This is a genomic window from Bradyrhizobium sp. (assembly GCF_004799445.1).
In the GTDB taxonomy this organism is placed as follows: Bacteria; Pseudomonadota; Alphaproteobacteria; order Rhizobiales; family Xanthobacteraceae; genus Bradyrhizobium.
In genome coordinates, this window is sequence record NZ_SSNA01000073.1 from 1 (window position 1) to 44,961 (window position 44,961).

The window sequence follows — 44,961 nt, forward strand, 5'->3', positions numbered from 1 at the left end:
GTCGTGCAGATCCGTCAGGACTTCAACAAGAACCTGATCAACGTGCTGCAGACCGGTTCGTCCAACCTGACCCTGGCCGACACCAACCAGGAAGCGGCCAACAGCCAGGCGCTGTCGACCCGCCAGTCGATCGCGGTCTCCGCGCTCGCGCTCGCCAACCAGTCGCAGCAGAGCGTGCTTCAGCTCCTGCGCTGATTTTTCGAAAGACTATCAAGCAAGGCGGCGGGGGAAACCCCGCCGCTTTTTCGTTTGGGGAACCGCGATCAAGCGTGGCCCCGTGCCGACCTTGCAGGCGAGCCTCGAGTAACGAAGCGTTAACCAAACAACTTAAACCGGCGTTAACCATAATTTAAAGGAAGCTCGGTAGAACCTCCGGAGGTAAAAACCACGGAAGGCTTGTCACATGTCCGGTATTGTTCTTTCGGCAGCGGTTCGCCAGAACCTGCTCTCGCTGCAAAATACGGCGGAGCTTCTCTCCAGCACCCAGAATCGTCTGGCCAGCGGCAAAAAGGTCAACACCGCGCTCGACAATCCGACCAATTTCTTCACCGCGCAGGGCCTCGATAACCGCGCCAGCGACATCAACAATCTGCTCGACGGCATCGGCAACGGCGTGCAGGTCTTGCAGGCTGCCAACACCGGCCTGACCTCGCTGCAGCAGCTGGTCGATACCGCCAAGTCGATCGCCAACCAGGTGCTGCAGACGACCACGGGCTATACGCAGAAGTCGACGGCTACTACTGCGGCAGCCCTGCCTGTCGGCTCGACCTCGGCCAATCTGGTTGACGGCGCCGCTATCAAGAGCGGCGAGACTCTCACCATCGCCGCTACCGGTGGCGGCACGGCGACCAGCTTCACCTTCGGCGCCACCACATCCCTCGCTCAGCTGAACACCGCTTTGGCGGCCAACAACCTCACCGCCAGCCTCGACAGCTCCAACGATCTCGTCCTCACCACCACCAACGACGTGGCTTCGTCCACGATCGGTGCGATTACCCTTGGGGCTGCCGGTACCGCGACGTTCGCAGCTCCTGTCGCGCCGACCCCCGATCCGAACTCACAGGCGACGCGTGCCAGCCTGGTAACCCAGTACAACAATATCATCACGCAGATCACGACGACGTCGCAGGACGCTTCGTTCAACGGCATCAACCTGCTGAATGGCGACGATCTGAAGCTGACCTTCAACGAAACCGGCAAGTCCACACTTACCGTCTCCGGCGTCACTTATGATGCGGCCGGCCTCGGCCTTTCTACGCTGACCCCGGGTACCGATTTCCGGGACAACAGCTCGGCCAACGCGGTGATTGCCAAGGTGACCGCCGCTTCAGACCAGTTGCGGTCGGAAGCCTCGGCGCTCGGTTCCAACCTGTCGATCGTGCAGATCCGCCAGAACTTCGCCAAGAACCTGATCAACGTGTTGCAGACCGGCTCGGCCAACCTGACGCTGGCGGACACCAACGAGGAAGCGGCCAACAGCCAGGCCCTGTCGACACGCCAGTCGATCGCGGTGTCCGCGCTGGCCCTGTCCAACCAGTCCCAGCAGAGCGTGCTGCAACTGCTGCGCTAAGCCCACCAGCAAGAGAAGAAATAAGGCGGCGGGGGAAACCTCGCCGTTTTTTTGGGCTCCGCAGCGCTGTGTCGGCCAATAATGAGCGAGGTTTGCCATTATCCGGACAAATAGGGAAACCCCCGCTAACCCTATTTTAAAGGCCACCACGTACAAAAGTTGGGCAGCTCCACGCCTGCGTACCCCGCGTAAGAGTTCCTTCGAGGTTATAGATGTCTCATGCCGCTAATGCCTATGCTCGCACTTCGCAAACGACGGCAACTCCCAGGGAAATCGAGGCGCAGGCGCTGCTGAAGGCGGCAAAACAGTTGCGGGACGTCCAGACGAACTGGGCCGGTCCTGACAAAAACATGCACAAAGCGTTGCTCTTCAACCGCCGGCTGTGGTCGATCTTCATGAGCGCTGCCGAGTCCAACGACAATCCGCAGTCGATCGAGGTTCGTCGGAACATCGCCAATATCGGCGTGTTCGTCATGAAGCAGACGGTCGAGATGCAGATGGATCCGCATCCGTCAAAGCTGAAATCGCTGATCGAAATCAATTGCAATATCGCGGCCGGCCTGGCGGGTCAGGCCTGAAGCTTGCGCCATTGGCGCGCTGCTCGGGGCTGTGACCTCAGGCCTTGCGATCGGTGGCGAGAAGGCGCGTGGGCGCGTCCTTGGTCAGGTCGAGGGTGTGAAAATAGGCGCGGCGCCGCAGCACCGCTTCGTCCGGGAATTGCTGCACCACCTGATCGGTCCTGCCGTCGACGACCTGAAAGACGACCGACGCCGCGGCGCTGTCGAAGAACGCCTGACGCGACACGAAATCGCTTGAGCCCTGCGAATCGTTGCGGACGCCTGTGCTGGCGTCGGGGACCGTGACGCTTTGGCTTGGCGGCAGTTGCGTCGCGACGGCGTTATTGGCCGCAATGCTCACCGGCGGCACAATAAGCGTGGCAACCGACGCCCCCACCGGCTTGATGCTGAAATCCGTACTCATGGCAGCCTCCTGGCTTCCCTCGAGACAAATCCCAACCCCTCTCCGTCGGCAATTATGAATTACACATCTCAACGCTCTATTAGGGAACGCGCTGAACATTCCGCTGAGATGGGCGCGAAAATTTGGTTAAAAATGTTCATATCGCAGCAAGCGCCACGGAAGCCGGTAGCCGCATGATCCGGAAAAGTGGGCAGCGATGTTCCCTCGCGACAAACGCGAACGCGTTTGCGCGGAGATCACGCTCAAGCAGGAGATGAGAACACGATCCGATTCAATCTGATCGGATCATGATCTAGCACCGCACCGCCGAGGTTGCACTGCCGTGACAAATTTCGTCAGCGCCCGGCGCATTTCGTCAACGACGGAATGCCATTCACGTGTCTGGCTCTGTCTGAAAAGGCGAGCCGTTGGATACCAGGGCGAGTCTTCACGATCGAGTAGCCAGCGCCAATCAGGAACGTACGGCAGAAAAATCCAGACCGGACGAGCAAGGGCCCCGGCGAGGTGGGCGACGCTGGTGTCGACCGAGATCACAAGGTCGAGATGTTCGATCAATGCCGCTGTGTCAACAAAGCTTTGAAGTTCGGGTCCAAGGTGAAGAATATCGCTTCTTTCCCGAAGAACGACTTCATCGCTGGAACGAATGTCTTTCTGAAGACTGACGAACTGCGCTTCAACGTCGAGCAGCGGAAGCAGGGATCTTAGCGGCACAGACCGGTTGCGATCGTTATTGTGGACTGGATTTCCTGACCAAACGAGCCCTATCCGCGGCAGGTGTGAATCAAGCCGCGCTCCCCAGTCGGTGGCATGTGCGCCGACTGAAATATAAGGCACCGCTGAGGGAATCGTGTCGAGTGTCGTGTCAAAGGCGAGCGGCAGACTGGTCAAGGGGCAATGGAAGTCGAAGTCAGGGGGCGTCTCTCCCTTGGAGATACAGTGCGAGACGCCGGTTAGTCCGGAAAGAAGTTCTTTCAGCGGCCCGTCGATTTCCAAAACAACGCGGGCGCCACGCGCCGCCATAAGCGGAACGTATCGGCAAAACTGAAGTGCGTCACCGAGACCCTGCTCATTGTGAAGCAGCAGAACCTTGCCATCAATTGGCTCAGCGCCAATCCACAGCGGCTGCTTAAAGTGCCAATGTTTGACCTGAAACGATCTCATCTTCCATCGCCACTCATATTCGACCCAGCCGGTCTTGAGGTCGCCGGCGCGAAGGCGATTAACGGCGCTGTTCCAGTGTGAATCGGCATGGTGGGGCTGCAACGCCAGGGCGTCTTCGTAGCTCGACAATGCTTCGCGATATCGGCCCATTTCATCCAGGCAATTTCCGCGATTGCTGTGGGCCTCAACGTAGTCAGGTTTGAGCGCGATCGCACGATCATAGTTCGCGAGCGCTTCATCGAGGCGCCCGAGATCCTTCAATGCGTTACCCTTGTTGTTGAATATTTCCACCATCTCGGGGGTGATTGAAAGCGCGCGATCAAGGATCGTCAGGGCCTCTTCATATCGCCTCAGCAAAATGAGGGCGATGCCGCAGTTGTTGAGGGTGGCGACAGAATTGGGGTCGAGCGCGATCGCCTTGCGAAAATCCGTCAAGGCCTCGTCGGCTCGCCACATATCAAGCAGCGTTCGGCCGCGGTCATTCAGGGCATCGAAGTGATCGGGGTAAATCGCTAGCGCCTTGCCGAAGCTAATACAGGCCTCTTCGAGTCTCATCAGGTGTCGGAAGCAGACCCCGCTTTTGTAAAATGCATCTGCCTGGCTTAGATTTTTTGTCTCGATTTGAGGAGGGTTGATTTTCAACGCGTGATCATAGGCAAGAAGCGCTTCCTCGAAACGTTCCTGCCTCTGCAGGACATAGCCAAGTTTGATCCATGTAGCGGCGGAGTCTGGCTTTAGTGAAAGCGCCAGATCGAAACTCTTGAGCGCTTCCTCAAATCTGTCCTGGCGTCGCAGCACCGTTCCAAGATTTGAAAAGTAATCTGCGTTATTCGGGTTTTTCCTGATAGCCTGAGCGAAATACTCTATCGCTTGATCGCATCGGTTCGTCTCGGCGGAGATCAGTCCGAGCAAATGCAACGATTCCGCATGATCGGGATCGTCCGCCAGGATTTCACGACAGCATTGTTCGGCTTCGGAAAACTGCCCCGACTGCAGGTGTCGCAGCCCGAATTCGAGGAGGATCGCAGGCGATCGGTCTGACGACTTGCCGGCCTCTGCGGCGGTGCGGCGCTGTTGACGCTTCATCGTGGTTTGCTTGCTCCAGAATCGCCGCCGGACGTCCGGCCAGGCCGCGGATCTATGAGTTCACGGGCCGTCAGAGCGAGCGGCTGAGCGCGAGCGGCGTCATGTGCCGCGGCCCCGGCGTCACGCGCTGCCCGGCCGATGAGTAGGTGTTGGGAATATTGCGGCGCTGAATTTCGGTGTTGACGCCGCGCACGATGCTTTCGGATACTGCGTGCGCTGTTGCGAGCACGGTGAGGTTGATTTGCAGCATGGCGCGAAACACGTCATGATGACGATGCAGCGTGGTCAGAAGCTCCGGCGCCGCTTGGGCCAGGTATTTCTGGCTGGCTTTGAGATGCGCGACCGCGTGAACATAGTGGCGAGACAACTCCGCCTTCTTCGGCTCGAAAGCCATCGCCTCGCGAATTTTGCCGGCGCGAACCAGCTCGGTTTCCCGCTCGATGACGCCGAGCAGGGCGCTCATGACATCCATCAGGGTCTCGGCAAGCTTGCGCGCCTCGGCGGGCGTCGATGCGATCAGCTTCGGCGCGGCCGCCGGCTGTCGTTGCGGATGCTGGCTCATGCCTGTTTTCCCTGGGTGGTCTGGCCGCCGCGGCTGGCCTGCTGCAGAATCAGCGTGCGATACACGTCGTTCGAGATTCCGACGCCGCCGGCTTTCGCGAACGACTTCGAATATTGTTCGGTCAGCATCGAGCGCCACACGCCGGTGCCGGTTGTACTGCCGAACGGGCCTTCACCCTTGAGGCCGCTGGTCATCTGCGAGAACATCGAATTGAGAAACATCGCCTCGAAATCCTGTGCCGATGCCTTGGCCTTGGCCTGTGCCTGCGGCGAGACCTTGGTCAGGGCCGCGGCGAGGTCGTAGTCCGGCCGGCCGTTGATGGAGGGGATCGGCGCCTTGGCAAGCGCGCCGCTGTGGATATTGCTGGCCAGACCTGATTGCATCACATCACCTCGATATCGGCTTCGATCGCGCCCGCAGCCTTGATCGCCTGCAGAATGCCGATCAGGTCGCGCGGGCCGATGCCGAGCCCGTTGAGCCCGTCGACAAGCTGCTGCAGCGATACGCCGTCCTTGACCAGCGCGAATTTCTTGCCGTCTTCGGAAACCGAAACCCTGGAGCGTGGTGTCACCACGGTTCGTCCGCGGGACAGCGGATTGGGCTGACTTACCTGCGGGCTCTCGGAGATCGAAACGGTGAGGTTGCCTTGCGCGACGGCGACGGTGGCGACGCGGACGTCGCGGCCCATCACGATGATGCCGGAACGCTCGTCGATGATGATCTTGGCGGCGAGGTCCGGCTCGACCTGCAATTGCTCGATCTCGGTCAGGAAGGCGACGACGTTGCCCTTGAATTCCGGTGGAATGGTAAGCTGCACGGTCGAGGGATCGATCGGTTCTGCGGTCTTGGTGCCGAGAAAGTCGTTGATCGCGGCGGCGACGCGCTTTGCGGTGGTGAAGTCGGCATTGCGCAAAGCCAGCCGCACATTCGGAAGGCGGTTGAGCGCGAACTCGATCTCGCGTTCGATGATGGCGCCATTGGCGATGCGGCCGACGGTCGGCACGCCGCGGGTGATGCTGGCGGCGGCGCCTTCGGCCTGGAACCCGCCGATCGCGACCGAGCCCTGCGCCACCGCGTAGACGTTGCCGTCGGCGCCGAGCAGCGGGGTCACGAGCAGGGTGCCGCCTTGCAGATTCTTCGAATCGCCCAGCGCCGAAACCGTGACGTCCATGCGGGTGCCCTGGGTGCCGAACGGGGGCAGGTTGCCGGTGACCATCACGGCGGCGACATTGCCGGTGCGGATGGTGGCGCCGCGGATGTTGACGCCCATACGCTCGAGCATCGCCTGCAGCGATTGCTTGGTGAAGGGAATGTTGTTGAGGGTGTCGCCGGTGCCGTTGAGGCCGACCACGAGACCGTAGCCGATCAGCTGGTTCTGGCGCACGCCTTCGATATTGGCGAGATCCTTGATCCGCGACGTTGCGCCCGCAGGAACAGCGGATAGCGCCAGCGCCACCAGCGCGGCACAGGCCAGCTGAAACACGTTTCCCGGATGGACGCTTGGCATCCTCTGCTCCCCGCTGAGGTCTTGGCTGGATCCGCGCATCACTCCCATGACCGCGATCCGCCATTAACTATGCGAGCGCCGTGCCATGTCCTTTCTGGAAATTAACTGATTGATATTGCTTATTAAATTGTTTTTGCAGGCGCTCCTGAGGGCCTCGCCGGCGCGGCGAAACTGCCTCCCGGCGGCAGATTTTGCCGGGTCCTTTACGTTGCATTAACCATCAAGGGCGATGCTGCGGATGACACTCGCGGGAACTGACGATGCGCATCTACGGACCGAACGGCACCACTCTCGGGTCTCAGCCGAGCAACGTCCGGCGTACCAGCTCGAGCGGCTTTGCGCTGCCCGACGCGGCATCGACCCCGGACGCGCGCGCGGCCGTGGCTCCCAAGGCCGCGGCGGGCATCGATGCGCTGCTGGCCATGCAGGGCGTTGAGGATCCGGTCGAGCGGCGCAAGCGTTCAGTGCAACGCGGCAAAGGCGCGCTCGATGTGCTGGATGAGCTCAAGATCGGCCTGTTATCGGGCAATTTCGACGTTTCCACGGTCAGCCGGCTGCGCGCCGCTGCCGCCAGCCTGAAATCCTCTTCAGGCGACCCGGGCCTCGATGCGGTCTTGTCCGAGATCGAGTTGAGGGTCGAAGTCGAACTGGCCAAGGCTGGCCAGTTCTGAGGCTCGGACCAATTCTCCGGCCACCGAACGGCGCGGGACCGGCCGGGTTTGACCCGCCGCCGACGGCAGCTGGCCGTTGCGTTCGCGGACGAAATCGAGCGTCCGGCCGATATCCACAGGCGTTTTACGGGTCGGCGATTCGCCGGGCAGGCCCGTCGCCGGGGCGCCGGGGTTGCCTCCGCAAGACCTTGGGGGCTTTCGTCTTTCCGGAGGGCGATATTGTCTGTCACAACATGCCGCTATATAAGGCGCGCGCGGGCTGACCCTTTTCTGCCCGCCTTGCACGCATAGATGGGCTGGCCTTGGAAAAGTTGAAGAATTATCGACCCTCCGAAAAAGAGCCTTTTATGAACGATCGCCAGCGCGACTATTTTCGCGCCAAGCTGCTGGCGTGGAAGGACGAGATTTTGCGGGAATCGCGAATCACGTTGCAGACGCTTCAGGAGGAGAACGTCAATCATCCCGACCTGGCCGACCGCGCATCGTCGGAGACCGACCGCGCGATCGAGCTGCGCGCCCGCGACCGGCAGCGCAAGCTGATCTCCAAGATCGATGCCGCGCTGCAGCGCATCGAAGATAACACCTATGGCTATTGCGAGGAGACCGGCGAGCCGATCTCGCTGAAGCGGCTGGAGGCTCGCCCGATCGCAACCCTTTCGGTGGAGGCGCAGGAGCGCCACGAGAAGCGCGAGAAGGTCTATCGCGACGAGTAGGGCAAATTAGCTCGTGATCCGAATCGGATCACGATCCAGTCTGATATTTTGGATTAAGCATGACCTCCACGCAAACGCTTTGCGTTTGTCGCGAGGGAAAAACCGTTTCCCAGTTTTCCAGATCATGCTTTAGCCGCCGCGCGGCGTCGACTGGAGCGCAGCCGCAAGACCTTTGGGATCATCGGTGCCGATGCGGCGGATATCGCCGGATTTCAGCTGAAGCTCAACGGCGTCGAGGCCGGACACATTGTAAAGTCGGAATCCCGGCCGCATCCGGATGCCAAATCCGCTCCGCCAATGGTTACGCACGACCGCGACCTTTCGGATTTCGTCGCGCGCAAGCCGATAGGTCCAGAACCCCGGACCGAAATACCAGCGCAGCTCGGTGTCGTCGACTTCGACGGTCAGCGAGTGGAAGACCGCGGCAATGGGGAGGAGGGTGATCAGCATGAGGATCACCGGCATCGGTCCCGTGCGCCAGATATTTGCAGCGCCGAGCGCGCCGATCGCCACGCAGACCGCGAGGATAAAGTATCCGGGCTGCGTGTGACGGTAGGATATAGCCCATTCCTCCGGCCGTCTTCGCTGCATGTGATAATGCAGCGAAGCGAGCGATCTCCTTGGAGACGCTATCAGACTTCCTTCACGCCTCAGTCAGCCAGCGGGTCGGGACGCATCTGCACCTTGAAGACTTTTGGCAGAGAGTCCTTGCCGCCTTCGCTATGGAAGTAGGCGCGCGTGCCTGATGTCGTCCACAGCGCACGGCCCTTCCAGCCGCCATTCGGATCGTCGATCCGGCCATCGGCGTTCTTGGAGAAGAAGCCGAGCGGGTAGGGGATCCGAATATCGACGAACTTGCCGTCGACCAAAGCGAGGAGAGACTCGCTGCCATTGGCCATGGCGATCGGCACGTCCTTTCCGAGTCCAAGCGTGTTGTAGACGTCGACCCAGATATAATAGCCGTGGTTGGCGCTGCCCTTGTCGTCGATCCCCTTGAACTGGGGTCCGGGCATCCGGTACAGAGTCCAGCCTTCGAAGCACTGCTTGCCGGTCGCCGCATTCGGCCCCGAGAGCGGTTCCTTGCACTTGGAGCGATCAAAGCTCGCCAAATGTCCGCTCGAGAGCACCGTCCAGGCCACGCCGTTCGAATCAACGTCCACGCCGCGCGAACCAAACGTACCCTCAGGCGACTGGAAAATTTCGGAGACGGCGGTCTTCGTCGGGTCGCTTCCCGGGATCATCCGGATCAGCAGGGCCGGTTGCGCAATGCGCGAGAAACCCGGTCCCATCGCCTGACCCCAGATCACGTCGCCCTTCGGGCTCGGCATGACGCCGTAGAACGCGGCCTTCACCCATTTGTCCTTGGCGGGATCGGTCGGTTGATCGGCGTTGACGAAGGCCTCGCGCTTGCCGGTGCCGCTGACGTTCACCACCGTCGGCGTCCAGCCCTGCGACTTCATCGCGTCGCTGGTCGCTTCGAATTGCTTGACGTTGAGCCACCCGACCACGCCGCTGTAGGGCTGCCCCTGGCTGAACCAAAGCGTGCCCTTATTGTCGAAGACCAGATGATGCGTGTTGAAGCAGGTATCGATCAGCGTCCACTTTTCCGTCTTGGGATCGTAGAAGGAAGTTTGCCGGGCCGATTCCTTCAGCGGCGCCACCTGGGCTGACGGCAGATCCGATCCTTCCTTGCAGCTAGCGGGGTTCGGCGCCCGGCGAAGCCTCGCCGTGAACCAGACCCGGCCTTTCTCGTCCATCATCGGATTGTGGATGCTGGTGTGGCCATCCCAGATCGGCTTATCTCCCCAGAACACCGACGGAGCCATCGGGTCATCCGCGGCGCTCGGTGTCTGCGGGTCGATAAAGGGATGCTTGATGAGCTTTGTGGTATTGTGAACGGGATCAAGCACCGGCACGAAATCCGAGCTTTCTTCCGGCGACCCATAGATCAGTCCGTTGGCATTCACCGTCGGGTTGCGCTTGTCGGTCGAAACCTCATCATGCAGATAGATGCCGGGCTTGCCCCATTCCCATGACGTGATCACGACGTTGCGCTCGACGCCCTTCGGGCGCTCCGGCTTGTCGAAGGGAATTTCGCCCTTTGCGACCCGATCGGTCCAGTCCGCGAACATCTTGTAGGCGCGGTTCGGCCCAAGGCGGCCCAGGGTCAGCGCCATGTTGTTCATGGCCTGGCCGGATTGGACGCGGCGTTCCCACATGTCTTCTGAGTTCTTGAACTCGCCGAGTTCGGCCACGTGGGGCGAGCGAATATTCTGGCTGCCGAGCGCGTGACACGACTGGCAGGAGTTCTTGATGCTGTCGATCCAGGTGGCCTGTGAATCCATGCCGGCCGGAATGCCGTTCGGGTTCTTGTCCGAGCCGGGAAACTCGCTGGCGGCGGGAATCTTGAGCATCGAATACCAGTACATGCCCGGATAATATTCCGCGGCCGCCGCCGCACTCGGCGCGGGCTTTGCCGTGAGATCGATGGTCTTGCCGGGGACGACGTCCTGCTTGTCGGAATCGACCAATCCGTAGCCGCGCGACCAGATCTTGTATTTTGCCGCGGGCAGCTGCGGAATCACGAACTGGCCCTGATCATTGGTGACGACCATTTTGGCGTATTTGGTCGGAAGATCGGTGGTTTCAGCGATCACCCAGACGCCGGCCTCAGGCCCGTGGGCGCCGGTGACCTTGCCAGCGATAGCGTCGGCGGCCAGTGCCGCCTTCTGCTGGGCATGGATGGGACCAGAGAAACCCATCACGAAAGAGGCAATCACGAGCGCGCCGAAACCGGCGCGCCGATGGCGATGAAAGGTCATGCTTTTCGCTCCCGTCGACTGCGGAACTTTGGTGTTCCAGCGCTTTGCGACAATGTGAAATGACGTCTTGTAGTCTCAAATAGCATCCGATGAATGCGGCTTGCTGTCAACGTGGCTTCCAGCGCCTGGGGGGTGCTATCGCCCCCTCGATGTGGCTGCTCCCACCACTATTTTTTTGGCTCCAGCAGACAATCAACCTCGACCGGTGCGTCTGCTGCGCTTGACATCCGGCGTCGAGAAACGTCGATCGTTTGGTAGCCTTCCTTCGCGCAGGAAACAGTGATGCTGTCGGGCAAGACGTCCTTGCCGAAATTCGGATGCAGCTTGAAGCGGCCTTCGATATTGGTTTGCACCATGATCCGCCGCGCCCCCAGCTCGGCTTTCACCTGCACGTGTTCAATTGACCGCAGACTTCCCACCTCCTTGGCCTCGCCGAAGAACGACAGGCCGGGTTCTTCGTCACGTTCTGACAATGCTTCTCCCGCGTTGGATTTCCCGGATGCAAGGACGATCGCCGCGAAGGCGACGAGGATGACGAACGGGATAGCGGAATTCCATCGCAACATATCAATTCCATTATCGCGAGAACTCGCGACCCTACTGATGTCGGCGGTTCAACGCACAAAGAAGCCGCGGAAAAGGTAGACGAAGATGAGCATGACCACGAGCGGAACCAACCAGCCGAGCCAGAGCTGCGCTGGCCAGCGGCGCACCACTGGCCAGCTTAACAAACTTGCGGCGGTCGCACCAAATGTCGAAGTGACGAGCCAGCCATACCAATACATCGGTGGGCCGTTTCTGGCCGGCTCGCCGAGCCAGCCCCACTCTCCAGTTTTCGGATGGTAGGTGAACAGCGCCCAGTTGTATTGAACGGCAAGCACATAAATCACGGCGAATGCCGCAGCAAAGATCGGGAAGACCTTGTCCGTGTTCATAGCCCGAACAAGCCCCGGATGTTGTTGAGCACGTGACCCACGAGAAAGCCGTACCAAACAATGAAAGCAAGCATCAACGTCACGGCGATTCGCGCGAACGTTGCGCCGGCCTCCGGCGGCCGACGCCACAATAGCCAATAAAACGGCAGCATCCCGAGACCGACGGCAATGAACTGCTCCTTGAGCTCAAAGGAGCCGACCGCCGAATTCAGGCGCGCATTTTCGAGATAGGTCCGCACCGAGACCCGGTAAAGAGGGTAGATGATGCTGCCGAGAGTTGCGGTGGCAATGAACAGCGCGATGTTGGCGTTGGTGTAGAGCGAACCGGAGACGGCGCGGAACGAGCGGATGACCCCTGTCCCGCTTCGTGACGGCCAAGCGACAGACGCCGCCTGATGCGTGATGCCGCCGAGCAGCACGACGGCGAGAAGGCCGTGCAAGATAACCAGAAACGTCGCCATATTCGCCCCTTCATGCCCCGGCGGCGATAGAGACCATGAACCCGCCGCAACATGCAAGGGGCTGCGATCTAGTGGTTACGCTCGGGATCGAGAGCAGAGAAGGGACCCGCCGCGTAGACGATCTTGCCGCCGACCATCGTTAAGAACGATTCAATTTGTGCGATGCGAGGAACCGGCACGGTGAAATAGTCGTCACTCAGAACAGCAAGATCCGCGAGCATGCCGGCAACGAGCCGGCCACGCCGATTTTCATCATGCGAAAACCAGGCGCTGCCTTCGGTGTAGATGCGAAGCGCCTGTTCGCGGCTTGGAATCTCTTCCGGCCCGCGCGTAGCGATGCCATCGACCGTCCGGCCGTCGAGTATCCAGCGCAAGGATACGAAGGGATCTGGGATCATCACCCGGTTGGCGTCGGTGCCACCACCAAGCGGGAGCGAGAGCGAGAGCTTGAGCGCCGAGACGATGGGCGGCGTTCGGCGCATCTGCGCGGTACCGCGCTCGGCGATGTAGGAGGGAGCGGCAAAATAGAGCCCATCCTGTATCAACCATCCGACGCCGAGCGCCTTCATGCGTTGCAAGGAAGCATCGGAAGCGTCATGCAGGTGCGCAATGGACCAGCGCAATTTTGCGATCGGCACTTCGCGGTTCACCCGTTCGAGGACATCGAGCAGATGATGGACCGAGCGATCATTGTTCCAGTGCACGGTCAGCGTCATCCCCTGGGTGGCGGCCCATAGCGCTACCCGATAAAACTCCTGCTTGTCGGCATCATCGGGAGTTTCGTTGTTATACATGCCCCAAGTGACGCATTCGCCGATCCCGTTGAAGCGCAAGAGATCGTCGCCGGTGCCCATCGGCAGGAATCGTGTGGAGGCCTGAAAGTCCTCCAGCTCTGCTCCGGGGCGCGGCGCGAATATGCTGTAGACGACGCGCAACGGTAGCGCGTGCTCGCGCCATAGCCGGAACAATGCCGCATAATCCTCCGGCGCAAGGTTGTGACCGCCCGGGTCGATCACGCCGGTGAGTCCGAACCGGCTCGATGCACGCAGGAAATGACGCGTGCCATCGATCGCTTCTTCCAATCGAGGCTTGGGCAAGCGCGAATAGAGTGAGGTAATCGCGGCGCCTCCCCCGACGATCCAGCCAGTCGCTTTGCCATCGCCGTCGCGCTCAAACTTAGTCGCGGGTGGCAAATCCGCCTCGGATCTGATGCCAAGCATTTCGCGGCCCACAGCATCGATCAGCACGTAGCCGTAGAAAAGCTGGAGGTAAACCGGGTGGCCGGACGCCACAGTCGCAATCTCGGCCTCCGTCGGCCTTCGAGTCTCGGTGAACTGGCGCGGTGTCCAGCCGCCGGCGACGATCAGCCATGCGCCGGGCTTGGCGTGAAGCGCGGCCGACCGCAGACGTTCCAGCGCCTCGGCAATGCTCGCGGCGCCGTCCCAGTGCACCTCGCTCGCATAACGGAAGCCGGCGCGAATTGAATGAATATGCGAATCGATCAGGCCCGGAATCACGGTGCGCCCACCCAGATCGATGATTTTCGTGGTGGCGCCCGCGAGCTTTCGCACCTCTTCCGTGCTGCCGGTCGCGGTAATCCGATCAGCCTCGATGGCGAGCGCCTGGCTGATCGATGAAGTCCCGTCCAGGGTTACAATCCTGCCATTGACAAGCAGGATGTCGGCGGGGCTCGCCCACAGCGACGCCGGTGCGCAGAGGCCGAGTGCCACCACGACGAGAACACCCGGGATGCGGCGCAGGCCCTTGCTGAAAATCATCCGGCAGAATCCGAATCGAGCCTGTGGTGTCAGGCCCCTGACGTGCCAATGCGAATAAGCATGATGGTGACACGCGGCACCTGTCACGCCGCCTCGGCAAGTTCCGCTCCAACCCAAGTTTTTCGGAAAGGTCGCCGAGCGGCCTGATCCGACTTCGAAAAGCCATGGAAATCTTCGGAAACAAAAAAGCCCTGATAATTCCGGTATTTTGAATAAGCCTGCGATCACCCTTTGACAATCCCCGGGGGAACGCGATCCGGCGACGAAGGCGCGGGGGCCAGCACACTCTTTCCGATTTGTAACTTCCCTTGCTGAAGCGCTGTGCCAACGTGAACGGCGCCGATCAAACGCCAGAGCGGAACATGATCGATCATGAGCGCGAAAGTTCTGCGGAATTTTAGCGGTCGGACGGCAATTCGATCGCCGCGCAGTTTCGGCTGCGCGACAGCATGCAGTCCTCCTGACGCGAGATGTCGACCAGCTTGTTCAGGAAGAGATAGCCGAGCACGAGCGCGATCGCGAGCGCCGCGAGGAATACCGCCAGCATGGCATCGGAGACCGGTCGCAAGTTCGGATCGCTGCCGTGATCCGGCGGCTCGCCCGATGGCGCCGCCCCCCCGCTCTTACCCCTTGTCGACATTGCCTTCAGCCTTTTACCACGATGGCCGAACGCTATAGCAGACGTCGCTGGCTTCTGCCGGCGAATCCCGTCCCATAGGTTTTGCGCCCGCTGCTGCAGGAACGCGTGGCAACACCGCGAATCGCAAAAATAGTCGCGGCCTCCGCCAGGGGAGCTGACGGAGGCCGCGTTAGACATCTCACCGCGCCTAGGTTCGCGATGCGATGTGGGAGCTCGATTTTAATTCGGCATCAACTGAGTCTGAAAATGCCAAAATCCTGAATGATGCGCTGGCTAGAACGGCAGCAGCACGTCCATCACCTGTTGGCCATAACGCGGCTCCTGAACGTCGGTAATCTGGCCGTGGCCGCCATAGGCGATGCGCGCCTGCGCGATCTTGCTTGAATCGATGGTGTTGTCGCTCTGGATGTCTTCCGGCCGCACGATGCCGGCGACGATCAGCTCGCGCTTCTCGAAATTGACACGGACCTCCTGCTTGCCTTCGACCACGAGATTGCCGTTCGGCAGCAGCTGCGTGACGACGGCGGCGATGTTGGTCTGCAGGGTTTCCTGCCGCTGTATCGAGCCCTTGCCGTCGCTCGAGGAGTTGGCATCCGCGGTCAGGAGGCGGCCGGGGAGGGCTGTCTTTCCGGTCAAGAGGTTGCTGCCGAGGAAGGCGGTAATGCCGGAGTCTTCGGTAACGATGCGGCTGCGCTGGGTCTCGTTGGCGAAATTGGCCTGATCGGTGATGTTGACGGTGACGGTCAGGAGATCGCCGATCTGATGCGCGCGCTGGTCCTTGAAGAATGACCGCGAGCCGTTTCGCCACAGCGAGTTGGCGTTGTAGGAGACGGTTTCCGGTTTCGGCATCGGCATCTGCACCGGCTTGTAGCCGGGCTTGGTCGTGGGATTCTCGATCTCCGACAGTTTCGGCTGTTCACCGATCTGGGAAAGGCGATCGATCGACGAACAGCCGCTCGCGATGCTGACGATGGTCAACAAGGTGCCGGTGAGCGCGATACGATTGATACTGGAAGTCAACATTGAACTTTACTCGGCTTTTGGAGACATCTGCGCATGATTGCTGGCGGCGACCGAAACCGGTTCAGCTTGTTCGGCTGATCCGACTGTCGAAGAGGATGATTCCGTGGCGGCGGGAAGTCGGGGTGTTGCGACCGAGATCGCGACCTGCCTGCGGCCGATAACGACGCCGGACACCGTACGCTGCGATTGCAGATTGAGAACGTTGACCACGTCGCCCTCGGTGCCGCCCTCCAGTGCCTTGCCGCGAATGGTGAGATAGAGACCGGTGGATTCGTAGATCAGGGTGATATTCTCGTCGCGCTGCACCAGATCCGGCTTGGCGAGATCGGCGACCTTCAGCACCTGGCCGGCGCGAAGCTGCTTTCGCATCTGCATTCCGACGGCGCGGTTGCGGACCGCGACGTCGCCGCCCACTTCGCCCTTGGGACGCCGCTCGGTGATCACGTCGGAGGATTTCAGGATTTCATTGCGTTCGACGCCGCGCGCCAGCACGGCTGCCTCCACGGTTTCGATCGCGATGCCGGTAATCCGCAGCTTGGTCCGCGCGCTGTTGGTCTCGTTGCTGATTTCAAAGCTGACGTCGAAGCGGCCGCTGCGCGGCTCGTAGCGGACCGAGACCGGCTGCAGGGCGCCGGTGTTCCACGCCTCCAGCCGGACATCCTGGACGTCGCGGTCGAAGGTCAGGCTGAGGTTGGCGGCGTCGCCGAGGCCATTGCGATGCTCGAGCGCATGGGCGACCTGGGCTTCGATCTCCTTGCCCTCGAGGGTGCGGGACAGCCGGGTCACCGAGACCGCCTTGATATCCCTTGTTTCAACGCCGATCACCTGATGCGCCTGCAGCGTGGCGATCAACTGCGCGGTCGGCAGCGAGCCGGTGGTGCCGAGATCCGGCGCGCGATAGATCGCGATCTGCGCTGACGTGCCGGCGTTGTCGATCACGTCCCCGATCCGCACCACGTCACTTTCGACGGTGACGTTGGCGCGAAGCACCGGTGCCGCGATGGTGTCGTCGCTGGCCTGCGCGAATGCCGTGACGGGCATGGCGGCGAGCAGCGCGGCGAGGAGAAGCGAACGGGCGGTCATCATCAGCTCCCTCAGCGGAACAGCGCGGTGGTGGATTGCATCATCTGGTCCGCGGCGGTGATCACCTTCGCGTTCATTTCGTAGGCACGCTGCGCGGCGATCAGGTCGGACATTTCCGAGACGACGTCGACATTGGCCTGTTCGAGGCTGCCTTGCGTGATGGCTCCGAAGCCCAGCAGGTTGGCGAGACCGTCCTGCGGCGCGCCGGACGCCGGCGTATCGGTGAAGAGGTTGTTTCCGACCGGCTGCAGGCCGGCCTTGTTGATGAATCGCGTCAGGCCGATCTGGCCGATGATCGTGGAGGTCGCCGTAGCTCCCGGCAACGTCACCGAGACCTGGCCCTGGGCATTGACCGCCAGGCCCGAAGCATTTTGCGGTATCGTAATCGTGGGCTGTACTGGATTTCCCTGAGCGTTGACGATGCGCCCGGTGTTGTCCATCTGGAAGGTACCGTCCCTGGTATATTGGAAGGTGCCGTCCGGCATCAGGATCTTGAAGAAACCCTCGCCGGTGATCGCGAGATCGAGATCGTTGCCGGTCTGCGAAAGCGTTCCCTGGGTCATCGATCGCGGCGTGCCGACGGTCTGGACGCCGCCGCCGATATCGATGCCCACCGGCAGGATGGTGCCCTGCTCCGAGGACTGCGCGCCGATCCGGCGGACATGCTGGTAGATCAGATCCTGGAACGAGGCGGTTTGTTTCTTGTAGCCTGTGGTGCGCAGGTTCGCGATGTTGTTGGAGATGACCTGGACGTTGAGTTCCTGGGCCGCCATTCCAGTCGCAGCGGTATGAAGGGCTTGCATGGATAGTCTCCTGGATGGCCGTTATGCCGGGACGTCGGCGAGTTGCTGGATTGCGTTTTTGTGCAGGTCACTCTGCTGCTGCAGCAGCGTCGCGATTTGCGTATAGGCGCGCGAGACCTCGATCATGCGGCTCATCTCCGCAACGGCGTTGACGTTGGACTTCTCGATGAAACCCTGGCGGACCGTCGATTTGATGTCGGGCTGCGCCGAGCCTTCTCCGGCGGTGTAGAGGTTCAAGCCCTCCTTCAGCAGCTTCTGCGCGTCGGGGAAGCTGACCAGGCGCAGCTTGCCGCGGATCGAATCCGTCCTGCCATTGCCTTCCACCACGGTGATGGTGCCGTCGGGCGTAACATTGATGTCATGGTCGGTCGGCTGAAAGACGATGGGGCCGCCGGTGCCGAGCACTGGATTGCCCGCGACCGTCACGAGCTGGCCCACGTTGTTGAGCTGCATGCCGCCGTCCCGGGTATAGCGCTCGCCGGCGGGCGTCTGCACCACCAGAAAGGCGGAGCCGTCGATCGCAACATCCAGCGGATTTTTTGTCTGCTCAACGGCGCCTTGCGAGAAATCGCGGAAGGTACCGCGGTCCTGGACGAAGCTAACGCGGCGGTCGCTTCCCACGAAGTTGTCTTCGTGCGCGCCCGACGTCAGATGTTCCTCGAACAGCGAATTGTCGGCCTTGTAACCCGCCGTGTTGACGTTGGCGACGTTGTTGGCGATCACGTCCAACTGTCGTTCCAGTATCGTTTGCCGCGAAAGTCCGATCAGAAGCGCGTTCTGCATCGTTGGTTCTCCCCTGAGCGATCCGCGCCCAAACCCTCCCAGGCTGGTTGCGGATCCTGCGAACCGCCAAGGCTCTCCCAAGCCGCGGTTCGCACAGCACAGAGCGAAAGCCGTGCCAGCCTGGAAACGACAAATTTTACAATTGCTTACGGAATTTGGAGGGCTGCCGCCCGGGCGGCAATAAGGTCTTGTTGACCATGTTTGCCCGGCAACTTTTTCCTAGTTGAGGGGCAAAAGAAAGGTTCCATTAACCATTATTACCTTAGCGTCCGGATTGAGAGCGCAGTGCTGGCGGCATCTGTATCGCGTCATGAGGCCGCCTGCCGGCATCGAGTTAACTTCCAAACCGGACCGGGCGGGCGATGGCAGACAACGATCAGGCAGAAGGCGCCGCAGACGTTGCGGAAGTCAGCGCGCCCAAGGGCAAGCTCAAACTGATCATCGCCGCGGTCCTCGTGCTGACCGTCGCCGGCGGCGCGGCGACCTGGTTCTTTTTCTTGCGCAATCATGGCGAAGAAACGCACGCGGAGGCGCCGCCGCCGAAACCGCCGGTTTACGTCGAAGTGCCGGAACTGCTGGTCAATCTGGTCGGGATGCCCGGCGAGCGGGTGCAGTATCTCAAGGTCAAGGTGGTGCTCGAGGTCAAGGAAGAAAAACAGGTCGAAGCCATCAAGCCGACGCTGCCGCGCGTCACCGACATTTTTCAAACCTATATGCGCGAGCTGCGATCGAGCGATCTCAACGGATCGGCGGGCCTGTTTCGCCTGAAGGAGGAAATGACCCGGCGCGTCAATGCTGCGGTTTCGCCAAATCAGGTCAGCGCTGTGCTGTTCAAGGAAATCGTCATTCAGTGACGAGACGGATTTAGAATCATGGCGGGCAACGCTCTAGACGACCAGGACGCAATTGCCGCCCAATGGGAAGCCTCGCTGGATTCCGAGGATCCGGCGGAAGCCGCGGCGGCTGCTGCGGCCAACGAACTCTCCGGCACCATGGCGCTGCAATGGGCCGCCATGGTCGAAGACGGCAGCCGCGATTTCGGCGGCGGCAAGAACGGCGGCGAGCGGGTTCTGTCGCAGGAGGAAATCGACAACCTGCTCGGCTTCAATGTCGGTGAAGTCAACCTCGACGACAATTCCGGCATACGTGCGATCATCGATTCGGCGATGGTTTCCTACGAGCGTCTGCCGATGCTCGAAATCGTTTTCGACCGGCTGGTGCGGCTGATGACCACCAGTCTGCGCAACTTCACCTCCGATAACGTCGAAGTCTCGCTCGACCGCATCACCTCGGTGCGGTTCGGCGACTACATGAATTCGATCCCGTTGCCCGCGGTGCTCTGCGTGTTCAAGGCCGAGGAGTGGGAAAATTTCGGCCTCGCGACGGTGGATTCGAGCCTGATCTATTCGATGATCGACGTTCTCCTCGGCGGTCGCCGCGGGCAAACCTCGCTGCGCATCGAGGGCCGCCCCTACACGACCATCGAAACCAATCTGGTGAAGCGGCTGGTCGAAGTGGTGATGGCCGACGCCGAGCAGGCCTTCCGGCCGCTGTCGCCCGTGACCTTCAGCATCGACCGGCTGGAAACCAATCCGCGTTTCGCGGCCATCAGCCGGCCGGCCAATGCCGCCATTCTGGTGCGGCTGCATATCGACATGGAGGATCGCGGCGGCAATATCGAATTGCTGCTGCCCTATGCGACCATCGAGCCGATCCGCCCGGTGCTGATGCAGATGTTCATGGGCGAGAAATTCGGCCGTGATCCGATCTGGGAGGGTCATTTCGCAACCGAGGTCGCGCAAGCGCAGATTTCCGTCGAGGCCGTTCTCTACGAAGCCGATATCCCGCTCAAGCAATTGATGAAGCTGAAGGTCGGCGACACCCTGCCGCTCGAGATGCAGGCCGACGCGCTGGTGGCGGTGCGTTGCGGCAGCGTGATCCTGACCGAAGGGCGGATGGGCAGGGTCGGCGACCGCGTCGCCATCCGCGTCACCAAGCAGCTGCGCAAGCCGAATACCACCTTCGCGATGTTCGAGAAGGCCGACGAGCAAACCAAGTTGATGGAGGCCCAATGAGTCATTTATTTGGAATTGCGATCGAGAGTCTTGTGGCGATTTTGCTCATGCTCACGATAGGTTATTGCATGCTGTTGAATAGTCGGTTGAAGCGGCTGAAGGCCGATGAACATTCGCTGAAGGCGACGATCGGAGAGCTGATCACGGCGACCGAGATCGCCGAGCGTGCGATCGGCGGCCTCAAACACACCGTGCGCGACGTCAACGAGAATCTCGGCAACCAGCTGACGTCGGCGAGCCAGATGTCGATGCAGCTGAAGAAGCAACTGGCGGAAGGCGACAACGTGCTTCGGCGGCTGTCCAAGATCGCGATCGCCGCGCGGCCGGCGCCGGAGCCGGAACCCGCGCCCCCCAGGATATCGCCGGCCCAGGCCATCGCCGCGGCGGCCCAGGCGTTTTCCGACCGCAAAAGGTCTGATGGCCTCGCCGCATGAAATCGTTCCGTGACATCCGCGTGATTCCCGTGGTCCTGACTGCGATCTTCGGCCTTGCCGTCCTCAAGGTCGCCGGGCTGGTGATCGATGGCGGCTATGTATTCGACTATCGACCGCAACCGACCAAGCAATCCTGGGCGCAGGACGTCTTCAACTATCCCGGCGGCAACAAGATCGACCGCGCCGATATCACGGGTTCGGTCGAGAAGCCCAAGGAGGAGGAAGGCGCCAAACCTGCCGCCGCCCCCGACGTGGCGAAGGCGGAGGGCGTCACGCATCCCGAGCAGGGCCAGTCGGTGTCGCCGTCCGAGCGTGCGATCCTCGAGCGGCTGCAGTCGCGGCGACAGGAACTCGAAGCCCGCGCGCGCGAAATCGATATTCGCGAGAGCCTGCTGAAGGCTGCCGAAAAGCGGGTCGAGGGGCGTGTCGAGGAGTTGAAGGCGGTCGAATCGCGGATCACGACGGCGACCCAGCAGAAGAGCGAAGCCGATACCGCGCGCTTCAAGGGCATCATTACCATGTACGAGGGCATGAAGCCGAAGGACGCCGCCAAGGTGTTCGACCGCCTCGAAATGACCGTGCTGTTCGAAATCGCTTCGCAGATCGCGCCGCGGAAGATGGCCGATATTCTCGGTCTGATGACGACGGAAGCGGCCGAGCGGCTCACCGTCGAAATGGCGCGCCGCGCCGGGACGGACAAATCCGCCTCGACGGCCGATCTTCCCAAAATCGAGGGCAAAGTGCTGCCGCAAAAGCTCAATTAGCGGGGATATTTAACAAGTCCTTAAATCGCCAATTCTAGATTTGAATGCGCGCGGCGCGTGTGCGGGCGTTCCGCCGGCGACCGGATCGTGGAACTGAAAGACTAGGCTGGAATGGCGCGGACGGCTGCCGCAGGATCTTGGTCGCGAGTTCGCGCTTGTGCGCGGACGGCCCGGCGTTGCCTCGGCCGGCCCTCCTGGCTGGCGGCAGGTCTCGTCCTGATCGGTCTGATGAGTCCGGGCGTCTGCCGGGCGGATCTGGTCAAGGGTGAGGCGACGTTTTCCGCAGCGGACGGCTATGCGCGGATGGTTCTCAAATTCACCGAGGATGTCGAGGCTGAAGTGACCACAGCCGGCACGATTATCGTGATCCGGTTCAAGCGCCCGGTGGACCTTCCGATCGATCAATTGTCCGACGCGGTTCCCGACTATGTCGGATCGGCGCGACGCGATCCGGATGGCTCGGCGATCCGGCTGTCGTTGGCGCGCCGGGTGACCATCAACACCATGACCGCCGGCGAAAGGGTGTTCATCGATTTCTTGCCGGACTCATGGAACGGTGCGCCTCCCGGGCTTCCCCCCGAGGTGGTTCGCGAACTGGCGGAGCGCGCGCGGGTCGCCGAGCGCGAATTGCGCCAGCAGCGGGCATTGACGGAGGCGAAGAAGCGTCCGCCGATCCGGGTCCGCGCGTCGGTTCTGCCGACCTTCGTGCGTTTTGTTTTCGAAGTGCCTGACGGCGTCGGTGTCTCTTCGGTACTGAACGAACAGAAACTCAGGCTGATGTTCAGCGCCGTGCTGGTGTTTGATCTGGCGGATGCCAAGCTGGCGGCGCCTTCCAACATCGGGTCGATCAATCAGAAGGTCGAAGGCGAAACTTCCGTGGTGGAAATCACCATGGTCGGCGATGTCGACGTGCACTCCTTCCGCGAGGAGAAGAATTACGTCATCGATGTCGCGTTCCAGCAAGCCGAGAAGGCATCGGCGCTGCCGTCGATGTCGGATGCCTCGCGCGCTCCGGCGCCCGCCGTGTCGGCTGCTCCCGCCACGTCGGCTGCGCCGGTCGCACGTGCCGCGCCGGCCGTGCCCGACAAGGCCGCTGCCATGGCCGCCGCCCCGCGGCAGCCCGGTGAGATCGCGCCGCCGACGTCGGAGACGCTCGCCCGGCAAGCCAATATCGAGATCAATCCCGAACGGGCGCCGCAGATGCCGCCCGCGCCCGAAGCCCAAACGCCTGCGCCCGAAGTCCAAACGCCGCCGCCACCGTCAAAGGAGCCGCCGGCTGCCGCAGCCGAGGTCCCGCTAAAAGTGCAGGTCGCCGCGCCCGCGCCGCCGCCGTCGCCGCCGGAAATCAAGTCCGGCGACGGCGCGGCCAGCGTTAGCGCCAGTCGCGACAGCAACGGCCTGCGCCTGAGCTTTTCATTTTCGGCCGCCACGCCCGCGGCGTTGTTCCGCCGCGCCGATACCGTGTGGCTGCTGTTCGATTCCAAAAAGCCGATCGACGTCGAGCCGATCCGCAGCCAGGGCGGCGCCATCATCGCTGACGTCAGCGTGATGCCACTGGAAAAGGGACAGGCGGTCCGCATTCGTCTCAACCGCCCGCAAATGCCGTCGCTAACCGGCGATGAAAAGCCGGGCGGCGCAAACTGGACGCTCACATTCGCCGATACGATGCAGACGCCGACGCAACCGCTTGTAGCGATCCGAAACATCGCCGATCGCGCGCATGCCAATGTCGCGGTGCCGTTGTCCAAAGCCGGCGTGCTGCATCGGCTTGTCGATCCGGACGCGGGCGATACCCTCATGGTGGTCACGGCGATGGCGCCGGTTCGCGGCTTCATCAAGCGGCAGGATTATGTCGAGATGTCGCTGCTGGAGTCGATCCACGGCGTGGTGATTCATCCGAACTCCGATGATGTCACGGCCGAGATCGGTTCCGACAAGATCGTCGTGGGCAGGCCGGGGGGCCTGACGCTGTCATCGGCCGATACCGGGGCGGAGCGGGCGCCGACGGCGGTCCGGCCGATTTTCGACGTCGACGAGTGGCGCAGGAATCAAGAGGCAAATTTTGTCACGCGAGAGGATGCGCTGGTCGACGCGGCCGCCGCCGGGGAGGCCGATCAGCGCACGCCGGCCCGCATCGATCTTGCCCGTTTCTACCTCGCGCGCGGCATGTACCCGGAAGCCAAAGGTGTTCTCGATCTCGTACTCGCCGACGCCAAGCCGGGTTCCGAAGACCCGGTTGCCCTGATCGTGCACTCGGTGGCGAGCGCGCTGATGGGGCGCCCGGCGCGCGCGCTGAAGGACCTCGCCAGCCCGGCGATCGGATCCAACTTTGATACGCAGCTTTGGAAGGCGCTGGCCTACGCGCGTACCGGAAAATGGGCGGAAGCGCGCGAGAAATTCAAGAACGTCGAGTTCGCCATCACCGCGCTGCCGATCGACCTGCAGCGCGTTGTGACCGTCGATGCAATGCGTGCATCGCTCGAAGTCAGGGACTATCCGGGCGCCGCAAAACGCGCCAGCGAGCTGGAAGTTACCGGTCTGCCGGCGGAACTGAAGGCAGCGGTTTCGGTGCTGCGCGGCAGGCTCGCCGAGGCGCTCGGCCACGACAAGGATGCGCTGGATCAATACAGGATCGCGGTGGAATCCCCGGACCGCGCCGCCGCCGCCGAGGCCAAGCTGCTTGAAATTGAGCTAAGGCAGAAACGCGACGAAATCAGCCCGGCCGACGCCTTGCGCGAACTTGAGACGCTCGCGGTGACCTGGCGCGGCGACACCATCGAGGTGCGGACGCTGGAAATGCTGGCACGCATCTATGCCGATAGCGGACGCTATGGCGAATCGCTCGAGGCGGTGAAGATCGCCAACAAGCTGCAGCCCAATTCGGAATTCGCGCGGCAGGGTCAGGACGCGGCCGCGGCGCTGTTCGTCCAGCTCTTTCTCGGCCAGAAGGGCGACGACCTTCCGCCCATCGACGCGCTCGGGCTGTTCTACGAACATCGCGAATTGACGCCGATCGGACGGCGCGGCGACGAAATGATCCGCCGCCTCGCCGACCGGCTGGTCGCGGTCGATCTGCTCGACCAGGCCAGCGAACTGCTGCAGTATCAGATTGACAAGCGGCTGGAAGGCGCGGCGCGCGCCCAGGTGGCGGCGCGTCTGGCGATGGTCTACCTGACCAATCGCAAGCCGGATCGCGCCATCGCGGCACTTCGCACTACCCGCATCGCGGACCTCTCCGGCGAACTGCGCCAGCAACGGCTGTTGCTGGAGGCGCGCGCGCAAAGTGATGTCGGGCGTCACGACCTCGCGCTCGACATCATCTCGAACATCAGCGGCCGCGAAGCGATCCGGTTGCGCTCCGATATCTACTGGGCGTCGCGGCATTGGCGCGAGTCGTCCGAGCAGATCGAATTGTACTACGCCGATCGCTGGCGCGACTTCAAACCGCTAAGTCCGACGGAGAAGGGCGATGTGATCCGCGCGGTCATCGGATATGCGCTGGCCGAGGATGCCATCGGTCTGGCGCGCTTCCGCGAAAAATATGCGCCGCTGATGAGCGGCGATACCGACCGCGGCGCTTTCGAGACCGCGAGCAAGCCGGTGGCCACCAGCAGCGCCGAATTCGCCAAGATCGCCAGGATGGCGGCAAGCGTCGATACGCTTGACGGCTTCCTGCGCGAAATGAAAACCCGGTTCCCTGACGCGACCGCGCGCGTGACGATACCGCCGGAAACCTCGAAGGCCGATCCGCTGCCGACCGGTTCGCTGCCGGCGATCGTCGGATTAAAGCGGGTGGGCGCGGCAAAGTAGCCGCGGCATGTCGGCGTCATCCCCTCGACAGCGGCTTGCCGAGGCGGCAATTTGCGCCGATAGATCGCGCAGAGGAAGCCGCCGCCATGAGCAAACCCGCCAGGACCGAAGCCGAACTCGTTGCGATGGCAAGGGCTGAGCTGAAAGTTCACGCCGAATGCCCGGACGGAATCGAGATTTCAGTGATCCGGACCGCAGAAGGTTGGGAATTCCGCACGGTGGCCGACGAGGCGACGGTTGCCAAACCAGGCTACCCCGAATGCGTGGCGCTGATCGTCCAGATCGGCGACCACCTCGGCAGGCAGTTCGACGTCAAAGGCTGAGAACGAAGCAATGTGCGGGTTGCCGGTAAGGGGCTCTTAAACAAACCCACTTACTGTTGCGGCCAAACGCACGCTTGACCCGCCGTGAATACCGGTCACGAGCAACTTCGTGGACTTCACGATCGGCTGACGCGTGAGCGCGCCATTCTAGAAACGCTCCGGCCCCAGCCCATGATGAATTCCGCCCACAATCCCAATCGCAGCCTGGTTCGCATCTTCGGCATCGCGCTGAGCGGCTTGTTGCTGGTCTATTCGATGATCGCGGTCTACGGCCTTTTCGAGCTGGAGAATATCAGTGCCGCGGAACATTCCATCGGCATGGTCCGGATCGCGCTGGGTCCGCTGGCGCTGTTGGTCCTGTTCCGCTGGGGCTGGCGCGCCGATCCGCTCGATCGCCAGGTCAGGCGCATGGGCGCGACGTTCGAAGCGGGTTACGCGAATTTAAGCACCAAGACCAGGATCAGGTCGATCGTTCTGGTCACGATGCTCAGCCTGTTGCTGGAGCTGGTGCTGATCCGCTGGCTGGCGTCGGTATTTCCGGTTTTTTCGTTCTACAAGAATTTCACGATGCTGGCCTGCTTCCTGGGTCTCGGCGCGGGCTACGCGGTGGCGCAACGGCAGCCCTGCACGCCGGCGCTGGTATTGCCGATGCTCGCGCTGTTTGTCGGGGTCATCACGCTTCTGCGATACGATACCGGCATCGCGTATCTGATATTCTCGATCGGCTGGCTGAGCGCGTTCGACCTGCCGGTCTACTTTCTGCTCGGGGCGAGCTTCATCGCCTGCGCATGCATTTGCTATCCGGTGGGTCAGCTGTGCGGAAAGTTGCTGCACAGCTCGAATTCGTTGAATGCCTACGGCCTCAACCTGATCGGCAGCGGGCTCGGCGTCATCGCCCTGTTTGTGATGAGCCTCTACTGGCTGCCGCCGGTGATCTGGTTCGCGGTGACCGGCGGGATCATATTGCTGTTTGTTCTGTCGCGTGACGACTTCCTGCCGCTCGGGATCGCGAGCTTCTGCGTTCTGCTGGGCATCCTGGCCTGGCCGGTGCAACCGGAGACGCAGCGCATCTATTCGCCGTACCAGTTGCTGGAGCGGGGAGCCAAGCCTGACGGCCTGATGCAGATCCTGTCGGGGGGCAGCTACTACCAGAAGGTCTATAACTTCGCGGAAGACAGGCGCGGCCATGAAACCGACGCCGATCGCTATGTGCGCACCTATTACGAGTTTCCCTACAATTTCAAGAAGGCGCCGCAACGCGTGGCCATCGTCGGCTCCGGCAGCGGCAACGACGTGGCGACCGCGTTGCGGATGGGCGCTGCCCATGTCGATGCCATTGAAATCGATCCCGCGATCGCATTCCTTGGCACCAAATATCATCCCGAGCGTCCATACGACGACCCCCGCGTCAACCTGTCGATCAACGACGCGCGGAATTTCTTTCGCACCGCCCAGCAGCAATATGACCTGATCATCTACGGCGTTCTGGATTCGCATACCGCGCTCAGCCACGCCTCCAACCTGCGCGTCGATTCCTATGTCTATACGCGCGAAGGTTTCGCCGAGGCCTTCCGGCTGCTCAAGCCGGACGGCGTCCTCGCGGTCTCGTTTACCCTGGTCAACGACGCGCTGGGATTCAAGCTGTCGAAGATCCTTGGCGAGCAGCCCGGCGCCGGAAAGCCGTTGGCGGTGCGGGTGCTGTATGATTCATCGAGAACGACGGCCTTTATCGTCAAGAAGGGCCAGGACGTGACGATGCCGGATCCGGGCGCCTTCGCCTCCATCGGCTTTACCAACGTTTCCGACTATTTCGCGCAGCCCTATCCGGAATCCTCCATCCCGACCGACGATTGGCCGTTCTTCTACATGGTCGAGCGCGCCTATCCCGTCACCTACATGATCGCGCTCGCGATGATTCTGCTGCTGAGCTACGTATTCGTGCGCAAGACCATCGGCTTTTCCGATCCGATCGACCGCAGCTACCTGCCGTTCTTCTTTCTTGGCTCCGGCTTCATGCTGGTGGAGACCAAGGCCATCACCGAACTTGGCCTGCATCTCGGTGGGACCTGGCTCGTGATCGCGGCCGCCATCATGCTGGTGCTGGTGATGGCGTACCTCGCCAACCTGCTCGTGACGCGGACCGGGCTGAGGCTGGCGGGGCCTGCCTATCTCGGATTGTTCGTCAGCCTGCTGGTGGGATACGGCCTTGCGATCAGCCACGGCCAGTGGCTGTTCGGTTCGCCGGCGATGCAGCTGGCGGCAAGCTGCTTTGTGTTGACGATCCCGCTGTTCTTTGCCGGCATCATCTTCTCCAGCCTGATAGGCGAATCGGAAATCAACATCTCCACGGCGTTTGCCTACAATCTGATGGGCGCGTTGTTCGGAGGCGTGATGGAATACAACTCGATGTATTTCGGGTTTGCCTTCCTCTATCTGCTGGCGATGGGATTTTACGGCATGGCCTGGACCTTCTCCTTGAAGGCCAGGCCACTGCTTCAACCAGCGCAGTGAGCCGCGCCGCCTCCCGCGTCGCCGCCGCCTGAAAGCTGACTTCCGAAAAATCCGCTATCGGCCCGGACCGGTCGAGGAGGTGGCGTTGCTAGCCGCCGCCGCTGTAGCTTTGCACCAGGCTGCCGGCGACCAGCGACCAGCCGTCGACCAGCACGAAGAAGATCAGCTTGAACGGCAGCGACACCACCACCGGCGGCAGCATCATCATGCCCATCGACATCAGCACCGAGGCGACCACGAGGTCGATGATCAGGAACGGCAGGAACAGAAGAAAGCCGATCTCGAAGGCGCGCTTCAGCTCCGAGATCATGAACGCCGGCATCAGAATCCGCAGCGACATGTCTTCCGGCGTCGCCGGCGGCGGCTCGCCCGACATATCCATGAACAGCTTCAGGTCCTTTTCGCGCACATTCTTCTGCATGAAGCCGCGCAGCGGCACCGACGCACGCTGCAGCGCGTCCTCGACGCTGATCTGGTTGGCGACCAGCGGCTTGATGCCGTCGTCGTAGGACTTCTGCAGCACCGGGCCCATCACGAACGCGGTCAGGAACATCGCCAGCGCGATGATCACGGAGTTCGGCGGGGCGGTCGCGGTGCCAAGCGCGGTGCGCAGCAGCGACAGCACGACCACGATCCGGGTGAACGACGTCATCATGATCAGGATCGACGGCGCCACCGACAGCACCGTCAGCAGTGCAATCATCTGGATCGCGCGCTCGGTGACGCCGCCATTGCCCTGGCCGAGATTGATGCTGATGTCTTGCGCCAGCGCAGGGGCGGCCAGCGATCCGGCGGCTATCAGTGTGGCAAAAAATAAAACTCTACGCGGGAAAGCCGGCGGCCTCACGAAGGGTTCTTTGGACGGCCCAGCAATGACGCCATCTCGTCTTCCAGATTCTCGAACCCGCTTTTCACCGGGGGCTCCGTGACCGGCGGGGCGATCGGAGGCTCGCTGCGGGAGGCCGCGCGGGCAGGGGGCGGTTCGGGCGCCACCGGCGGCGCCACCGTGTCGCCGGCGGGCCGGCGAAGCGCGGCCTCGAGCCGTTGCGCCATCTCGGCGAGATTTTGGTCGGCTGACGCCGCCGCCGGAGCCGGCGGGGGCGGCGGAGGTGGCGGCGCGACGATGCGCTCCGGCGCGCGGACCGGTGGCGGTTTCGGCGCTTCGCTCGGGCGCGCCGGGCGAGGCATCAAGGGCTCGTTGCGCGATGTCACCCGCGACGGCATCGGCTCGCCGCGCAGTTCCGGTCGGGGCTCCGGACGGCCGCTCAACGGCTCGGGCGTAAATCCGGCCGAAAATCCGGCCAGGGGGTCGGTGCGATCGCCGCGGCGTTCCGGCGCCGGTCGGCGCGCTTCGTCGGCAAAGGAGGGCCGCATCGGGCGCGGCGGCGGCTCGGGCATTTGCGGTTCGGCATGATCGAAGGTGTCGGACCGCGGGCTGTCGGCATCGCTCCAGTTGGCGGCGTCGGGCAGCGGCACGATACGGGCCTGCGGCTCGGGGCCGCCGACGGCTGGCCGCGGCTGCATCTGATCCCGTCCGGGGATAGCGCGCACGATGTTGGGTTCCACGACGATATCGGTCGGGCCGCCGATCATCAGCAGGTGTTCGACGTTGTCGCGCCGCACCAGCACGAGCCGTCGGCGCCCGTCCACGGCGGCGGCGTCGATCACCGCCAGCCGGGGCATCCGGCTGCGATTGGGATTGGCGCCCAGCCGGTTGCCAGCGAATCGGCGCACCAGCCAAGCCGCGGCCCCGATCAGCGCCAAAACCGCCACAAACGCGAAGAAAAATGTAAGTGCCTGCATGCTTTGTCCCCGGCAACTAGCGTTTTCTTCAAGTCTCTTTCGTCGAACGCGGATCGGAAGCGACACGCCGAACGGCAAACGAAGCCTGATTCTGGCCCAAACTCTTAATTCCCCGCGGCAGGAACTGCCGCCCCGTATCCTAATAACCCATGAATCGGCTGGGCCAAAACGACTTCTCGCGGTCCCAACTGCAATGATTTCGTTGGTTAACGCAGCATTCGTGGCGAAAATACGCTCGGCTTGATTCTCGAACCGGGACGCGACGCCATCGGCCGCCACGACCATTAACCGGCTGTTAACCATACAGGCGGCAAATTCTGCCCACCTCAGGCGGCGCTCGTGCCGCGGAGGCGGGGGAGAGCGGCGCGATGTCCATCAACGATCTTCCGGCCCTGTCGGTGCTGCGCACCAAGATGCAGTGGCACCAGGAACGCCAGCGCATCCTCTCCGAAAACGTCTCCAATTCCGACAGCCCGAATTTCAAGCCGCGCGACCTGGTCGAACCGAAATTCGACACCACGGGCGCCACCGCCGCGGGATCGGCGGGATCGCTGGCGATGCAGCGCACCAGCAGCGGCCATATTTCCGCATTGGGCGCCGGACAAAGCTTCGCGGAGAACCGCAGAACAGGATTCGAGACCAGGCCCGCCGGCAATGCCGTCAACCTGGAAGACGAGATGCTGAAGGTCTCCGCCAACCAGATGGACTACGCGGCGGTGACCTCGCTCTACAGCAAGAGCCTGCATCTTCTGAAGGTGGCTATCGGCAAGGCATGACCCGGCTCGATCAAACGGCCGGATAGCGAAAAGGGAACGGCATCATGGCAAGCGATGCGAACGATTTCGTCCGCTCGATGGGCATTGCGACCTCGGGCCTACGCGCGCAGGCGGGGCGGATCCGGGTGATCTCGGAAAACATCGCCAACGCGGATTCCACCGCGCCGATCGCCGGCGGCGATCCCTATCGCCGCAAGGTGCCGACCTTTTCCTCCGCGCTCGACCGCACGCTGGACGCGCAGGTGGTTACGCTGGGCAGGATCCGGCCCGATCAGACGGCGTTTCGCATCAAGCACGAGCCGAGCAATCCGGCGGCAGACGTGGCCGGCAACGTCAAATATCCCAACGTCAATCCGCTGGTCGAAATGACCGACATGCGCGACGCGCAGCGATCCTACGAGGCCAACCTCAACATCATCGGCGCCACCCGCCGGATGATCCAACGCACGCTCGACATCCTCAAGACCTGAACAGGAAAGCTTGAACCATGGCTTCACCCACAGTCGCAGCAAACGCCTACGCCGCACTCGCTCGCATCGTGGATACCGGCGGCGCCGCCAAGGGTCCCGACGCCGGCGGACAATCCTTCGGTGCGGTGCTCAAGGAGGCGATCGGTGGCGTCCTCGACATCGGGCGCAAATCCGACGCCCAGACCGTCGCGATGGCGTCGGGCAAGGCCAATGTCATGGACGTGGTGACGGCGGTCGCGGAAACCGACGTCGCGGTCTCGACGCTGGTGTCGGTGCGCGACAAGGTCATCGCGTCCTACGAAGACATCATGAAGATGCCGATCTGAGAATTTTAGTTCCCGTCATTCCGGGGCGCGCGAAGCGCGAGCCCGGAATCTCGAGATTCCGGGTCTGGTCCTTCGGACCATCCCGGAATGACGGATTACCTGAACGGAAAGTATGTCATGACCGGTGCGGAAACCCTCGACGTGGCGCGCGATGCGATCTGGACCATTGTCGTGGTGTCGTCACCGCTGATGATCGTCGGGCTCGTCGTCGGCGTCGTGGTGTCGCTGTTTCAGGCGCTCACCCAGATCCAGGAACAGACGCTGATCTTCGTCCCCAAAATCCTGGCGATTTTCGTCACCCTGCTGCTGGCGCTGCCGTTCATGGCGGACTCGCTGCACAGTCACATGATGCGGATATCGTCGCGAATCATAGGCGGTTGATGGCAGTATGCGTGGATCATGCGCATCGATATTTCACTGCTGCCCGCGCTCGCCGCCGCCTTCATGCTGGTGTTCGCCCGCATCGGCGCGATGGTGATGCTGTTGCCGGGGCTGGGCGAGTCCAATATTCCGGTCCGCATCAAGCTGGCGATCGCGCTGCTGCTGACGCTGATCATCCTGCCGTTGCACCGCGCCGACTACCACATCGACATGGGCTCGATCACGCCGCTGCTGGTCCTGATGCTCTATGAGATCGTCGTCGGTATCGTGCTCGGCGCCACCGCGCGGGTGACGCTTGCGGCGCTGCAGGTCGCCGGATCGGTGATCGCCCAGCAGCTCGGCCTCGGATTTGTCACCGCGATCGACCCGACCCAGGGTCAGCAGGGCCTGCTGATCGGAAATTTCCTCACCTTGCTCGGCGTGACCATGCTGTTTGCGACCGACAGCCATCATCTCGTCATCGCCGCGCTGAACGACAGCTACTCGATCTTCTCGCCGGGCGAGCCGATACCGGGCGGCGATGTCGCAGCACTCGCCACCCGCGCCTTCGCCGCGGCCTTCAAGATCGGCATGCAGTTGTCGGCGCCGTTCCTGGTATTCGGCCTCGTCTTCAACATCGGCCTCGGAGTGCTGGCGCGGTTGATGCCGCAGATGCAGGTCTATTTCGTCGGCGTGCCGCTGTCGATTCTCGCCGGCTTCCTGATCTTCTCGGTCGTCATCGCAACGATGATGGGAACGTTTCTCGACTATTTCACCGCCGTCATGCACGACATGATACCCCTCACCTGAAAGCCCTAGACGATGGCGGATGAAGACGACGCATCTGAACGCTCGGAAGACCCTACGCAAAAACGTCTCGACGACGCCCACGACCGCGGCGACGTCGCCAAGAGCCAGGAGGTCAATACCTGGTTCATGATTGCGGGCGGCACGCTGGTATTCTCGACATTTTCCGGATCGATCGGCGGGATTCAGATGCCGCTGCGCAACCTGATCGCCAATTCGTGGATGATCCACGTCGATGGACCCGGTTTGCTGGCGTTGGCGCGGAGCCTCGAATATGCGCTGATTGCAGCCCTCGGCGTGCCGCTGTTGATGCTGGCGCTGTCGGCGATCGCGGGCAATATGCTGCAGCACCGGCTGGTATGGTCCGGTGAATCCCTCAAGCCCAAGTTCAGCAAGATATCGCCGGCGGCCGGCGCCAAGCGGTTATTCGGCAAGCAGGCGGCGGCAAACTTCGGCAAGGGTCTTTTCAAGCTGGTGGCGCTGGGCGCGGTGATGACGGCGATCCTCTGGCCCGAGCGCCATCGCCTCGAAGCGATGGTGCGGTTCGATCCGGCCGCGATCTTCGGCGTGGTCACCAGCCTGACGCTGCATCTGATGGGCGCCGTGGTGGCGATGCTCGCGGTTGTCGCGATCGCGGACTATTTCTTCCAGTACCGGCAATGGTACGAGCGGCAGAAGATGTCGCTGAAGGAAATGAAGGAAGAGTTCAAGCAATCCGAAGGCGACCCGCACATCAAGGGCCGGCTCCGGCAATTGCGGCATGCGCGCATGAAGAAGCGCATGATGACCGCGGTTCCCAAGGCCTCCGTCATCATCACCAACCCGACCCACTATTCGGTCGCGCTTTCCTACGAACGCGGGATGTCGGCGCCGGTCTGCGTGGCCAAGGGCGCCGACAACATCGCGCTCAAGATCAGGGAAATCGCCCGCAAGCACGATATTCCCATCGTCGAGAACGTGCCGCTGGCACGGGCCCTGTACGCGACCGTGGAGATCGACGACGAGATCCCGGTGGAACACTATCATGCGGTCGCCGAAATTATCGGCTACGTCATGGGTCTCAGGCGCGGGCTTTCCGGCCGGCGGCCATGACGCCGGGAACGGGCTGCCTTATTGTGCCGTAAATGGGCGCAACCGGCGAAATAACTGTGTGGTGGACTTGCGCTTGCGGGTCCGATTCAGGCACTCAGGAGCAGGCGTGCTGACCGTGCGTCCCATCCAGCGCGCGCAAGCGCGTAACATCCAGCGCGCGCAAGCGCGTAACATCCATGTCGACAGGCCGCGTCCCCTGCCATGACCGCCGAACTTGACAACGATCCGTCACGAGAGCCGATGACCGCCCCCGAGCCGGCGCGGCGGAGCGGCAGCATCGTCCTGGTTCTGCTGGTGGCCGGCGCGATCATCGCCGCCGCGGTTGCGCTCACCACCATCGGCCGTGCGCAGGCGCAGCCCTACATTCTCGGGCTGCTGGCGCTGCTGGCGATGGTCGGGTTGTTCAATCTGTTCGCGTACGCCGCGGGAATCATTCGTTTCACCGATCGCTCCGCCGACGATCCCGTCGTCCGTCGCATCCCCGACCTGGCCTATGACGGTGTTGCGGTCACCGACCCCCGCGGTCACGTGGCCTACTGCAACCCTGCCTATCTGGCGCTCACGGGGGCCGCGAGCCCGCACGACGTCCGCCCGGTGGAGCGGGTCTTCATCGGCAATCCCGATGTGTCGGAAGCGGTGTTTCGGCTCCTCAAGGCGGCGCGCGAAGGTAAGCGGCAGCAGGAAGAAGTCCGGATCGCCGGCACCGATGGCAGCCATGGCCGCTGGCTGCGGATGCGGGTTCGGCCGCTCGGCCAGGGCAAGCGCGAGGCGAAATACGCGGTATGGTCGATTGCCGATATCACCCGCGACCGCGAACGGCAGGAGGACGTCTTCCAGGAGCTGCAGCACGCGATCGAATATCTCGATCACGCGCCTTGCGGCTTTTTCTCGGTCAATGCCGCCGGAGACATCGTCTATGTCAACGCGACGCTGGCCAACTGGCTGGACTACGATCTGGCGGAGATCGGCTCGGGCGGCTTGAAGCTGGCCGACATCGTGTCCGGAGACGGCGCGTCGCTGCTGACATCGATTGCGCCGGTGCCGGGCGAGGTCAAGACCGAGGTGTTCGACATCGACCTGCGCATGCGCGGCGGCAAGACCATGCCGGTGCGTCTCTATCACAAGCTGGCCTTCGGGGCCGACGGCGCGCCGGGCGCCTCGCGCACGCTGGTGATCAGCCGCGCCCGGGACGAGCGCGCCGATCCGCAGCGGGCGGCCGAGGTTCGCTTCATGCGCTTCTTCGACCACACCCCGATGGCGATTGCGACCGTGGACCGGTCGGGCGCGGTGGTCCGCGCCAATGCGCGGTTCGCCAAGCTGGCGCAAAGCCTGAGCCCCGACGGCGTGGCCAACAAGTCGATTTTCAGGACCGTCAACGCCCGCGATCGCCACCTTCTGATCGCCGCCATCAGCCAGGCGGCGGAGGGGCAGGGCGATATCGCGCCGGTCGAGGCGATGCTCGACGGGCCCAAGGAGCGTTGGGGGCAGTTTTTCGTCACCGCGGTCGAGGAGGACGAACGCGAGACCGAGACCGCCATCGTCTACCTGCTGGAGACCACCGAACGGCGGGCCCTGGAGAACCAGATCAGCCAGTCGCAGAAGATGGACATGGTCGGCCAGCTCGCCGGCGGCATCGCGCACGATTTCAACAACGTGCTCTCCGCCATCATGATGGCCAACGACTTCCTCTTGAACGCGCACAAGCCGACCGATCCCTCGTTCCAGGACATCATGCAGATCAAGCAGAACGCGACCCGCGCGGCGACGCTGGTGCGTCAGCTGCTGGCGTTCTCGCGCCGCCAGACCCTGCGGCCGCAGGTGCTCGATCTCGGCGACGCATTGAGCGATCTCACCATGCTGCTGCGCCGCCTGATCGGCGAGAAGGTCAAGCTCGATCTGGTGCATGGCCGCGATCTCTGGCCGGTGAAGGTCGACGTGTCGCAGTTCGAGCAGGTGATCGTCAATCTGGCGGTCAACGCCCGTGACGCGATGCCCGACGGCGGCAAGCTGACGGTACGAACCGCCAACATCACCGCCGAGGAATCCGCCGATCTCGCCTACAAGGGCATGCCGGCGGCGGATTATGTCCGGATCGACATATCGGATACCGGCACCGGCATTGCTCCCGAGATCGTCGACAAGATCTTCGAGCCGTTCTTTTCGACCAAGGAGGTCGGCAAGGGCACCGGGCTCGGCCTGTCGACGGTGTATGGCATCGTCAAGCAGACCGGCGGCTTCATCTACGTGGACTCCGAAGCCGGCAAGGGCACCTCGTTCCGCATTTTCCTGCCGCGGCACCATCCCGAGCAGGAAGTCCAGGCCGACACCACCGCCGCCAATGGCGCGGCCCGGGAACCAGCGGCGGAGGCGAGGCCTCGCGCCGATCTGACGGGGCAGGGCACCATTCTGTTGGTCGAGGACGAGGAGGGCCTGCGCTCGCTGAATGCCCGCGGCCTGCGCTCGCGCGGCTACAGCGTCATCGAGGCATCCAACGGGATCGAAGCGCTGGAAGCGCTGGAGGAAAAGAACGGCGCGGTGGATCTGGTGGTTTCCGACGTGGTAATGCCGGAAATGGATGGCCCGACGCTGCTGAAGACCATGCGGGGCCGCAATCCCGATCTCAAGATCATCTTCGTGTCGGGCTATGCGGAAGACGCCTTCGAGAAGAGCCTGCCGGAGAACCAGCAATTCGCGTTCCTGCCAAAGCCGTTCACGCTGAGCCAGCTGGTCGCCGCGGTGAAGGAAACCATGGCGCCTTCGTGAGGGGGCAAAATCTGAGACCACGTCATTCCGGGATGGTGCTCAGCACCAGACCCCAGATGTGCAATTGCACATCGCAGTTCGATGCTTCGCATCGCCCCGGAATGACCGTCTGCCAAAGTGCACCCCCGTCGCAGCCTCCCCCCCGCGACCGAGGGCCGCAGCCATGCGTCCCCATGGTGGCTTCACTTTTAGGCAACGTTGCCCATGTTAGGGGCGGTTCCCTTGTCGGGATTTGAGGACATTGACATGAAATTTACGCAACGCGCCCGCGGCATCGTCCAGACGATTGCCGTCGCACTGTCGCTGGCGTTACCGCTGGTAGCGGCGATCGCGCCGGCCGACGCCCGGATCGGCGGCGGCGTCAGCTCGGGTTCCCGGGGAGCGCGAACGTTCACGGCGCCACCGAGCACTCCGACCGCGCCCAATGCGGCGCAGCCGTTCAACCGCACCATGACCCAGCCGGCCAGCCCCGGTCTGGGCGCGCCGGCCGGCGGCGGGTTCTTCAACCGGCCGGGCATGGGCATGCTGGGCGGGCTTGCCGCGGGCTTCCTCGGCGCCGGCCTGCTGGGCATGTTGTTCGGCGGCGGAATGTTCGGCGGCCTCGGCGGGTTTTCGTCGATCATCGGCCTGATCCTGCAGATCGGCCTGATCATCATCGTGGTCAGGCTGGCGATGTCATGGTGGCAGCGCCGTCATGAGACGGCCTCCGCCTTTGCGGGCGGGCCGGCCGCACCCGGCGCGCCGTCAAGCTTCCGCACCGCAACGGGGTTCGGACTGGGATCGGGCAGTGCGCCGCTCGAGATTCTGCCAAGCGACTACGAAGCCTTCGAGCGGTTGCTGACCGAGATTCAGGCCGCCTGGACCAACGAGGATGTCGCCAGGCTGCATACGCTGGCGACCCCGGAAATGGTGTCGTATGTCACCCAGGATATCGCGGACCACAAGGCGCAAAACATCGTCAACACGGTCTCCGACGTCAAGCTGCTGCAGGGCGATCTTGCCGAAGCCTGGCGCGAAGGCGAGACCGACTTCGCCAGCGTGGCGCTGCGCTATTCGCTGATCGACAAGACCACCGATCGCACCACCGGCCGGCTGGTCAAGGGCAGCGAGCAGCCCACCGAGGCGACCGAAGTCTGGACCTTCCTGCGCCCGCGCGGCGCCAACTGGGAGCTCTCGGCGATCCAGCAAACCTGATCGTGCGCGAGCTGACGACGATACAAAGGCGCCGCGGCTGATGCCGTGGCGCCTTTTTCATGTCGGCGTCGCGGAAGTGGAATAATATCGGTCAGGATGGGTTGATCCCTGACTGGACGGCTCATGCCAAGGCCATTCAAATCAAAGGGCCATTCAAATCAAGAATAAATTGGAGGAACAGATGCCCACTCTTGCCCAAATCATCTCGCCTGTCGGCCTGATCGCGGCCGCCGCGGCGTTCGCTTCTGTTGCGGCCCAGCCCGCGCAGGCGCAATCGGCCAGCACCACCTTCTTCGTGACCTCCGTCGGCATCGGCAATGGCGGCAACCTCGGCGGCCTTGCCGGCGCCGACAACCACTGCCAGACGCTGGCGCAGGCCGCGGGCGCCGGCGCCAAGACCTGGCGCGCCTATCTCTCGACGCAACCCGCCGATGGCAAGCCGGCGGTCAACGCCCGCGACCGCATCGGCAAGGGACCCTGGCAGAATTCAAAAGGCGCGGTGATCGCCAAGGATGTCGCCGAGCTGCACGGCGCCAACAACCTGACCAAACAGACCGCGCTGAGCGAGAAGGGCGACGTCAACAACGGCCGCGGCGATACGCCGAACCGCCACGATGTGCTGACGGGATCGCAAGCCGACGGCACGGCCTTTGCCGCCGGCGACGACCGCACCTGCAAGAACTGGACGAGCAGCACCCAGGGCGCGGCGATGGTCGGCCATTCCGACCGCATCGGGTTGCGCGACGATGACGCGTCGAAATCCTGGAACAGTTCGCACCCCTCGCGCGGACCCGACGGCGGCTGCTCGCAGCCCGACCTCAAGAGCACCGGCGGCGACGGCCTGATGTACTGCTTCGCGGCGAACTAAGTTTGTATTAGCGGGTTAGCGCAAATGAACATAGCTTCGCGGCGGCGGAGCTGTGTTCATACTTCTATTGAAGGGCCTTTCCATGCGCTACGAACTCTATTACTGGCCGTCGATTCAGGGCCGCGGTGAATATGTCCGTCTCGCGCTGGAAGAGGCCGGCGCCGATTATGCCGATGTCGCGCGCAGCGAGCGCGGCATGGCGGCGATGATGCGGATGATGGAGCAAAACGGCGGCACGCCGCCGTTCGCGCCGCCGTTTCTGAAGGCCGGCAAGCTCGTGATCGGGCAAACCGCCAACATCCTGCTCTATCTGGGATCGCGCCACGGCCTGGCGCCGAATGCGGAAGCTGGAAAGTTATGGCTTCACCAGCTGCAGCTGACGATTACGGATTTCGTGCTGGAAATTCACGACACCCATCATCCGCTTGGGCCGTCGCTGTACTACGAGGATCAGCGGGCCCCTGCGAAAAAGCGCACGAACGAATTCTGGAAGCAACGCGTGCCGAAATATCTCGGCTATTTCGAAGCTCTGGTGAAGGACAATGGCGGCTTCTATGTTACGGGGCGCAGGGTCACTTACGTCGATCTGTCGCTGTTCCAGATCGTGGCAGGGCTGCGGTATGCCTTTCCAAGGCGCATGAAGGCCTTCGAGCGCCGGATTCCCGGACTGCGCGATCTGCATGACCGCGTGGCGAACCGTCCGAACATCAAGGCGTATCTCGAGAGCGACCGCCGCATCGCCTTCAACGAGGACGGCATTTTCCGGCATTACAAAGAGCTGGATATTTAAACCGTCATTCCGGGATGGTCCGAAGGACCAGACCTCAGATGTGCGATTGCACATCGGGGAATCTCGAGATTCCGGGTTCGCTCGTTTCACTCGCGCCCCGGAATGACGGGGAGGATTCTACCTGTTCCTGCCATCGATCGCCGTCATCGCCAGTTTGGCGAGCTCAATCCCGTCGATGCAGCTGACATTCAGCGCCACCACCTCGGTGCCATCGGGCTTGCTGCCACGCGCGAACACTTCGACGCCGCAGTCGATGCAGGACTGATGCCGGATCGCGTGCTTGTTGAACAGATATTCCCGCAGATTGTCCTCGCCGGCGCGCAGCTGAAAATCCTTCGGCGCAAGGAATGCGAAATGCAGGCCCTTCTTGGTGCAGATCGAGCAGTTGCACGCGGTCACCATGGCGAGATCCGTGGTGCATTCGAAGCGCACCAGGCCGCAATGGCAGCCGCCGGTGAAAGTCTTGCTGGTCATCGGTCCACTTCCTCACCAAAGTCCGGGCAGGAGACGATAGCGCACCTGCGCGGTGTAGTCAGCATAGCCCGGCAGGCCCGCGAGCAGCGCGCGCTCCTCGATGCGGGCGCGGATCGCGAGCAGCACGGCGAACAGCGGCGCCATCGCCACGCCCCACCACGAACCCAGCCACAGCGGCGTGCCGATGAAGAACAGCATGGCGCTGCTGTACATGGGATGGCGTACCCAGGCGTAGGGGCCGGTCGAGATCACGCGATGGTGGCGCTCGGCCTGCACCCTGACGACCGGCGCCGCGAAGGAATTTTCGTGAAACACCCACATGATGCAGCCGGTCGAAACCAGGTACATCGCCAGTCCCAGCGCCTCGAGCGGCAACGGAACATGGGAGGCGTCGGCACGCCGGTCGATCCCGATCGCGACAAACCAGACCAATACGGCCGCGAGGAATACCAGCATGAATTTCTTGTCGGCGGCAGGCTGCCCGTCGCGCGCGGTGAGCCGCATCCGTTCGGCGAGCAGCGCCGGGTCGGTTCGGGCGAGCCACCATCCGCAGGCGGGGCCGAGCACCGCCGAGGTCGCGAGGAATGCCCACGCTCCCGGCCATTGCAGCGTGCCCGCCGAGGCGAACAGCACCGCACCCATCGCGATGACGAAGAATGAGTTCTGCAGCAGCAATCTGGCGATCATCCCGGGTCCCCGTTACCGGGCCGGGACGATCGCGCGGTTTTCCGGCAAACTTGCGGCGGGTGGTCTTCTAAAGCGTTTTCAAGCGAAGCATGCCCTCGGACTTGATCCGGGGGTGGAGACCGGTTCGCGTCAAGAAAACGCGTCAGTTCAAGAATCCAGAGCCCCGTTTCGATTCAATCGAAACGGAAAAGGCTCTTGTCGCCTTCCGGGGGAGAACTATACGAGCGGGATTTAGGCTAGCTGATTGATCCGCGTTCCCTGTCCGGGCGGCAGCGGGGCCACAACCTGCGGCTGGGTCGCGCCGGCGTCGTTGGCGTCGCCATCGTTCTGCGCGGTGGGCGGCTTGGGCGTGCTGGTGTCGGGAGGGGTCACCGGCGGTGATGCCGGAATGCTCGAAACGTTCATGGACAGATTCCTTTTGCACTTGATCGCCCGATTGTGACGATTCGGGTGCGAAGGCTTCGTGAATCCAATCCCTAAATCAGGTCGTATCGCGGCCCCTCGCGTCACATGGTGAACGTCAGGCACCTTGTTTCCGATAAAATTGCAGCGATTGCGTCAGCCTTGGATTTACCTACTCATCCTTGCGGCGCGAGATCGCGATCGAGATTTCCGTCTTGGTCCGCGAGCAATTCATGTCGAGACGGCGGTAACGCGATTTGACGTCGTCGCCGCGAAAGATGCCCAATTGCGACAGGCAGCGCGCGACGCCCTTCTGCATCTCGTCCTTCGGCAGCGTGAAGACGAGGGCGGCGGCGCGGGCGACGAAATCGACGAATTCCGGCTTCGGCTTGCGGCCGTCGGCCTTGGCGTAGAGTTCGTTGCTGTAGTTGCGGCTGGCGCAGCCGAGCGAGAGTTCCTTGGCCAGCGGATGCGACAGGTAGATGACGTTGGCCGCCGTGATGCCGATCTTGATTCCGTCGATCTGGTTCTTGAGCTGGCCCGCGATATCGTCGCAGCGGTCGGCGCGCGCCGGTGAGGCGGCGAACGCGGCGAGCAGCGCCAGCGTGGCGAATATGGCGTGCCGGAATTGGTTTCTTGTCATGAATACCCCCGCGCCATTGAAGCTTGCGCGGAAGATTCATGCAAGCGCCCAGCCGCGACCGGGAGAGCGATCGCGGCGGCAGGCTGCAAATTCGAAGGATGGGCCGAAAACGGCGCTATTCGGACTTGCCCTTGTGCGCCAGCGAAACTCCGGCTTGCCGGCGGGCGCAATCATTGAAGAAGGTTTTGCCGTCGCAGCCGCAGACCACCAGTTTTCGTCCGGTGATCTGCGGGCAGAACCGCGGCTTGACCGCGCAGATACCCGTCAGGTCGAACCGGCCGCAGGTTCCGGGTTTGAATGGCAGAACAGGCCGGCGTCGCATGGCTCCCCGATAAAGCCGCCGCAGGTTTTGCCGACCCCGACCGCGCCGGCGGCGGTGGGGATAGCGGTCAACAACGCCATTGCCGCTGCGAATGAAATCACCATACCGATTTTCACAGGCGCCTCCCTTGTTGCGTTTATTAGTTATAAAAACAACCAGAGATTATAATCCGGATTTTGGCCGAATAAAGAAGAATAAGCCGCTTCGGCAGAATACCGCGACACCGGCGATACCGAGAGGACCATTTTGGTCGCGGGCAGCCACGGCGTCCCGTTCGCGTCACCGCCTGAAGATGAGAGCTTTTCGACCATATAAAAATATGGTAATATTTACATACAAAATGATGGTTCAGGCCCGATGTCCGATTTTGAGCGGGATCCGGCAAAAGACAGGGTCAATCGGACAAAGCATGGCGTCGGATTCGAGCTTGCCCAGCTGGGGTTTCTGGACCCGCTGCGCGTCATCGCTGAAGACCTCGATCATGGCGGCGGTGAGCAGCGTTACTTCTGTTTCGGCGGGGTCGAAGGCGCCGTCATGACGGTGCGCTTCACATGGCGCAACCAGCGGATCAGGATTTTCGGGGCGGGATACTGGCGAAAAGGAAGAGCGGTCTATGAAAAAGCCAACGGCTAAGTACAGCAAGGGCAAGATCGGCCGCGTCAGGATCGTCGAGGACTTCCTGCCGTCGCCGGACAGGCTGGTGCTGCGCGAGGACAATGTGAAGGTGACGCTGAGCCTGTCGCAGCGTTCGGTGGCGTTTTTCAAGCGCGCCGCGCGCCAACGCCGCGTGCCCTACCAGCGCATGATCCGCGCGCTGGTGGACGCCTACGCGGAGAAGCAGGAAGGGAAGGGATAGACGGCTTCTCGTGCTGCCACTGCCATACGGGCGAATTAGCGTCGTTGCCGATGGTATCCGAGAAAAAGTGAAGGACGTGTCGTGGATGCAGTATCCGGAACCTTCCTTTTGTCCGAAAAGTGCTTAGAACCGTTCAATCGCCGGACAGCCTCAGCAGGCCTTCCGGTCCCAAAAACCGCGAGTCACCCATGAACGCCCCCACCGCATTCCCCGATCCAAAGCCCGTCCCGCCCTACAAGCACACGCCGCTGTTTCCGCTTGGGCCGGACACCACGCCGTACAAGAAGATCGCGACCGAGGGCGTGCGGGTCGAGAAGGTGCTGGGCAAGGACATGCTGGTGGTGTCGCGCGAGGCGCTGCGGGCGTTGTCGGAGGCCGCGTTCGGCGACATCAATCACTATCTGCGCCCCGGTCATCTGAAACAGCTGCGCGCGATCCTTGATGACAAGGAGGCCAGCGACAACGACAAGTTCGTCGCCTTCGATTTTTTGAAGAACGCCAATATCGCCGCCGGCGGCGTGTTGCCGATGTGCCAGGACACCGGCACCGCGATCATCATGGGCAAGAAGGGTTTTCGCGTCATCACCGATGGCGACGATGAGGCAGCACTTTCGGAAGGTGCGCGCGATGCGTATTTGCGCCGCAACCTGCGTTATTCGCAGGTGGCGCCGCTGTCGATGTATGAGGAGAAGAATACCGCCAACAACATGCCGGCGCAGTGCGAGATATATGCCGAGGGTGATGACGCCTACAAGTTCATGTTCATGGCCAAGGGCGGCGGCTCCGCCAACAAGAGTTTTCTGTTTCAGGCGACGCCCTCGGTGCTGACCAAAGATAGGATGCTGGCGTTCCTGAAGGAGAAGGTGCTGACCTTGGGCACCGCGGCGTGTCCGCCCTATCATCTGGCGATCGTGATCGGCGGCACCTCGGCCGAACTCTGCATGAAGACCGTGAAGCTGGCCTCGGCGCGCTATCTCGACGCGCTGCCGACCCATGGCTCGCCCGACGGCAACGCCTTCCGCGATCTCGAGATGGAGCAGGAAATCCTTGCCATGACGCAGTCGCTGGGCGTCGGCGCGCAGTTCGGCGGCAAATATTTCTGCCACGACGTCCGCGTCATCCGGCTGCCGCGCCACGGCGCCTCCTTGCCCATCGGCCTTGGCGTATCCTGCTCGGCCGATCGCCAGGTGCTCGGCAAAATTACAAAAGACGGCGTCTATCTCGAGGAGCTCGAGCATAATCCGGCGCAGTATCTGCCTGTTGTCGAACAGGCGCTCGGCGGCGAGGTCATCAAGATCGACCTCAACCAGCCGATGAGGGACATTCTAGCAACGCTTTCGAAGCATCCGATCAAGACCCGGCTGTCGCTGACCGGCACCATGATCGTGGCGCGGGATTCGGCGCATGCCAAGTTGCGCGAGCGGCTGGAGAAGGGCGAGCCACTGCCGGATTACTTCAAGAATCATCCGGTCTATTACGCCGGTCCCGCCAAGACCCCGGAAGGCTACGCTTCCGGCGCGTTCGGCCCGACCACGGCGGGACGGATGGATTCCTTCGTCGATCAGTTCCAGGCGGCGGGCGGATCGATGGTGATGGTGGCCAAGGGCAACCGCGCGGTCGCGGTGCGCGAGGCCTGCAAGAAGCATGGCGGATTTTATCTGGGCTCGATCGGGGGAGCGGCGGCCAACCTCGCCGAGCACTGCATCAAGAAGGTCGAGGTGGTGGAATATCCCGAACTCGGCATGGAAGCGATCTGGCGCATCGAGGTCGAGGATTTCCCGGCCTTCATCATCATCGACGACAAGGGCAACGACTTCTTCAAGGAATTGAAT

The 44,961-nt window shown here is 62.4% G+C and carries 48 protein-coding genes; 25 read left to right on the forward strand and 23 right to left on the reverse strand.

Features of this window, described 5'->3' with window-relative positions:
* From E8A46_RS10030 to flaF, 3 genes are all read left to right on the forward strand, one after another.
* A partial coding sequence (locus E8A46_RS10030; protein ID WP_291560022.1) for a flagellin occupies nt 1-195 on the forward strand: 195 nt, incomplete at its 5' end.
* Nucleotides 196-403: 208 nt separating this feature from the next.
* Nucleotides 404-1,570: a flagellin gene (locus E8A46_RS10035; RefSeq protein WP_291560025.1), complete on the forward strand. Its 1,167-nt coding sequence runs from the start codon at nt 404-406 to the stop codon at nt 1,568-1,570.
* Nucleotides 1,571-1,782: 212 nt separating this feature from the next.
* A complete protein-coding gene (gene flaF / locus E8A46_RS10040) occupies nt 1,783-2,148 on the forward strand; it encodes a flagellar biosynthesis regulator FlaF (protein WP_291560028.1) in 366 nt (121 codons plus the stop codon).
* A gap of 37 nt (nt 2,149-2,185) precedes the next feature.
* Here the strand turns inward: flaF and E8A46_RS10045 are convergent, their stop codons facing one another.
* The 5 genes from E8A46_RS10045 to E8A46_RS10065 form a co-directional block, all read right to left on the reverse strand.
* Nucleotides 2,186-2,551, reverse strand: a complete 366-nt coding sequence (locus E8A46_RS10045) for a hypothetical protein (protein WP_291560030.1) — start codon at nt 2,549-2,551, stop codon at nt 2,186-2,188.
* Nucleotides 2,552-2,836: 285 nt separating this feature from the next.
* Nucleotides 2,837-4,798, reverse strand: a complete 1,962-nt coding sequence (locus E8A46_RS10050; protein ID WP_291560031.1) for a tetratricopeptide repeat protein — start codon at nt 4,796-4,798, stop codon at nt 2,837-2,839.
* Between the two features lie 70 nt (nt 4,799-4,868).
* On the reverse strand, nt 4,869-5,360 hold the full coding sequence (locus tag E8A46_RS10055) for a hypothetical protein (protein ID WP_291560033.1): 492 nt from the start codon (nt 5,358-5,360) through the stop codon (nt 4,869-4,871).
* A complete protein-coding gene (gene flgJ, locus E8A46_RS10060) occupies nt 5,357-5,743 on the reverse strand; it encodes a flagellar assembly peptidoglycan hydrolase FlgJ (protein ID WP_291560036.1) in 387 nt (128 codons plus the stop codon). The genes E8A46_RS10055 and flgJ overlap by 4 nt, the downstream gene beginning before the upstream one ends.
* Nucleotides 5,743-6,867: a flagellar basal body P-ring protein FlgI gene (locus E8A46_RS10065; protein ID WP_291560038.1), complete on the reverse strand. Its 1,125-nt coding sequence runs from the start codon at nt 6,865-6,867 to the stop codon at nt 5,743-5,745. The genes flgJ and E8A46_RS10065 overlap by 1 nt, the downstream gene beginning before the upstream one ends.
* Before the next feature lie 260 nt (nt 6,868-7,127).
* On the opposite strand from E8A46_RS10065, the gene E8A46_RS10070 reads away from it, so the two are divergent.
* Both E8A46_RS10070 and dksA read left to right on the forward strand, forming a co-directional pair.
* Nucleotides 7,128-7,538: a flagellar assembly protein FliX gene (locus E8A46_RS10070; protein ID WP_291560040.1), complete on the forward strand. Its 411-nt coding sequence runs from the start codon at nt 7,128-7,130 to the stop codon at nt 7,536-7,538.
* Nucleotides 7,539-7,885: 347 nt separating this feature from the next.
* Nucleotides 7,886-8,251 carry an RNA polymerase-binding protein DksA gene (gene dksA / locus E8A46_RS10075; protein ID WP_100382788.1) on the forward strand — a complete coding sequence of 122 codons (366 nt, stop codon included), beginning with the start codon at nt 7,886-7,888 and terminating at the stop codon, nt 8,249-8,251.
* Nucleotides 8,252-8,380: 129 nt separating this feature from the next.
* Here dksA and E8A46_RS10080 read toward each other — a convergent pair whose 3' ends face one another.
* The 11 genes from E8A46_RS10080 to flgF form a co-directional block, all read right to left on the reverse strand.
* Entirely contained in the window at nt 8,381-8,842 is a 462-nt protein-coding gene (locus tag E8A46_RS10080) for a hypothetical protein (protein WP_291560048.1), read from the reverse strand.
* 59 nt (nt 8,843-8,901) lie between these two features.
* Entirely contained in the window at nt 8,902-11,073 is a 2,172-nt protein-coding gene (locus tag E8A46_RS10085; RefSeq protein WP_291560049.1) for a carboxypeptidase-like regulatory domain-containing protein, read from the reverse strand.
* Nucleotides 11,074-11,240: 167 nt separating this feature from the next.
* A complete protein-coding gene (locus E8A46_RS10090; protein WP_291560051.1) occupies nt 11,241-11,639 on the reverse strand; it encodes a hypothetical protein in 399 nt (132 codons plus the stop codon).
* Between the two features lie 48 nt (nt 11,640-11,687).
* Entirely contained in the window at nt 11,688-12,008 is a 321-nt protein-coding gene (locus tag E8A46_RS10095; protein ID WP_291560054.1) for a hypothetical protein, read from the reverse strand.
* On the reverse strand, nt 12,005-12,469 hold the full coding sequence (locus E8A46_RS10100) for a hypothetical protein (RefSeq protein ID WP_291560056.1): 465 nt from the start codon (nt 12,467-12,469) through the stop codon (nt 12,005-12,007). Before E8A46_RS10100 ends, E8A46_RS10095 begins: the two co-directional genes overlap by 4 nt.
* Nucleotides 12,470-12,537: 68 nt before the next feature.
* Entirely contained in the window at nt 12,538-14,247 is a 1,710-nt protein-coding gene (locus E8A46_RS10105; RefSeq protein ID WP_291560058.1) for an amidohydrolase, read from the reverse strand.
* Nucleotides 14,248-14,644: 397 nt separating this feature from the next.
* Nucleotides 14,645-14,887 carry a hypothetical protein gene (locus tag E8A46_RS10110; RefSeq protein WP_291560060.1) on the reverse strand — a complete coding sequence of 81 codons (243 nt, stop codon included), beginning with the start codon at nt 14,885-14,887 and terminating at the stop codon, nt 14,645-14,647.
* A 273-nt stretch (nt 14,888-15,160) separates the two neighbouring features.
* Nucleotides 15,161-15,910, reverse strand: coding sequence for a flagellar basal body L-ring protein FlgH (flgH, locus tag E8A46_RS10115; protein ID WP_291560064.1), 750 nt, complete (start codon nt 15,908-15,910; stop codon nt 15,161-15,163).
* Nucleotides 15,911-15,916: 6 nt separating this feature from the next.
* Nucleotides 15,917-16,993 (reverse strand): flagellar basal body P-ring formation chaperone FlgA, encoded by a 1,077-nt coding sequence (gene flgA / locus E8A46_RS10120; RefSeq protein WP_291560066.1) that lies wholly within the window; start codon nt 16,991-16,993, stop codon nt 15,917-15,919.
* An 11-nt stretch (nt 16,994-17,004) separates the two neighbouring features.
* Complete coding sequence (flgG, locus tag E8A46_RS10125) at nt 17,005-17,796, reverse strand: flagellar basal-body rod protein FlgG (protein WP_291560068.1); 792 nt, start codon at nt 17,794-17,796, stop codon at nt 17,005-17,007.
* A gap of 21 nt (nt 17,797-17,817) precedes the next feature.
* Nucleotides 17,818-18,579: a flagellar basal-body rod protein FlgF gene (gene flgF / locus E8A46_RS10130; protein ID WP_291560070.1), complete on the reverse strand. Its 762-nt coding sequence runs from the start codon at nt 18,577-18,579 to the stop codon at nt 17,818-17,820.
* 362 nt (nt 18,580-18,941) lie between these two features.
* On the opposite strand from flgF, the gene fliL reads away from it, so the two are divergent.
* From fliL to E8A46_RS10165, 7 genes are all read left to right on the forward strand, one after another.
* Nucleotides 18,942-19,433: a flagellar basal body-associated protein FliL gene (gene fliL / locus E8A46_RS10135; RefSeq protein WP_291560073.1), complete on the forward strand. Its 492-nt coding sequence runs from the start codon at nt 18,942-18,944 to the stop codon at nt 19,431-19,433.
* Nucleotides 19,434-19,451: 18 nt separating this feature from the next.
* The gene (gene fliM, locus E8A46_RS10140; RefSeq protein ID WP_291560077.1) at nt 19,452-20,654 is read left to right on the forward strand and encodes a flagellar motor switch protein FliM; all 1,203 of its coding nucleotides are present in this window, start codon (nt 19,452-19,454) and stop codon (nt 20,652-20,654) included.
* Entirely contained in the window at nt 20,651-21,088 is a 438-nt protein-coding gene (locus E8A46_RS10145) for a DUF6468 domain-containing protein (protein ID WP_291560080.1), read from the forward strand. Before fliM ends, E8A46_RS10145 begins: the two co-directional genes overlap by 4 nt.
* Nucleotides 21,085-21,852, forward strand: coding sequence for a flagellar protein FlbB (locus E8A46_RS10150; RefSeq protein ID WP_291560083.1), 768 nt, complete (start codon nt 21,085-21,087; stop codon nt 21,850-21,852). The genes E8A46_RS10145 and E8A46_RS10150 overlap by 4 nt, the downstream gene beginning before the upstream one ends.
* A gap of 111 nt (nt 21,853-21,963) precedes the next feature.
* Nucleotides 21,964-25,662 (forward strand): tetratricopeptide repeat protein, encoded by a 3,699-nt coding sequence (locus tag E8A46_RS10155; RefSeq protein WP_291560085.1) that lies wholly within the window; start codon nt 21,964-21,966, stop codon nt 25,660-25,662.
* An 86-nt stretch (nt 25,663-25,748) separates the two neighbouring features.
* Nucleotides 25,749-25,985, forward strand: coding sequence for a hypothetical protein (locus E8A46_RS10160; protein WP_291560087.1), 237 nt, complete (start codon nt 25,749-25,751; stop codon nt 25,983-25,985).
* Nucleotides 25,986-26,156: 171 nt separating this feature from the next.
* Nucleotides 26,157-28,496: a hypothetical protein gene (locus tag E8A46_RS10165; RefSeq protein WP_291560089.1), complete on the forward strand. Its 2,340-nt coding sequence runs from the start codon at nt 26,157-26,159 to the stop codon at nt 28,494-28,496.
* An 88-nt stretch (nt 28,497-28,584) separates the two neighbouring features.
* Here the strand turns inward: E8A46_RS10165 and fliP are convergent, their stop codons facing one another.
* Nucleotides 28,585-29,343, reverse strand: a complete 759-nt coding sequence (fliP, locus tag E8A46_RS10170) for a flagellar type III secretion system pore protein FliP (protein WP_291560091.1) — start codon at nt 29,341-29,343, stop codon at nt 28,585-28,587.
* Nucleotides 29,340-30,299: a flagellar biosynthetic protein FliO gene (locus E8A46_RS10175; RefSeq protein ID WP_291560093.1), complete on the reverse strand. Its 960-nt coding sequence runs from the start codon at nt 30,297-30,299 to the stop codon at nt 29,340-29,342. Before E8A46_RS10175 ends, fliP begins: the two co-directional genes overlap by 4 nt.
* A gap of 368 nt (nt 30,300-30,667) precedes the next feature.
* Here E8A46_RS10175 and flgB point away from each other — a divergent pair, with 368 nt between their 5' ends.
* The 10 genes from flgB to E8A46_RS10225 all read left to right on the forward strand — a co-directional run bounded on the left by flgB (nt 30,668) and on the right by E8A46_RS10225 (nt 39,745).
* The gene (gene flgB, locus E8A46_RS10180) at nt 30,668-31,075 is read left to right on the forward strand and encodes a flagellar basal body rod protein FlgB (RefSeq protein ID WP_291560096.1); all 408 of its coding nucleotides are present in this window, start codon (nt 30,668-30,670) and stop codon (nt 31,073-31,075) included.
* Between the two features lie 44 nt (nt 31,076-31,119).
* Nucleotides 31,120-31,545, forward strand: a complete 426-nt coding sequence (gene flgC / locus E8A46_RS10185) for a flagellar basal body rod protein FlgC (RefSeq protein ID WP_291560098.1) — start codon at nt 31,120-31,122, stop codon at nt 31,543-31,545.
* Nucleotides 31,546-31,562: 17 nt separating this feature from the next.
* Complete coding sequence (gene fliE / locus E8A46_RS10190) at nt 31,563-31,871, forward strand: flagellar hook-basal body complex protein FliE (protein WP_291560100.1); 309 nt, start codon at nt 31,563-31,565, stop codon at nt 31,869-31,871.
* A 117-nt stretch (nt 31,872-31,988) separates the two neighbouring features.
* Nucleotides 31,989-32,252 (forward strand): flagellar biosynthesis protein FliQ, encoded by a 264-nt coding sequence (gene fliQ, locus E8A46_RS10195; protein WP_291560132.1) that lies wholly within the window; start codon nt 31,989-31,991, stop codon nt 32,250-32,252.
* Between the two features lie 18 nt (nt 32,253-32,270).
* On the forward strand, nt 32,271-33,041 hold the full coding sequence (fliR, locus tag E8A46_RS10200; protein WP_291560102.1) for a flagellar biosynthetic protein FliR: 771 nt from the start codon (nt 32,271-32,273) through the stop codon (nt 33,039-33,041).
* 12 nt (nt 33,042-33,053) lie between these two features.
* A complete protein-coding gene (flhB, locus tag E8A46_RS10205; RefSeq protein WP_291560104.1) occupies nt 33,054-34,130 on the forward strand; it encodes a flagellar biosynthesis protein FlhB in 1,077 nt (358 codons plus the stop codon).
* Between the two features lie 201 nt (nt 34,131-34,331).
* Nucleotides 34,332-36,893 carry a cell cycle histidine kinase CckA gene (gene cckA, locus E8A46_RS10210; protein WP_291560107.1) on the forward strand — a complete coding sequence of 854 codons (2,562 nt, stop codon included), beginning with the start codon at nt 34,332-34,334 and terminating at the stop codon, nt 36,891-36,893.
* A 246-nt stretch (nt 36,894-37,139) separates the two neighbouring features.
* Nucleotides 37,140-38,087, forward strand: a complete 948-nt coding sequence (locus tag E8A46_RS10215; RefSeq protein WP_291560109.1) for a Tim44-like domain-containing protein — start codon at nt 37,140-37,142, stop codon at nt 38,085-38,087.
* A 181-nt stretch (nt 38,088-38,268) separates the two neighbouring features.
* Nucleotides 38,269-38,955, forward strand: a complete 687-nt coding sequence (locus E8A46_RS10220; RefSeq protein WP_291560111.1) for a lectin — start codon at nt 38,269-38,271, stop codon at nt 38,953-38,955.
* 82 nt (nt 38,956-39,037) lie between these two features.
* Nucleotides 39,038-39,745, forward strand: coding sequence for a glutathione S-transferase (locus E8A46_RS10225; protein ID WP_291560113.1), 708 nt, complete (start codon nt 39,038-39,040; stop codon nt 39,743-39,745).
* Between the two features lie 117 nt (nt 39,746-39,862).
* Here E8A46_RS10225 and E8A46_RS10230 read toward each other — a convergent pair whose 3' ends face one another.
* The 5 genes from E8A46_RS10230 to E8A46_RS10250 form a co-directional block, all read right to left on the reverse strand.
* A complete protein-coding gene (locus E8A46_RS10230) occupies nt 39,863-40,219 on the reverse strand; it encodes a GFA family protein (protein ID WP_291560116.1) in 357 nt (118 codons plus the stop codon).
* Between the two features lie 12 nt (nt 40,220-40,231).
* The gene (locus E8A46_RS10235; protein WP_291560119.1) at nt 40,232-40,906 is read right to left on the reverse strand and encodes an isoprenylcysteine carboxylmethyltransferase family protein; all 675 of its coding nucleotides are present in this window, start codon (nt 40,904-40,906) and stop codon (nt 40,232-40,234) included.
* Between the two features lie 231 nt (nt 40,907-41,137).
* Nucleotides 41,138-41,311 carry a hypothetical protein gene (locus E8A46_RS10240; RefSeq protein ID WP_291560121.1) on the reverse strand — a complete coding sequence of 58 codons (174 nt, stop codon included), beginning with the start codon at nt 41,309-41,311 and terminating at the stop codon, nt 41,138-41,140.
* A gap of 169 nt (nt 41,312-41,480) precedes the next feature.
* Complete coding sequence (locus E8A46_RS10245) at nt 41,481-41,951, reverse strand: hypothetical protein (RefSeq protein WP_291560122.1); 471 nt, start codon at nt 41,949-41,951, stop codon at nt 41,481-41,483.
* A gap of 115 nt (nt 41,952-42,066) precedes the next feature.
* Nucleotides 42,067-42,273: a Kazal-type serine protease inhibitor domain-containing protein gene (locus E8A46_RS10250; protein WP_291560124.1), complete on the reverse strand. Its 207-nt coding sequence runs from the start codon at nt 42,271-42,273 to the stop codon at nt 42,067-42,069.
* A 357-nt stretch (nt 42,274-42,630) separates the two neighbouring features.
* Here E8A46_RS10250 and E8A46_RS10255 point away from each other — a divergent pair, with 357 nt between their 5' ends.
* From E8A46_RS10255 to E8A46_RS10265, 3 genes are all read left to right on the forward strand, one after another.
* Nucleotides 42,631-42,906: a BrnT family toxin gene (locus tag E8A46_RS10255; protein WP_291560125.1), complete on the forward strand. Its 276-nt coding sequence runs from the start codon at nt 42,631-42,633 to the stop codon at nt 42,904-42,906.
* Entirely contained in the window at nt 42,887-43,129 is a 243-nt protein-coding gene (locus tag E8A46_RS10260; protein WP_291560127.1) for a hypothetical protein, read from the forward strand. Before E8A46_RS10255 ends, E8A46_RS10260 begins: the two co-directional genes overlap by 20 nt.
* Nucleotides 43,130-43,317: 188 nt before the next feature.
* Nucleotides 43,318-44,961 (forward strand): fumarate hydratase (locus E8A46_RS10265; RefSeq protein WP_291560130.1); only part of this gene is annotated, 1,644 nt, incomplete at its 3' end.

Bases quoted from the DNA above. Each gene is read 5' to 3' on its own strand.
- E8A46_RS10035 (WP_291560025.1), top strand. From the start codon at position 404: ATGTCCGGTATTGTTCTTTCGGCAGCGGTTCGCCAGAACCTGCTCTCG.
- flaF (WP_291560028.1), top strand. From the start codon at position 1,783: ATGTCTCATGCCGCTAATGCCTATGCTCGCACTTCGCAAACGACGGCA.
- E8A46_RS10045 (WP_291560030.1), bottom strand. From the start codon at position 2,551: ATGAGTACGGATTTCAGCATCAAGCCGGTGGGGGCGTCGGTTGCCACG.
- E8A46_RS10050 (WP_291560031.1), bottom strand. From the start codon at position 4,798: ATGAAGCGTCAACAGCGCCGCACCGCCGCAGAGGCCGGCAAGTCGTCA.
- E8A46_RS10055 (WP_291560033.1), bottom strand. From the start codon at position 5,360: ATGAGCCAGCATCCGCAACGACAGCCGGCGGCCGCGCCGAAGCTGATC.
- flgJ (WP_291560036.1), bottom strand. From the start codon at position 5,743: ATGCAATCAGGTCTGGCCAGCAATATCCACAGCGGCGCGCTTGCCAAG.
- E8A46_RS10065 (WP_291560038.1), bottom strand. From the start codon at position 6,867: ATGCCAAGCGTCCATCCGGGAAACGTGTTTCAGCTGGCCTGTGCCGCG.
- E8A46_RS10070 (WP_291560040.1), top strand. From the start codon at position 7,128: ATGCGCATCTACGGACCGAACGGCACCACTCTCGGGTCTCAGCCGAGC.
- dksA (WP_100382788.1), top strand. From the start codon at position 7,886: ATGAACGATCGCCAGCGCGACTATTTTCGCGCCAAGCTGCTGGCGTGG.
- E8A46_RS10080 (WP_291560048.1), bottom strand. From the start codon at position 8,842: ATGCAGCGAAGACGGCCGGAGGAATGGGCTATATCCTACCGTCACACG.
- E8A46_RS10085 (WP_291560049.1), bottom strand. From the start codon at position 11,073: ATGACCTTTCATCGCCATCGGCGCGCCGGTTTCGGCGCGCTCGTGATT.
- E8A46_RS10090 (WP_291560051.1), bottom strand. From the start codon at position 11,639: ATGTTGCGATGGAATTCCGCTATCCCGTTCGTCATCCTCGTCGCCTTC.
- E8A46_RS10095 (WP_291560054.1), bottom strand. From the start codon at position 12,008: ATGAACACGGACAAGGTCTTCCCGATCTTTGCTGCGGCATTCGCCGTG.
- E8A46_RS10100 (WP_291560056.1), bottom strand. From the start codon at position 12,469: ATGGCGACGTTTCTGGTTATCTTGCACGGCCTTCTCGCCGTCGTGCTG.
- E8A46_RS10105 (WP_291560058.1), bottom strand. From the start codon at position 14,247: ATGATTTTCAGCAAGGGCCTGCGCCGCATCCCGGGTGTTCTCGTCGTG.
- E8A46_RS10110 (WP_291560060.1), bottom strand. From the start codon at position 14,887: ATGTCGACAAGGGGTAAGAGCGGGGGGGCGGCGCCATCGGGCGAGCCG.
- flgH (WP_291560064.1), bottom strand. From the start codon at position 15,910: ATGTTGACTTCCAGTATCAATCGTATCGCGCTCACCGGCACCTTGTTG.
- flgA (WP_291560066.1), bottom strand. From the start codon at position 16,993: ATGACCGCCCGTTCGCTTCTCCTCGCCGCGCTGCTCGCCGCCATGCCC.
- flgG (WP_291560068.1), bottom strand. From the start codon at position 17,796: ATGCAAGCCCTTCATACCGCTGCGACTGGAATGGCGGCCCAGGAACTC.
- flgF (WP_291560070.1), bottom strand. From the start codon at position 18,579: ATGCAGAACGCGCTTCTGATCGGACTTTCGCGGCAAACGATACTGGAA.
- fliL (WP_291560073.1), top strand. From the start codon at position 18,942: ATGGCAGACAACGATCAGGCAGAAGGCGCCGCAGACGTTGCGGAAGTC.
- fliM (WP_291560077.1), top strand. From the start codon at position 19,452: ATGGCGGGCAACGCTCTAGACGACCAGGACGCAATTGCCGCCCAATGG.
- E8A46_RS10145 (WP_291560080.1), top strand. From the start codon at position 20,651: ATGAGTCATTTATTTGGAATTGCGATCGAGAGTCTTGTGGCGATTTTG.
- E8A46_RS10150 (WP_291560083.1), top strand. From the start codon at position 21,085: ATGAAATCGTTCCGTGACATCCGCGTGATTCCCGTGGTCCTGACTGCG.
- E8A46_RS10155 (WP_291560085.1), top strand. From the start codon at position 21,964: ATGGCGCGGACGGCTGCCGCAGGATCTTGGTCGCGAGTTCGCGCTTGT.
- E8A46_RS10160 (WP_291560087.1), top strand. From the start codon at position 25,749: ATGAGCAAACCCGCCAGGACCGAAGCCGAACTCGTTGCGATGGCAAGG.
- E8A46_RS10165 (WP_291560089.1), top strand. From the start codon at position 26,157: ATGATGAATTCCGCCCACAATCCCAATCGCAGCCTGGTTCGCATCTTC.
- E8A46_RS10175 (WP_291560093.1), bottom strand. From the start codon at position 30,299: ATGCAGGCACTTACATTTTTCTTCGCGTTTGTGGCGGTTTTGGCGCTG.
- flgB (WP_291560096.1), top strand. From the start codon at position 30,668: ATGTCCATCAACGATCTTCCGGCCCTGTCGGTGCTGCGCACCAAGATG.
- flgC (WP_291560098.1), top strand. From the start codon at position 31,120: ATGGCAAGCGATGCGAACGATTTCGTCCGCTCGATGGGCATTGCGACC.
- fliE (WP_291560100.1), top strand. From the start codon at position 31,563: ATGGCTTCACCCACAGTCGCAGCAAACGCCTACGCCGCACTCGCTCGC.
- fliQ (WP_291560132.1), top strand. From the start codon at position 31,989: ATGACCGGTGCGGAAACCCTCGACGTGGCGCGCGATGCGATCTGGACC.
- fliR (WP_291560102.1), top strand. From the start codon at position 32,271: ATGCGCATCGATATTTCACTGCTGCCCGCGCTCGCCGCCGCCTTCATG.
- flhB (WP_291560104.1), top strand. From the start codon at position 33,054: ATGGCGGATGAAGACGACGCATCTGAACGCTCGGAAGACCCTACGCAA.
- cckA (WP_291560107.1), top strand. From the start codon at position 34,332: ATGACCGCCGAACTTGACAACGATCCGTCACGAGAGCCGATGACCGCC.
- E8A46_RS10215 (WP_291560109.1), top strand. From the start codon at position 37,140: ATGAAATTTACGCAACGCGCCCGCGGCATCGTCCAGACGATTGCCGTC.
- E8A46_RS10220 (WP_291560111.1), top strand. From the start codon at position 38,269: ATGCCCACTCTTGCCCAAATCATCTCGCCTGTCGGCCTGATCGCGGCC.
- E8A46_RS10225 (WP_291560113.1), top strand. From the start codon at position 39,038: ATGCGCTACGAACTCTATTACTGGCCGTCGATTCAGGGCCGCGGTGAA.
- E8A46_RS10230 (WP_291560116.1), bottom strand. From the start codon at position 40,219: ATGACCAGCAAGACTTTCACCGGCGGCTGCCATTGCGGCCTGGTGCGC.
- E8A46_RS10235 (WP_291560119.1), bottom strand. From the start codon at position 40,906: ATGATCGCCAGATTGCTGCTGCAGAACTCATTCTTCGTCATCGCGATG.
- E8A46_RS10240 (WP_291560121.1), bottom strand. From the start codon at position 41,311: ATGAACGTTTCGAGCATTCCGGCATCACCGCCGGTGACCCCTCCCGAC.
- E8A46_RS10245 (WP_291560122.1), bottom strand. From the start codon at position 41,951: ATGACAAGAAACCAATTCCGGCACGCCATATTCGCCACGCTGGCGCTG.
- E8A46_RS10250 (WP_291560124.1), bottom strand. From the start codon at position 42,273: ATGCGACGCCGGCCTGTTCTGCCATTCAAACCCGGAACCTGCGGCCGG.
- E8A46_RS10255 (WP_291560125.1), top strand. From the start codon at position 42,631: ATGTCCGATTTTGAGCGGGATCCGGCAAAAGACAGGGTCAATCGGACA.
- E8A46_RS10260 (WP_291560127.1), top strand. From the start codon at position 42,887: ATGAAAAAGCCAACGGCTAAGTACAGCAAGGGCAAGATCGGCCGCGTC.